General features: G+C 69.2%; 60 protein-coding genes and 4 tRNA genes (2 of these 64 running past the window's edge). 33 read left to right on the top strand and 31 right to left on the bottom strand.

What is annotated here, in order from left to right:
- The 3 genes in view from purU to H4Q84_RS17085 are tightly spaced (at most 41 nt apart) and all read left to right on the top strand, a layout consistent with a single transcriptional unit that may run on beyond the window.
- Positions 1–460: the 3' portion of a formyltetrahydrofolate deformylase gene (purU, locus tag H4Q84_RS17095; RefSeq protein ID WP_248580281.1), read on the top strand. Its footprint begins 431 nt before the window's first position; 460 of the gene's 891 nt are visible here — the last part of the coding sequence; the start codon falls outside the window, past its left edge; it ends in the stop codon at positions 458–460.
- 41 nt (positions 461–501) lie between these two features.
- Positions 502–2,181 carry a formate--tetrahydrofolate ligase gene (locus H4Q84_RS17090; protein WP_248580280.1) on the top strand — a complete coding sequence of 560 codons (1,680 nt, stop codon included), beginning with the start codon at positions 502–504 and terminating at the stop codon, positions 2,179–2,181.
- Between the two features lie 17 nt (positions 2,182–2,198).
- Entirely contained in the window at positions 2,199–3,041 is an 843-nt protein-coding gene (locus H4Q84_RS17085) for an alpha/beta hydrolase (RefSeq protein ID WP_248580279.1), read from the top strand.
- Here the strand turns inward: H4Q84_RS17085 and H4Q84_RS17080 are convergent.
- The gene (locus tag H4Q84_RS17080) at positions 3,010–4,449 is read right to left on the bottom strand and encodes a trimethylamine methyltransferase family protein (protein ID WP_248580278.1); all 1,440 of its coding nucleotides are present in this window, start codon (positions 4,447–4,449) and stop codon (positions 3,010–3,012) included. The genes H4Q84_RS17085 and H4Q84_RS17080 overlap by 32 nt on opposite strands.
- A gap of 82 nt (positions 4,450–4,531) precedes the next feature.
- Here H4Q84_RS17080 and H4Q84_RS17075 point away from each other — a divergent pair, with 82 nt between their 5' ends.
- From H4Q84_RS17075 to H4Q84_RS17055, 5 genes are read left to right on the top strand one after another with little or no spacing between them, the layout of a single operon-like run.
- Positions 4,532–5,365, top strand: coding sequence for an IclR family transcriptional regulator (locus H4Q84_RS17075; RefSeq protein ID WP_248580277.1), 834 nt, complete (start codon positions 4,532–4,534; stop codon positions 5,363–5,365).
- Positions 5,362–6,027, top strand: coding sequence for a corrinoid protein (locus H4Q84_RS17070; protein ID WP_248580276.1), 666 nt, complete (start codon positions 5,362–5,364; stop codon positions 6,025–6,027). The genes H4Q84_RS17075 and H4Q84_RS17070 overlap by 4 nt, the downstream gene beginning before the upstream one ends.
- The gene (locus tag H4Q84_RS17065) at positions 6,024–6,911 is read left to right on the top strand and encodes a dihydropteroate synthase (RefSeq protein WP_248580275.1); all 888 of its coding nucleotides are present in this window, start codon (positions 6,024–6,026) and stop codon (positions 6,909–6,911) included. The genes H4Q84_RS17070 and H4Q84_RS17065 overlap by 4 nt, the downstream gene beginning before the upstream one ends.
- 10 nt (positions 6,912–6,921) lie before the next feature.
- On the top strand, positions 6,922–8,892 hold the full coding sequence (locus H4Q84_RS17060) for an ASKHA domain-containing protein (RefSeq protein ID WP_248580274.1): 1,971 nt from the start codon (positions 6,922–6,924) through the stop codon (positions 8,890–8,892).
- A 10-nt stretch (positions 8,893–8,902) separates the two neighbouring features.
- Positions 8,903–9,490: a DUF1638 domain-containing protein gene (locus tag H4Q84_RS17055; RefSeq protein ID WP_248580273.1), complete on the top strand. Its 588-nt coding sequence runs from the start codon at positions 8,903–8,905 to the stop codon at positions 9,488–9,490.
- Between the two features lie 52 nt (positions 9,491–9,542).
- Here H4Q84_RS17055 and H4Q84_RS17050 read toward each other — a convergent pair whose 3' ends face one another.
- The 3 genes from H4Q84_RS17050 to rplJ all read right to left on the bottom strand — a co-directional run bounded on the left by H4Q84_RS17050 (position 9,543) and on the right by rplJ (position 11,730).
- Positions 9,543–10,388 (bottom strand): methylenetetrahydrofolate reductase, encoded by an 846-nt coding sequence (locus tag H4Q84_RS17050; RefSeq protein ID WP_248580272.1) that lies wholly within the window; start codon positions 10,386–10,388, stop codon positions 9,543–9,545.
- Positions 10,389–10,556: 168 nt separating this feature from the next.
- Positions 10,557–10,946, bottom strand: a complete 390-nt coding sequence (gene rplL, locus H4Q84_RS17045) for a 50S ribosomal protein L7/L12 (RefSeq protein ID WP_248580271.1) — start codon at positions 10,944–10,946, stop codon at positions 10,557–10,559.
- Between the two features lie 91 nt (positions 10,947–11,037).
- Complete coding sequence (rplJ, locus tag H4Q84_RS17040) at positions 11,038–11,730, bottom strand: 50S ribosomal protein L10 (RefSeq protein ID WP_248580270.1); 693 nt, start codon at positions 11,728–11,730, stop codon at positions 11,038–11,040.
- 277 nt (positions 11,731–12,007) lie between these two features.
- Here rplJ and H4Q84_RS17035 point away from each other — a divergent pair, with 277 nt between their 5' ends.
- The 3 genes from H4Q84_RS17035 to H4Q84_RS17025 all read left to right on the top strand — a co-directional run bounded on the left by H4Q84_RS17035 (position 12,008) and on the right by H4Q84_RS17025 (position 14,230).
- Complete coding sequence (locus H4Q84_RS17035; RefSeq protein WP_248580269.1) at positions 12,008–13,006, top strand: DnaB-like helicase C-terminal domain-containing protein; 999 nt, start codon at positions 12,008–12,010, stop codon at positions 13,004–13,006.
- 61 nt (positions 13,007–13,067) lie between these two features.
- Positions 13,068–13,628 carry a sigma-70 family RNA polymerase sigma factor gene (locus H4Q84_RS17030; protein ID WP_248580268.1) on the top strand — a complete coding sequence of 187 codons (561 nt, stop codon included), beginning with the start codon at positions 13,068–13,070 and terminating at the stop codon, positions 13,626–13,628.
- Positions 13,625–14,230, top strand: a complete 606-nt coding sequence (locus tag H4Q84_RS17025) for a hypothetical protein (RefSeq protein WP_248580267.1) — start codon at positions 13,625–13,627, stop codon at positions 14,228–14,230. The genes H4Q84_RS17030 and H4Q84_RS17025 overlap by 4 nt, the downstream gene beginning before the upstream one ends.
- Positions 14,231–14,296: 66 nt before the next feature.
- Here H4Q84_RS17025 and rplA read toward each other — a convergent pair whose 3' ends face one another.
- From rplA to H4Q84_RS17000, 5 genes are all read right to left on the bottom strand, one after another.
- Positions 14,297–15,019, bottom strand: coding sequence for a 50S ribosomal protein L1 (rplA, locus tag H4Q84_RS17020; RefSeq protein WP_248580266.1), 723 nt, complete (start codon positions 15,017–15,019; stop codon positions 14,297–14,299).
- Between the two features lie 81 nt (positions 15,020–15,100).
- On the bottom strand, positions 15,101–15,532 hold the full coding sequence (gene rplK / locus H4Q84_RS17015) for a 50S ribosomal protein L11 (protein WP_248580265.1): 432 nt from the start codon (positions 15,530–15,532) through the stop codon (positions 15,101–15,103).
- Between the two features lie 159 nt (positions 15,533–15,691).
- A complete protein-coding gene (gene nusG / locus H4Q84_RS17010; RefSeq protein ID WP_248580264.1) occupies positions 15,692–16,576 on the bottom strand; it encodes a transcription termination/antitermination protein NusG in 885 nt (294 codons plus the stop codon).
- Between the two features lie 50 nt (positions 16,577–16,626).
- Complete coding sequence (gene secE, locus H4Q84_RS17005) at positions 16,627–16,866, bottom strand: preprotein translocase subunit SecE (RefSeq protein WP_248580263.1); 240 nt, start codon at positions 16,864–16,866, stop codon at positions 16,627–16,629.
- Positions 16,867–16,906: 40 nt separating this feature from the next.
- A tRNA-Trp gene (locus H4Q84_RS17000) sits at positions 16,907–16,979 on the bottom strand.
- 166 nt (positions 16,980–17,145) lie between these two features.
- Here H4Q84_RS17000 and H4Q84_RS16995 point away from each other — a divergent pair.
- Genes H4Q84_RS16995 through H4Q84_RS16985 form a run of 3 tightly spaced genes read left to right on the top strand, consistent with a single transcriptional unit; the run spans position 17,146 to position 20,004 of the window.
- Complete coding sequence (locus tag H4Q84_RS16995) at positions 17,146–18,372, top strand: pyridoxal phosphate-dependent aminotransferase (protein ID WP_248580262.1); 1,227 nt, start codon at positions 17,146–17,148, stop codon at positions 18,370–18,372.
- A 4-nt stretch (positions 18,373–18,376) separates the two neighbouring features.
- Positions 18,377–19,405, top strand: a complete 1,029-nt coding sequence (locus H4Q84_RS16990) for an adenosine deaminase (protein WP_248580261.1) — start codon at positions 18,377–18,379, stop codon at positions 19,403–19,405.
- Positions 19,402–20,004: a DUF4190 domain-containing protein gene (locus H4Q84_RS16985; RefSeq protein WP_248580260.1), complete on the top strand. Its 603-nt coding sequence runs from the start codon at positions 19,402–19,404 to the stop codon at positions 20,002–20,004. Before H4Q84_RS16990 ends, H4Q84_RS16985 begins: the two co-directional genes overlap by 4 nt.
- A 44-nt stretch (positions 20,005–20,048) precedes the next feature.
- Here the strand turns inward: H4Q84_RS16985 and H4Q84_RS16980 are convergent, their stop codons facing one another.
- The 10 genes from H4Q84_RS16980 to H4Q84_RS16935 form a co-directional block, all read right to left on the bottom strand.
- Positions 20,049–21,092, bottom strand: coding sequence for a UDP-N-acetylmuramate dehydrogenase (locus H4Q84_RS16980; protein ID WP_248580259.1), 1,044 nt, complete (start codon positions 21,090–21,092; stop codon positions 20,049–20,051).
- Entirely contained in the window at positions 21,085–21,465 is a 381-nt protein-coding gene (locus H4Q84_RS16975; RefSeq protein ID WP_248580258.1) for a MaoC/PaaZ C-terminal domain-containing protein, read from the bottom strand. Before H4Q84_RS16975 ends, H4Q84_RS16980 begins: the two co-directional genes overlap by 8 nt.
- Positions 21,462–21,863, bottom strand: a complete 402-nt coding sequence (locus H4Q84_RS16970) for a MaoC family dehydratase N-terminal domain-containing protein (protein WP_248580257.1) — start codon at positions 21,861–21,863, stop codon at positions 21,462–21,464. Before H4Q84_RS16970 ends, H4Q84_RS16975 begins: the two co-directional genes overlap by 4 nt.
- A 21-nt stretch (positions 21,864–21,884) precedes the next feature.
- Positions 21,885–22,349 (bottom strand): group II truncated hemoglobin, encoded by a 465-nt coding sequence (locus H4Q84_RS16965; RefSeq protein ID WP_248580256.1) that lies wholly within the window; start codon positions 22,347–22,349, stop codon positions 21,885–21,887.
- A gap of 76 nt (positions 22,350–22,425) precedes the next feature.
- Positions 22,426–22,596: a 50S ribosomal protein L33 gene (rpmG, locus tag H4Q84_RS16960; RefSeq protein ID WP_056682466.1), complete on the bottom strand. Its 171-nt coding sequence runs from the start codon at positions 22,594–22,596 to the stop codon at positions 22,426–22,428.
- A 70-nt stretch (positions 22,597–22,666) separates the two neighbouring features.
- A tRNA-Met gene (locus tag H4Q84_RS16955) sits at positions 22,667–22,740 on the bottom strand.
- A gap of 52 nt (positions 22,741–22,792) precedes the next feature.
- Positions 22,793–22,865: transfer RNA gene (locus tag H4Q84_RS16950), tRNA-Thr, on the bottom strand.
- Positions 22,866–23,133: 268 nt separating this feature from the next.
- Entirely contained in the window at positions 23,134–23,718 is a 585-nt protein-coding gene (locus tag H4Q84_RS16945; protein WP_248580255.1) for a DNA-3-methyladenine glycosylase I, read from the bottom strand.
- A gap of 181 nt (positions 23,719–23,899) precedes the next feature.
- Positions 23,900–24,862 carry a pirin family protein gene (locus tag H4Q84_RS16940; RefSeq protein ID WP_248580254.1) on the bottom strand — a complete coding sequence of 321 codons (963 nt, stop codon included), beginning with the start codon at positions 24,860–24,862 and terminating at the stop codon, positions 23,900–23,902.
- The gene (locus H4Q84_RS16935) at positions 24,859–25,266 is read right to left on the bottom strand and encodes a helix-turn-helix domain-containing protein (protein ID WP_248580253.1); all 408 of its coding nucleotides are present in this window, start codon (positions 25,264–25,266) and stop codon (positions 24,859–24,861) included. The genes H4Q84_RS16940 and H4Q84_RS16935 overlap by 4 nt, the downstream gene beginning before the upstream one ends.
- Positions 25,267–25,385: 119 nt before the next feature.
- Here H4Q84_RS16935 and H4Q84_RS16930 point away from each other — a divergent pair, with 119 nt between their 5' ends.
- Positions 25,386–26,279: a zinc-binding dehydrogenase gene (locus H4Q84_RS16930; protein WP_248580252.1), complete on the top strand. Its 894-nt coding sequence runs from the start codon at positions 25,386–25,388 to the stop codon at positions 26,277–26,279.
- A 19-nt stretch (positions 26,280–26,298) separates the two neighbouring features.
- On the opposite strand, the gene H4Q84_RS16925 is transcribed toward H4Q84_RS16930, so the two are convergent.
- Complete coding sequence (locus tag H4Q84_RS16925) at positions 26,299–28,653, bottom strand: FdhF/YdeP family oxidoreductase (RefSeq protein WP_248580251.1); 2,355 nt, start codon at positions 28,651–28,653, stop codon at positions 26,299–26,301.
- A 59-nt stretch (positions 28,654–28,712) separates the two neighbouring features.
- On the opposite strand from H4Q84_RS16925, the gene H4Q84_RS16920 reads away from it, so the two are divergent.
- From H4Q84_RS16920 to H4Q84_RS16895, 6 genes are all read left to right on the top strand, one after another.
- Positions 28,713–29,081, top strand: a complete 369-nt coding sequence (locus H4Q84_RS16920; protein ID WP_248580250.1) for a hypothetical protein — start codon at positions 28,713–28,715, stop codon at positions 29,079–29,081.
- Between the two features lie 204 nt (positions 29,082–29,285).
- Entirely contained in the window at positions 29,286–29,429 is a 144-nt protein-coding gene (locus H4Q84_RS16915) for a hypothetical protein (RefSeq protein WP_248580249.1), read from the top strand.
- Positions 29,430–29,512: 83 nt separating this feature from the next.
- A complete protein-coding gene (locus tag H4Q84_RS16910) occupies positions 29,513–31,402 on the top strand; it encodes an ABC transporter ATP-binding protein (RefSeq protein ID WP_248580248.1) in 1,890 nt (629 codons plus the stop codon).
- Complete coding sequence (locus tag H4Q84_RS16905) at positions 31,399–33,315, top strand: ABC transporter ATP-binding protein (RefSeq protein ID WP_248580247.1); 1,917 nt, start codon at positions 31,399–31,401, stop codon at positions 33,313–33,315. Before H4Q84_RS16910 ends, H4Q84_RS16905 begins: the two co-directional genes overlap by 4 nt.
- A gap of 75 nt (positions 33,316–33,390) precedes the next feature.
- Complete coding sequence (locus H4Q84_RS16900) at positions 33,391–33,717, top strand: hypothetical protein (protein WP_248580246.1); 327 nt, start codon at positions 33,391–33,393, stop codon at positions 33,715–33,717.
- A complete protein-coding gene (locus H4Q84_RS16895) occupies positions 33,650–34,393 on the top strand; it encodes a hypothetical protein (RefSeq protein WP_248580245.1) in 744 nt (247 codons plus the stop codon). The genes H4Q84_RS16900 and H4Q84_RS16895 overlap by 68 nt, the downstream gene beginning before the upstream one ends.
- A 126-nt stretch (positions 34,394–34,519) precedes the next feature.
- Here the strand turns inward: H4Q84_RS16895 and H4Q84_RS16890 are convergent, their stop codons facing one another.
- A complete protein-coding gene (locus H4Q84_RS16890; RefSeq protein ID WP_248580244.1) occupies positions 34,520–35,749 on the bottom strand; it encodes a homogentisate 1,2-dioxygenase domain-containing protein in 1,230 nt (409 codons plus the stop codon).
- A 70-nt stretch (positions 35,750–35,819) separates the two neighbouring features.
- On the opposite strand from H4Q84_RS16890, the gene H4Q84_RS16885 reads away from it, so the two are divergent.
- From H4Q84_RS16885 to H4Q84_RS16870, 4 genes are read left to right on the top strand one after another with little or no spacing between them, the layout of a single operon-like run.
- Entirely contained in the window at positions 35,820–36,680 is an 861-nt protein-coding gene (locus H4Q84_RS16885) for a hypothetical protein (RefSeq protein WP_248580243.1), read from the top strand.
- The gene (fahA, locus tag H4Q84_RS16880; RefSeq protein WP_248580242.1) at positions 36,677–37,885 is read left to right on the top strand and encodes a fumarylacetoacetase; all 1,209 of its coding nucleotides are present in this window, start codon (positions 36,677–36,679) and stop codon (positions 37,883–37,885) included. The genes H4Q84_RS16885 and fahA overlap by 4 nt, the downstream gene beginning before the upstream one ends.
- Positions 37,886–37,902: 17 nt before the next feature.
- A complete protein-coding gene (locus H4Q84_RS16875) occupies positions 37,903–38,835 on the top strand; it encodes a phosphodiesterase (protein WP_248580241.1) in 933 nt (310 codons plus the stop codon).
- A 20-nt stretch (positions 38,836–38,855) separates the two neighbouring features.
- The gene (locus H4Q84_RS16870) at positions 38,856–39,191 is read left to right on the top strand and encodes a hypothetical protein (protein ID WP_248580240.1); all 336 of its coding nucleotides are present in this window, start codon (positions 38,856–38,858) and stop codon (positions 39,189–39,191) included.
- A 49-nt stretch (positions 39,192–39,240) separates the two neighbouring features.
- Here H4Q84_RS16870 and H4Q84_RS16865 read toward each other — a convergent pair whose 3' ends face one another.
- Positions 39,241–40,596 (bottom strand): MFS transporter, encoded by a 1,356-nt coding sequence (locus H4Q84_RS16865; protein WP_248580239.1) that lies wholly within the window; start codon positions 40,594–40,596, stop codon positions 39,241–39,243.
- Positions 40,597–40,947: 351 nt separating this feature from the next.
- Positions 40,948–41,033 (bottom strand) — tRNA-Tyr (locus H4Q84_RS16860).
- A gap of 124 nt (positions 41,034–41,157) precedes the next feature.
- On the opposite strand from H4Q84_RS16860, the gene H4Q84_RS16855 reads away from it, so the two are divergent.
- The 5 genes from H4Q84_RS16855 to H4Q84_RS16835 all read left to right on the top strand — a co-directional run bounded on the left by H4Q84_RS16855 (position 41,158) and on the right by H4Q84_RS16835 (position 43,542).
- Positions 41,158–41,649, top strand: coding sequence for a YajQ family cyclic di-GMP-binding protein (locus H4Q84_RS16855; RefSeq protein ID WP_248580238.1), 492 nt, complete (start codon positions 41,158–41,160; stop codon positions 41,647–41,649).
- Between the two features lie 302 nt (positions 41,650–41,951).
- Complete coding sequence (locus H4Q84_RS16850; protein ID WP_248580237.1) at positions 41,952–42,104, top strand: hypothetical protein; 153 nt, start codon at positions 41,952–41,954, stop codon at positions 42,102–42,104.
- An 81-nt stretch (positions 42,105–42,185) separates the two neighbouring features.
- Positions 42,186–42,650, top strand: coding sequence for a tetratricopeptide repeat protein (locus H4Q84_RS16845; protein WP_248580236.1), 465 nt, complete (start codon positions 42,186–42,188; stop codon positions 42,648–42,650).
- Between the two features lie 222 nt (positions 42,651–42,872).
- Positions 42,873–43,166: a nucleotidyltransferase family protein gene (locus H4Q84_RS16840; RefSeq protein ID WP_248580235.1), complete on the top strand. Its 294-nt coding sequence runs from the start codon at positions 42,873–42,875 to the stop codon at positions 43,164–43,166.
- Between the two features lie 19 nt (positions 43,167–43,185).
- Entirely contained in the window at positions 43,186–43,542 is a 357-nt protein-coding gene (locus H4Q84_RS16835) for a HepT-like ribonuclease domain-containing protein (RefSeq protein WP_248580234.1), read from the top strand.
- Positions 43,543–43,647: 105 nt separating this feature from the next.
- Here the strand turns inward: H4Q84_RS16835 and H4Q84_RS16830 are convergent, their stop codons facing one another.
- Genes H4Q84_RS16830 through H4Q84_RS16815 form a run of 4 tightly spaced genes read right to left on the bottom strand, consistent with a single transcriptional unit; the run spans position 43,648 to position 47,327 of the window.
- Positions 43,648–44,625, bottom strand: a complete 978-nt coding sequence (locus H4Q84_RS16830; protein WP_248580233.1) for a sulfate ABC transporter ATP-binding protein — start codon at positions 44,623–44,625, stop codon at positions 43,648–43,650.
- Entirely contained in the window at positions 44,625–45,413 is a 789-nt protein-coding gene (locus H4Q84_RS16825) for a sulfate ABC transporter permease subunit (RefSeq protein ID WP_248580232.1), read from the bottom strand. The genes H4Q84_RS16830 and H4Q84_RS16825 overlap by 1 nt, the downstream gene beginning before the upstream one ends.
- 13 nt (positions 45,414–45,426) lie before the next feature.
- Positions 45,427–46,281, bottom strand: coding sequence for a sulfate ABC transporter permease subunit CysT (gene cysT / locus H4Q84_RS16820; RefSeq protein WP_248580231.1), 855 nt, complete (start codon positions 46,279–46,281; stop codon positions 45,427–45,429).
- Positions 46,278–47,327: a sulfate ABC transporter substrate-binding protein gene (locus H4Q84_RS16815; RefSeq protein WP_248580230.1), complete on the bottom strand. Its 1,050-nt coding sequence runs from the start codon at positions 47,325–47,327 to the stop codon at positions 46,278–46,280. Before H4Q84_RS16815 ends, cysT begins: the two co-directional genes overlap by 4 nt.
- A gap of 243 nt (positions 47,328–47,570) precedes the next feature.
- Here H4Q84_RS16815 and H4Q84_RS16810 point away from each other — a divergent pair, with 243 nt between their 5' ends.
- Together H4Q84_RS16810 and H4Q84_RS16805 are read left to right on the top strand one after the other, a co-directional pair.
- On the top strand, positions 47,571–49,484 hold the full coding sequence (locus H4Q84_RS16810; protein WP_282580253.1) for a 2-oxoacid:acceptor oxidoreductase subunit alpha: 1,914 nt from the start codon (positions 47,571–47,573) through the stop codon (positions 49,482–49,484).
- Positions 49,485–49,510: 26 nt separating this feature from the next.
- The gene (locus H4Q84_RS16805) at positions 49,511–50,590 is read left to right on the top strand and encodes a 2-oxoacid:ferredoxin oxidoreductase subunit beta (RefSeq protein WP_248583672.1); all 1,080 of its coding nucleotides are present in this window, start codon (positions 49,511–49,513) and stop codon (positions 50,588–50,590) included.
- A 67-nt stretch (positions 50,591–50,657) separates the two neighbouring features.
- On the opposite strand, the gene H4Q84_RS16800 is transcribed toward H4Q84_RS16805, so the two are convergent.
- Complete coding sequence (locus tag H4Q84_RS16800; protein ID WP_248580229.1) at positions 50,658–51,050, bottom strand: hypothetical protein; 393 nt, start codon at positions 51,048–51,050, stop codon at positions 50,658–50,660.
- A 104-nt stretch (positions 51,051–51,154) separates the two neighbouring features.
- Between H4Q84_RS16800 and rarD the strand changes: the two genes are divergently transcribed.
- The gene (gene rarD / locus H4Q84_RS16795) at positions 51,155–52,063 is read left to right on the top strand and encodes an EamA family transporter RarD (RefSeq protein WP_248580228.1); all 909 of its coding nucleotides are present in this window, start codon (positions 51,155–51,157) and stop codon (positions 52,061–52,063) included.
- 121 nt (positions 52,064–52,184) lie between these two features.
- Here the strand turns inward: rarD and H4Q84_RS16790 are convergent, their stop codons facing one another.
- From H4Q84_RS16790 to H4Q84_RS16780, 3 genes are all read right to left on the bottom strand, one after another.
- Positions 52,185–53,006, bottom strand: a complete 822-nt coding sequence (locus H4Q84_RS16790; RefSeq protein WP_248580227.1) for a hypothetical protein — start codon at positions 53,004–53,006, stop codon at positions 52,185–52,187.
- Between the two features lie 174 nt (positions 53,007–53,180).
- Positions 53,181–53,924, bottom strand: coding sequence for a TetR/AcrR family transcriptional regulator C-terminal domain-containing protein (locus H4Q84_RS16785; RefSeq protein ID WP_248580226.1), 744 nt, complete (start codon positions 53,922–53,924; stop codon positions 53,181–53,183).
- Positions 53,925–53,960: 36 nt separating this feature from the next.
- Positions 53,961–54,190, bottom strand: the 3' portion of a protein-coding gene (locus tag H4Q84_RS16780; RefSeq protein WP_248583671.1) for a polyprenyl synthetase family protein. The gene runs 703 nt beyond the window's last position; 230 of the gene's 933 nt are visible here — the last part of the coding sequence; its start codon lies beyond the right edge, outside the window; it ends in the stop codon at positions 53,961–53,963.

Genomic DNA, 54,190 nt, shown 5'->3' with positions numbered 1-54,190 from the left:
CTCCTACGGCATCGACTTCCATCACGTCCCGGTCACGCCGGAGACCAAGGCCGATGCGGAGAAGCGCCTCATGGAGCTAGTGGACGACACCGGAGCCCACCTGGTGGTGCTGGCGCGCTACATGCAGGTACTCTCCGACGACCTGTGCCGCCAGCTCTCCGGCCGCGCGATCAACATCCACCACTCGTTCCTGCCCAGCTTCAAGGGCGCGCGCCCCTACCACCAGGCCTTCGACCGGGGCGTGAAGCTCGTCGGCGCCACGGCTCACTACGTCACCGGCGACCTCGACGAGGGCCCGATCATCGAGCAGGACGTGCTCCGCGTCGACCACAACTACGACCAGAACCAGCTGGTCTCCGCAGGCCGGGACGTCGAGGCGCAGGTGCTGTCGCGCGCGGTCCGCTGGCACTGCGAGTCGCGGGTGCTGCTCAACGGAGACAGGACCGTCGTCTTCCGCTGAGAGTCGGCGACGGCACACACCATCGAGAGAGGTCGACCAGCATGCTGTCGGACATCGAGATCGCCAATGCAGCCGTCCTGCAACCGATCAGGGACGTGGCCGCCGCGACCCTCGGGATCCCCGAGGAGCACCTGGTGCCGTACGGCCACTACAAAGCGAAGGTCGACCTGACCTACCTGACGTCCCTCGCCGACCGGCCGCTCGGCCGGCTAGTCCTGGTCACTGCGATGTCCCCCACTCCGCCCGGCGAGGGCAAGACCACCACCACGGTCGGCCTCACCGACGCCCTGCACGGCCTGGGCCACCGCACCGTCGCCTGCCTGCGCGAGCCGTCGATGGGACCGGTGTTCGGTATGAAGGGTGGCGCGGCCGGTGGCGGCTACAGCCAGGTGGTGCCGATGACCGAGATCAACCTGCACTTCACCGGCGACTTCGCGGCCATCGCCGCCGCCAACAACCTGCTCTCCGCACTGATCGACAACCACGTCCACCACGGCAACGAGCTCGACATCGACGTACGCAGCGTGACCTGGAAGCGGGTGCTCGACACCAACGACCGCGCCCTGCGCGAGGTGGTCGTCGGCATGGGCGGCCACGCGAACGGGTTCCCCCGCGAGGACGGTTTCGACATCGTCGTGGCCTCGGAGCTGATGGCGATCTTCTGTCTCACCGAGTCGTGGGGAGACCTGAAGCGACGGATCGGCGACATCGTCTTCGGCTACACGCGGGCGATGACGCCGGTGACGGCACGCGAGCTCGGCGCCGACGGCGCGATGGCGGCCCTGCTGCGCGATGCCCTCGCGCCAAACCTGGTGCAGACCCTCGAGGGCGCGCCGGCGTTCGTCCACGGCGGGCCGTTCGCGAACATCGCGCACGGGTGCAGCTCGGTGTCGGCCACGCGCGCCGGACTGCGGCTGGCCGACCTCGTGGTGACCGAGGCCGGGTTCGGTGCCGATCTCGGCGCGGAGAAGTTCGTCGACATCAAGTGCCGGAAGTCGGGCCTGCGTCCCGACGTCGCGGTGGTGGTGGCGACGGTGCGGGCCCTGAAGTACCACGGCGGCGTCGCGTTGGCCGACCTCGGAGCCGAGGACCTCGGAGCGGTCGAGGCGGGGATGGTGAACCTGCGACGGCACCTGGACAACGTGCGCGGCGTGTACGGCATCCCGTGCGTCGTCGCGGTCAACCGTTTCCCGACCGACACCGACGCCGAGGTGGCCAGAGTGGTCGAGCTGGTGGCGGCCGAAGGTGTCGAGGCCGTCCCGGCGACCCACTTCGCCGACGGCGGGACAGGTGCCCAGGACCTGGCGAAGGGCGTGCTCGCGGCGCTCGACGAGCCGTCGCCGTACACCTTCTCGTTCACCTACGACGACGAGCTGTCCCTCACCGCGAAGGTGGAGGCGATCGCGACAAAGTTGTACGGCGCGGGCCTGGTGACGTGGGACGCCAAGGCGAGGCGGCGGCTGCTGCGCATCGAGCGCGACGGGTACGGCACCCTGCCGGTGTGCGTGGCGAAGACGCAGTACTCCTTCTCGACCGACCCGACGTCGCTGGGCGCTCCCTCCGGGCACGAGCTGCACGTGCGTGAGGTCCGGCTGTCGGCCGGCGCCGGCTTCGTCGTCATGGTGTGCGGCGACATGATGACGATGCCCGGGCTGCCCCAGAACCCGTCTGCGTCCCGCATCGACCTGACCGACGACGGCACAGTCCTCGGTCTCTCCTGACCGCCTAGGGTGGCCACATGACGGACTGGACGTTGGGTCACCGCTTCCAGAGCTCTCAGGGAGAGGTCGCCTGGGACAGGTTCGGGGCGGGGCCACCGGTGGTGCTGCTGCACGGAACCCCGTTCTCGTCGTACGTGTGGCGTGACATTGCGCCGGCACTGTCGGTGCACCGCACGGTCTACGTATGGGACATGGTCGGTTACGGCGCCTCTGAGAAGCGGTCCGGCCAGGACGTCTCGCTGGCCACCCAGGGCGAGCTGTTCGCCGCGCTGCTCGGGCACTGGGAGCTCGACGCCCCGGCCGTGGTGGCACACGACTTCGGCGGTGCCGTGGCCCTTCGGGCGCACCTGCTGCACGGTGCGAGCTACGAGCGCCTCGCCCTGGTCGACGCCGTCACGCACGGGCCGTGGGGCACCGGGCTCTTCAGGCTCGCCCGCGACCACGAGGAGGTCTTCGCGCAACTGCCGGCCGCCGTGCACGAGGGTCTGGTGCGTGGCTACGTCGGCACCGCCAGCCATCGCGGCCTGACCGAAGAGACGCTGTCGGCCTATGTCGCTCCGTGGCTCGGCACCGAGGGCCAACCCGCCCTCTATCGCCAGATGGCGCAGGGCGACCAGCGCTTCACCGACGAGCTGGAGCACAGGTACGCCGAGGTGACCATTCCCACGCTCGTGTGCTGGGGCACTGAGGACACCTGGCTCCCGCCAGCCAAGGGCGAGCAGCTCGCGGCCGCCCTCCCCACCGCCGAGCTGCACTGGCTCGAGGGCGCGGGGCATCTCGTTCAGGAGGATGCCCCGGCGCAGCTCTCCGCGCGGCTGACCGAGTTCCTCAGTCGCCGAGCTCGGCCCGCCGACGGATGACGTACTCCTCGAGCTCCTGTCGAACGGCGTCGTCCAGCGCCGGCTGCTCGTACTCCACCAGCTTCTTCTGGTAGATCTCGGCGGCCCGGTCGTTGGCGTCCTTGCCCCCGTTGCGCATCCACTTCTCGTAGTTGTCCGACGACGACAGCAGCGGTCGGTAGAAGCAGGTGCGGAACCGCTCCATGGTGTGCGCGGCGCCCAGGAAGTGGCCGCCGTGGCCAACCTCCTCGTGCGCACCGAACGCCATCGAGGCCTCGTCGATCTCGAGCGGCGTGAACTCGGCCTGCATCATCTGCAGCAGCTCGATGTCGACGATGAACTTCTCGTAGCCGGCGACCAGGCCACCTTCGAGCCAGCCGGCCGAGTGCATCACCCAGTTGGCCCCTGCGAGAAACGTCGGCATCAACGTCATCAGCGCCTCGTAGCCCGCCTGGGCGTCGGCTACCTGTGATGACGTGAGCCCCCCGCCGGTGCGGAACGGCAGGCCGAAGTGGCGGGCGATCTGGCCGGTGCAGAGCAGGCCGATTCCCGACTCCGGAGTGCCGAACGTCGGCGAGCCCGACTGCATGTCGATGTTCGAGAGGAACGATCCGAAGATCACCGGGCAGCCCGGGCGGATCAGCTGCGAGAGGGCGATCCCCGACAACGCCTCGACGATCTGCTGCACCAGCGCGGCGGGGATGGTCACCGGCGACATCGCGCCCATCAGGATGAACGGGGTGAGCACGACGGGCTGGCCGGCGCTGGAGTACTCGAACTGGGCCTCGAGCATCCGGTCGTCCCAGCGCAGCGGGGAGTTGCAGTTGATCAGCGAGATCGAGACCGGCGTCTCCTCGATCGCCTCGCGGGAGCCGAAGAGGATCTCGCCCATCCGGATGGTGTCAGCGGCGTTGACACCCGACACGACGTTGCCCATGTAGATCTTGTCGGTCAGCGTCTGGAGCGCGTAGGTCATGTCGAGGTGCCGGCTGTCGAGCGGGGTGTCGTTGGGCTCGCAGATCACGCCGCCCGCGGAGTCCAGCACCGGGAAGCTCTGGGCCAGCTTCGTGAAGTTCCTGAAGTCGTCCATCGTGGCGTCGCGGCGCACCTCGCCCTGCCGGACGAACGGCGGCCCGTAGACCGCACCGAAGGCCATCGAGTCGCCCCCGATGTGGATGGTGTTGTCGGGGTTGCGGGCCTGTACGTCGAACTCTCGCGGCGCCTTCGCCACCTGCTCGAGCACGAAGTCGGGGTCGAGGAAGACCGTGTTGTCCTCCACGCGCTGGCCGGCCTTGCGGAACAGCTCGAGTGCGCGGTCGTCCAAGAACTCGACGCCGATCTCGGTCATCAGCTTGCGCCAGCCCCGGTCCAGGGTCGCCATCGCATCCTCGGACAGCACCTCGTAGCGCGGCATCGCGTTGCGGAACACGGTTCCTCCTGATCTGCCGGGGTGCTTGACCGCTGACCCCGACGGCTTCTAACCTCATGATGTGGGAACAAGGTTCCACATCATGGAACTCGAGGGAACCCCCAACACCCGAGGAGTCGTCGTGAGCGACCCGGCCACCGGCCAGCTGAGTGGTGGAGCCAGCGGCACGCGCGCGGTCGACCGCGCAGCCGACCTGGTCGCCACGGTCGTCCGTGCCGACGAGCCGATGACCTTCGCCGACCTCCAGGACGCGAGCGGTCTCGCGAAGTCGACGACCTCCCGGATGCTCACCGCGCTCGAGCGCTCGGGCCTGCTCGAGCGCGATGTCACCGGCTCCTACGTCGCAGGTCGGCTGTTCTGGCTGTACGCCGCCCGGCACGACCCGTGGGAGGAGCTGGTCCGGCTGGCCCGCCCGACCATGGAGGAGATCGGCGACGACACCGGCGAGACCGTGCACCTGAGCGTCACCCGCGGCGACCGCGTCGTACAAGTCGCGCAGGTCGACTCGCGCTACCTGCTCGGCACCCGCGACTGGACCGAGGTCGACGTGCCCGCGCACTGCTCGGCGCTCGGCAAGGTCTTCTTCGCCTGGGGTGCGCTGCCGATCCCGCCAGGTCCGCTCGATGCGCCGACCGAGGCGACCATCGCCACTCCCGCGCTGCTGCGCCGCGACGGCGTACGCATCCGCGAACGCGGCTGGGCGCTCACGATCGACGAGCTCGAGATCGGGCTCACCGGTGTCGCCGTACCCCTGTTCGGGATCCACGGCGACACCATCGCCGCGCTCGGCGTCTCCGGGCCGACACCACGACTGGAGGAGCGGCTCGACGAGCTCGGCCGCAGCCTGCTGGACCATGCCGCGCAGCTCACGACCCTGCTGCGCGGGACGACAAACAAGGAGGAGGTGGTCGCATGACTCCCGAGGAGATCCTGCAAGGCCTGTACGACGAGACGCTGGTCGGCAACGCCCCCCGCGTCCTCGAGCTGACCAACGAGGGACTCACGCTCGACATGGAGCCGCAGACGCTTCTCTTCGACGCGCTGATCCCCTCGCTCGAGGAGGTCGGCGCGCGCTTCGAGCGCGGCGACTTCTTCGTCCCCGAGATGCTCATCGCCGGCCGCGCGATGGCCGGCGCGATGGAACGTCTCCGGCCGCTCCTCGCGGAGACCGGCGTGCAGACCGTTGGCAAGTTCCTGATGGGCACCGTCAAGGGCGACGTCCACGACATCGGCAAGAACCTCGTCAACATCATGCTCGAGGGCGCCGGCTTCGAGGTCATCGACCTGGGCGTGCAGGTGGCGCCCGAGAAGTTCGTGGCAGCCATCGAGGAGCACCGGCCCGACATCGTCGGCTTCTCGGCGTTCCTCACCACCACGATGCCGATGTTCAAGGCCAACATGAACGCCCTCGAGAAGGCCGGCATCCGCAACGAAGTGATCGTGATGGTCGGCGGCGCACCCGTCACCCAGGAGTACGCCGACGCGGTCGGTGCCGACGGCTATGCCGCCGATGCCTCGCAGACCGTACGACGCGCGAAGGCCCTGCTCCAGGACAAGCGCGCGAAGATCCCAGCATGAGCGCTCCCCGCCTCCAGACCGTGCTGCGCTCGGCCACCCAGCAGGTCGTCATCGGGCACGACAACCGCTTCTGCCTGATCGGCGAGCGCATCAACCCGACCGGCCGCCGGATCTTCCAGGAGCAGTTGCGCGCAGGCGACCTGTCCGCGATCGAACGCGACGTGAAGGCCCAGGTCGAGGGCGGCGCCGACGTGCTCGACATCAACATGGGCGTGCCGCTGACCGACGAGGCCGACCTGCTGGCCAAGGCGATCGTCATGGTCCAGGAGCTCTCCGACAAGCCGATCTGCATCGACTCCTCGGTGGTGGAGGCGCTCGAGGCCGGGCTCTCGGTCTACCAGGGCCGGGCGCTGGTCAACTCGATCACCGCCGAGGACGAGCGGATGGCGCAGATCCTCCCGCTGGTCAAGAAGTACGACGCCGCGATCATCGCGCTGCCCAACGATGCCGACGAGATCCCGATGGAGGTCGAGAAGCGGATCTTGCTGACGCGCAAGATCATCGAGGTCGCCACGAAGGAGTACGGCATCGCGGCAGCCGACATCGTCATCGACCCGCTGGCCATGCCGATCGGCGCCGACCAGGAGGTCGTCAACACGACCCTGGAGACGATGCGCCGGATCCGCGAGGAGTTCGGCGTCAACATGACGTGCGGGGCCTCCAACGTGTCCTTCGGGATGCCGGCCCGGCACGCGCTCGGTGCGGCCTTCTTGCCGATGGCGATGACCGCCGGCCTCACGAGCGCGATCATGGACACCCGGACCCCCGAGATCGTCGAGGCCGTGAAGGCCGCCGACCTGTTGCTCGGCCACGACGAGTGGGGCGGCGCATGGATCGCCGCCCACCGGGCGCGGCAGGCGAAGGTAGCGGCAGCCGCCCAGTGAGCAGCTCACCGTGACCGACGGGCCCGACTTCTCCCTCGCGGACGTGGCCCGCGAGGGTCTGATCGAGCCGTCCGGGGCGGAGCCCGCCAGCCACGACGGCACCGGCCGGGTCGACCTCGCCTTCACGATCCACAGCCTGACCGAGGGCGGCGCCGAGGCGCCGCCGACGCAGCGCGGCGTACGTGTTCCTCCCGGGGTGACCGTCTTCGACGCCGCGTCGTGGAACGGCATCGCCATCGACTCGACCTGCGGCGGACACGGCACCTGCCACAAGTGCAAGATCCGGGTCGAGGGCGGCCAGGTGCCCATCACCCGGCACGACGTACGCACTTTCTCGAGCGAGCAGATCGCCGCCGGCTGGCGACTGGGCTGCCTCGTGCAGGCCACCCGCGACCTCACGGTCGAGGTGCCGCCGCTGACCACTCGGCCCAAGGCCGCGACCGTCGGCATCGGGCGCCAGGTGATCCTGCGGCCGGCGTTGCAGAAGCGGTACGTCGAGCTCGAGGAGGCCACGCTCGCCGACCAGCGCACCGACCTGGTCCGGCTGACCGACGCCATCGAGGACCTCGAGCTGACCGCCGACCTGCACGTGCTCCGCCGGCTGTCGACCGTGCTTCGCGAGGCCGACTTCAAGGTGACCGCGGTGATCGTCGACGAGGACCTGATCGACGTCGAGCCGGGCGACACGACCGCTGCTCGCTACGCGATCGCCTTCGACCTCGGCACCACCACCGTGGTGGGGACGCTGCTCGACGTCGGCACCGGCACACCCCTCGCGGTCACGTCGATGCTCAACAAGCAGCAGCCGTTCGGTGGCGACGTGATCAGCCGCATCAGCGCGACGATGATGGACAAGGACACGCTCGGCCGGCTCCAGCAGGCGGCCGGTGCGACGCTGGCCGAGCTGGCGGGCCAGGTCTGCCGCGAGGCGGGTATCGACCCGGCCCAGGTCTACGAGGTGGCGATCGCCGGCAACGCCACGATGACCGCGCTGGCGCTGGGGATCGACCCCGAACCACTCGGTGTCGCACCGTTCGTGATGTCGTCCGCCCAGCCGCCGTCGGTGCTCGCGTCCGAGCTCGGCCTGACCCTGCACCCGCGAGCGCGCGCCTTCTTCTTCCCGGCGCTCGGCGCGTACGTCGGCGGCGACATCGTGGCCGGGATGCTGGCAACCGGCATGGACCGCGACAAGCGGACCCGGCTCTTCATCGACGTCGGCACCAACTGCGAGATCGTGCTCAGTGACGGCGACACCATCCTCTCCACCGCCGCCCCGGCCGGCCCGGCCTTCGAGGGCGGGGCCATCCGGTGCGGGATGCGCGCCGCCGACGGCGCCATCGAGGTGATCAAGCTCGACCCCAACGCGCTCGGGGAGGAGCCCGCCGTCACGCTCGGTGTGATCGGCGACGTCGAGCCCCGCGGGCTGTGCGGCTCCGGGCTGGTCGACGCGGTGGCCGAGCTGGTGCGCGTCGGGTTGCTCGACAGCTCGGGCCGGCTGGTGCCGGACGAGTCGGCCAAGGAGATCGCGCCCGCTCTCGCCGACCGGATGGCCAAGGTCGGCGAGGAACGCGTCTTCCTTCTGCACCGGCCCACCCCGCAGACCGAGCCGGCGGAGTGCGTCTACCTCTCGCAACGCGACGTACGCGAGCTCCAGTTCGCCAAGGCCGCGATCTCCACCGGCTGGACGCTGCTCCTCGAGCAGCTCGGCCTCGAGCACCGCGACATCCAGCAGGTGCTGCTCGCGGGTTCCTTCGGCAGCTATCTCTCCCCTGCCTCAGCGGTTCGGATCGGTCTCGTGCCCAAGCTCCCGGTCCTGCGGATCGTCGCCGCAGGCAACGTCGCTGGCGAGGGCGCGAAGATGGCCCTCCTGTCGGTGCGTGAGCGCGCCGGCGCCCAGGCGCTGCTGGAGGAGGTGGCCTATGTCGAGCTCTCCGACCGCCCCGACTTCAACGACAAGTTCGTCGAGCAGCTCTCGTTCTGACCGCACGGCCGTGATCGCGTGCGGGGCGATCGCCCAGCCCGTGGCCGCGATCGTTTCCCGCCGTGGCTGGCCCGTCGACGTGCACCCCTTGCCTCCACTGCTGCACAACCAGCCCGACCGGATCGCCGGCGAGGTGCGCCGGCTGGCGGACGAGCTCGCCGCGTCGTACTCCCAGGTGGTCATCGGCTACGCCGACTGCGGGACGTACGGCGCCCTCGACGAGGTCTGCGACGACCTCGGCCTGCGGCGGCTGCCCGGGCTGCACTGCTACGACGTGTACGCCGGTGCGTCACGGCTGGAAACGTTCTTCAGCGAGCAGCCGGGGACCTACCTGCTCACCGACTTCCTGGTGAGGTCGTTCGCCCGCACGGTGCTGCAGGAGCTCGGCCTCGACCGCTACCCCGACCTGCGCGACACCTACTTCACCCACTACACGCGCGTCGTGTGGCTGGCCCAGGAGCCCGACGACGAGCTTCTCTCGCTGGCGCAGCATGCCGCAGACCGGATCGGGCTGCCGCTGACTGTCGTCGAGACCGGTGACCGGGGCCTCGAGAAGGCACTCGCGGACCTGCTGCTCCCCGCCGTTTCGCTCGGGTAGTCCAGTCACAACTTGTCGTTCCGGAGCCCGAGAACGACCAGAAGTGACTGGACTATCGACGGAGCCGGTCCAGCAGGTCGGTCCGCCAGGCCTCGGTCTCGGCGATCTGGTTGAACGTGAAGACGTGCAGCCCCTCGACCAGCGAGCCGGGCTCGCCGAGGGCCGGCGCGCACTTCTCGAGGAACCGCTCGCCGGTGAACCCACCCGGCGACGCCAACCGGGCCAAGGTGCCCCGGTGCTTGACCAGGAACCGGGTGGACTCGCCGACCCCGATCCGGCCCGCCATCGCGACCAGCTTGGTCCGGTCCACCGGGCCGGGCATGCCAAGCAGCAGTGGCGTGGCGACCCCCCGGGCTCGCAGCCGGTGCAGCCAGTCGCGGACCACCGCGGGGTCGAAGGTCAGATTGCTGACGATGTGGGTGGCGTAGCGGCGCTTGTCCCACATCGACTGCACGGTCAGGTCGTCGGCGATCTTCGGGTGCGTCTCCGGGTAGCCGGTGATCCCTACGTGCGCGAACGGCCTCCCGAGCGCGGCGAGGTCCTCCAGCACGCCGAGTGCGTCCTGGTAGTCACCGGCCGGCTCGGCATCGCCGCCGGGCACGAACACGCGCGTGATGCCCTTGCCCGTGAGCCGGTCCGCGATCTCGCCCAGCTCCGTCCGGCCGCTGATCATCCGGGCCGCGAGGTGGGGTACGACGGCATAGCCGTGCCCGGTCAGCCGCTCGGCCAGGTCGAGCGTGGCCTCGAGGCCCTTGCCCGGAGAGGCCGTCACGGTGATCGTCCGCTCGCGCGGCAGGTGCTCCAGCACCTTGTCCTCGGTCGACGCGGTGGGCAGCACTTCGTACCGGGCGTTCCCGAGCAGACGGATCATCGTCTCGGCGGATCGTTTGTTGCGCATTAAGCAACTCGTTTCGTGATACGCATCAGGCCACCGCCAGCCTAATCGCTGGAACGCCTCCGGTACAGGGCTGGCCGGACATGCCGAAGGGCGGCCACCCCGATGGGGTGACCGCCCTGCGGTGCCGCATGAGCGGCGAACCTGTGAAGGCTCTTGGCTAGCTGATCGTCACTTGACGGTGACGGTGGCGCCGGCGGCCTCGAGGGCCTCCTTCGCCTTCTGAGCAGCGGCCTTGTCGACCTTCTCGAGGATCTCCTTCGGAGCCGACTCAACGAGGTCCTTGGCCTCCTTCAGACCGAGCGAAGTGAGGGCGCGCACCTCCTTGATGACGTTGATCTTCTTGTCGCCAGCGGCTTCGAGGATCACGTCGAACTCGTCCTGCTCGGCGGCGGCTTCGCCACCAGCAGCGCCACCGGCGGCCGGGGCAGCGGCGACGGCAACGGGAGCAGCGGCGGTCACGCCGAAGGTCTCCTCGAACTGCTTCACGAACTCGGAGAGCTCGATGAGGGTCATCTCCTTGAACGCGTCGAGGAGCTCGTCAGTGCTGAGCTTCGCCATGATGGCGTTTCCTTCCATTCGGTGGCCGGTCCGCGGATGCGGGCCGGCCGGGTTTCAGGTGGTGGTCAGACGTGACCGGTCGGGTGACCGGTCAGGCGTCGGTGGACTCGGCAGCCTCGTCGGTCGCCTCCGCGGCGGGGGCAGCATCCTCGGTGGGAGCGGCCTCCTCTGCGGGAGCGGCCTCGTCGAGCGCCGGGGCCTCCTCGGCAGCGGGTTCTGCCGGCGTACCGGCACCACCTGCGAGGGATTCAGAGGAGTCCTGCCCAGATTCTTCGGCACGCTTCGCCTGCAGGGCGCCGGCGAGCCGGGCAGCCTGCGAGAGCGGGGCGTTGAGCAGGTAGACGGCCTGGGAGAGCGACGCGAGCATGGCGCCCGCGAGCTTGCCCATGAGCACCTCACGCGACTCGAGGTCGGCCAGCTTGGCCACCTCTGCCGCGTCGAGAGCGTTGCCGTCCAGGACTCCACCCTTGATGACAAGGGCGGGGTTTGCCTTGGCGAAGTCACGCAGACCCTTGGCGGCCTCGACCACATCGCCACTGATGAAGGCGATAGCGGTGGGGCCGGTGAGCAGGTCATCGAAGCCGGAGATCCCCGCGTCCTTGGCGGCAATCTTGGCGAGCGTGTTCTTGACCACGGCGTAGCTGGCGTTCTCGCCGAGGGAGCGCCGCAGTTCCTGCAGCTGCTTCACGGTGAGACCGCGGTATTCGGTCAGCACAGCTCCGGCGGCACCGTTGAACGACTCAACGATCTCCGCAACGGCAGCAGTCTTGTCTGGCCGCGCCATGGGTCTCCTTCCGGACGGAGAGACCACCGCGCCGATGCCGTGAGAATGACGAACGCCCCGAGCACAGGCTCGAGGCGTGGACTTCACAGCAGGGCTGCGGGTCTTGCTCTCACCTGCGCAGGTCGTCCGCTTTCACGCGGAACCTTCGGTCTGACTGCATGCACAGTCTGACTACCGGCGGTCTCTGGTTTCGTCGAGAAGAGTACGCCGCGGCGAGGGGGGTGCCAAATCCACGCGTTCGGCAACGCTGCACTTTCTGCCGTGCTGAAATCAGGCAGTGGACCCGAAGCTGACCGCCCTGAGCGACGTACTCGAAAGAGTCGACGGACGCCTGCTCGACCCCGAGAACGCCGCGCACGTCTGGCCGACCGGGTTTCCGCTCCTCGACGAGGAGCTCGGCGGCGGTCTGAGGGAGGGCACGCTCAACCTGCTCGCCGGCGCCCAGGGCGAGGGCAAGACCACCTTCGCGCTGCAGGTCGCCCGCAGCTGCGCCGGCTCCGGACGCCCGGTCATCTTCTTGTCCTTCGAGCTCGAGGCCGAGTCCCTGCTCCAGAAGATCATCTCGTCCGAGGCAGCCGAGGCGTCGACCAGCTCGATGCCGCTCAGCGTCCGCCAGGTGCGCGCCGCCTTCGAGGGCTCCGACGGCGTCGCCGGTGGCCTCCCCGAGCGGCTGGGCGAGCACGCCGACGGCGTCGCTGCCCTGACGGCCGTCAGCGACTACGCCTCGCGGCTGCACATCCACCGCTCGACGACGACCCAGACGACCCTCGATGTGATCGCGGCGGCCGTGAAGGACGTGGTGGCCCTGCACGGCGTACCGCCCCTCGTGGTGGTCGACTACCTCCAGAAGGTGCGCGCCCCCGAGCACCTCACCGAGGAGGAGCAGGTCACCCACGTGACCGAGCGGCTGAAGGACCTCAGCATCGAGTTCGAGTGCCCCGTGATCGCGATCTCAGCGTCCGACCGGGCCGGCCTCGAGCCGGGCACGCGGATGCGGGCTCGCAACATGCGCGGCTCCACGTCCCTGGCCTACGAGGCCGACGTCGTACTCATCTTGAGCAACAAGGCAGATGTGGTCGCCCGCCACCACCTCGTGTACGGCGCCAACAACGGTGAGCACTTCAAGGGCTGGTCCGTCGTGACCGTCGAGAAGAACCGGTCCGGTCGCACCGGCGGTGAGGTGGAGTTCCGCAAGCACTTCGAGTGCGGCCGCTTCGTGCCCGAGGGCCAGGTCGTGGCCGAGAAGCTCGTCGACGAGCGGGTCTTCACCGAGTAGTTCGCAAGACTGCGACCCGGAACACACGTAACGCGGGGGCAGCGACAGGCATGCACTGGTGATGGGTACTACTCGGGCGCAGGAGCGCCGGCTGGTCGAGCGCGCGCGAGCGGGCGACCCCGACGCGTGGGAAGAGGTCTACCGCGGGGTCTACCCACGGTTGTTCACCTACGCCCGCCGGCGGCTGGCCACCGAGGAACAGGCAGACGAAGCGGTGAGCGAGACGATGACCCGGGCGATGGACAAGATCGACAGCTACTCCCCCACCGGGGTGGGCATCGACGGCTGGCTGTTCGGCATCGCACGCAACGTCGTCCTGGAGGCCTACCGCGCGTCGACCCGGCAGACGCCGGCTGACCCGGCCGTCCTCGACGAGATGCAGCACGGCGAGGCGCCCGACCCGGTGCACGCCGTGCTGGCCGCGGAGGAACAGTCCCAGCTGGCGTTCGCCTTCTCCCGGCTCTCGGCCGCCGACCAGGAAGTGCTGGAGCTGCGGGTCGTCGCCGGGCTCGACGCCGAGCAGGTGGCCGTGCTCACCGACCGCAAGGCGGGCGCCGTACGGACCGCACAGTCGCGGGCGCTCGCGCGCCTTCGTACCGAGTTCGAGGGGCTGATGGCATGACGGACGACACCCGCCGTCCGGGGCCCGACTGGGACGACGAGGACGAGGTCCTCGCGGCCCTGGGAGACAGCATGGGACACGATCCTGACCGCACCCCCCCGCCCGACCGCGTTGCTGCCCTGCGCGCGGCTGCGGAGCGGATGTACGACCCGGCGGACGACGAGACGGTGGTGCCGATGCGGGGCCCCGTCCGCCGCCTGCTCCTCACCGGCGGCATCGCCGCAGGCATTGCAGGCATCGCCGGCTACGCCACCCGCAGCCTGGTCGACGAGGAGTCCGCAGAGCCGGAGGGGCCTGTGGTCGAGGCCATCTCCTTCACCGGACCCGCTTCGGTCACGACCAAGGCCGGGCTGATCAACCACACCTGGGGCACCGAGCTGCTGCTCGACGTCGAAGGGCTGGAGGCTGCCCGGAGCTTCGACGTGGTCTACCTGACTGCCCAGGGTGACGAGGTGCCGGCGGGTTCGCTGCTGGCGGTCGACGGCGTGCTGATGGTGTGCCGGTTCAATGCCGCCACGCTGCGCCGCGACGTACGCCAGATCGTCGTACGACGTGCGGGCGATGCGCTGCTGACCGCGGAGCTGCCGACCGTGGAGGCCTGAGGCCTCACCGCAATGGCGAAGGCCCGGCCACCGCGAGGTGACCGGGCCCTTGCCTTTGCCTTTGCGTCAGGCCTGAGGAGCGTCGTCCTCGCCCGCAACGTTCTTGGTGCGGTTGGGGTCGACCTGGACGCCGGGGCCCATGGTGGTCGAGACGGTGACCTTCTTGATGTAGCGGCCCTTGGAGCTGACCGGCTTGAGACGGAGCACCTCTTCGAGGGCCGTGGCGTAGTTCTCGGCGAGCTGGACCTCGGAGAACGAGGCCTTGCCGATGATGAAGTGCAGGTTGGCGTGCCGGTCGACGCGGAACTCGATCTTGCCGCCCTTGATGTCGGAGACGGCCTTCGCGACGTCGGGCGTCACGGTGCCGGTCTTCGGGTTCGGCATCAGGCTGCGCGGGCCGAGCACGCGGCCGAGGCGACCGACCTTGCCCATCATGTCGGGGGTCGCGACGACGGCGTCGAAGTCGAGCCAGCCGCCGTTGACCTTCTCGATCAGCTCGTCGCCACCGACGAAGTCGGCGCCGGCCTCACGGGCAGCGTCGGCCTTCTCGGCGTTCGCGAACACGAGGACGCGTGCGGTCTTGCCGGTGCCGTGCGGGAGGATGACGGTGCCGCGGACCATCTGGTCGGCCTTGCGCGGGTCCACGCCGAGGCGCATGACGACGTCGACGCTCTCATCGAACTTCTTCTTGCTGCCGCCCTTGGCGAACTTGATCGCGGACAGCGGGGAGTAGAGCTCGTCCTGGTCGAACTGCTCTGCCGCTGCGCGGTAGGTCTTGCTGCGCTGCATGGTGTTCTTCTCTCTACGAAGGTGTGGTCAGGTGAGCCAGCGCGGCTCTGCCACAGGTGTGTCGCGGGTATGCGAGGGAGATCAGTTGGTGGTGACGCCCATGGAGCGGGCGGTCCCCTCGACGATCTTCATCGCGGCATCGATGTCGTTGGCGTTGAGGTCGGGCAGCTTGGTGGCGGCGATCTCGCGCACCTGCTCCTTGGTCAGCTTGCCGACCTTCTCGGTGTGCGGCGTGCCCGAGCCCTTCTTCAGACCGGCGGCCTTCTTGATGAGCTCCGCGGCCGGCGGGGTCTTGGTGATGAACGTGAAGGAACGGTCCTCGTAGATGGTGATCTCGACGGGGATGACGTTGCCACGCATCGACTCGGTCTGCGCGTTGTAGGCCTTGCAGAAGTCCATGATGTTCACGCCGTGGGGACCGAGTGCGGTACCCACCGGCGGAGCCGGAGTTGCTGCGCCAGCCTGCAGCTGCACCTTGACGAGGGCAGCGATCTTCTTCTTCTTGGGAGGCATCTCTCTAATTTCTCTCTTTCGTGGTCATGACGGAGGGGGTTCCTCCTGCCACTTCTTCTACTGGGTCTTGCTTGGTGCGGGTGTTGCTGGTCCTCTTACTGGGTTTCGAGACGTGTCGACCTCAAAGCCCAGTTGACCGGCCGGAGCAAGCCCGTCCGCTCAGACCTTTTGAATCTGGTTGAAGCTCAGCTCGACCGGGGTCTCCCGGCCGAAGATCTCGACGAGGGCCTTGACCCTCTGGGACTCCGCGTTGATCTCGGTGATCGTGGCGTGGAGCGTGGCGAACGGGCCGTCGACGACCATCACCGAGTCGGAGACGTCGAAGTCGGCGACCTCGACCGGCTTGCGCGACGCGGCGGTGGAGCCGGCCGGGCTGCCGGATGCGGCCTCTGCGGCTGCCTCCGCGTCCGCGACCGCGGCCGGGGCGAGCATGTCCTCGACCTCGCTCATCGACAGCGGCACCGGGTGGTGGCTGTGACCGACGAAGCCGGTGACGGACGGCGTGTGACGCACGGCCGACCAGGACTCGTCGGTGAGGTCCATCCGGACCAGGACGTAGCCGGGCAGGACGGTGCGGGTGACCATCTTGCGCTGGCCGTTCTTGATCTCGGCGACCTCTTCGGTCGGGACGACGATCTCGTGGATGTAGTCGACCATGTCGAGGGCCTGGATGCGGTTCTCGAGGTTCTGCTTCACCCGCTTCTCCATGCCGGAGTAGGTGTGTACGACGAACCACTCGCCCGGCTTGGCCCACAGCTCGCGACGGAAGGCCTCGAGCGGGCCGTCGTCCTCGGTGGCCTCGGCGTCGTCGGCGTCCTCGGCGTCGTCGTCCTCGGTGGCCTCGTCAGACGCCTCGTCGGTGGGCTCGGTGTCGGTGCTCTCGGCCTCGACGTCCGCGCTCTCGGTGTCCGTGCTCTCGGCCTCGGTCGCCTCGGCGGCCGTCGGCTCCTCGTCGGTCTGCTCGGTGATCTCGGCAGGCTCGACGCCTGCGTCAACGATCTCCTCGACCGGCTCGTTCTGCTCCGACACGTGTTGCTCCGTCATTGGTTGACTCTCGACCTGACTATCGACTGGATGGCTCTGGGCTGGGTTCACTAGTTGCCGGCGAACAGCGCGAAGATCAACTTGCCGAACGCCAGGTCGAGGACCGAGACGAGCGACATCATCACGACCACGAACACCATGACCACGATGAAGTACGTGATCAGCTGTTCCTGGGTCGGCCAGACGACCTTGCGGAGCTCAGCGACCACCTGGCGGTAGAAGGTGGCCGGGCTCGTGCGCTCGGCGTCCTTGCCACCACGTGGCTTGGGGACTGCGCTGCTCTCCGACACGTTTCCGACCTCTCAGGTTGATGCGTTGACCAATCCACTGCAGGGCACGAGGGACTTGAACCCCCAACCTTCGGTTTTGGAGACCGATGCTCTACCAGTTGAGCTAGTGCCCTCCGATGACTCTCCCGGCCTCGAGCACCCGAATCTCCACAAGGAAGAGGGCAGCGCGAAGCATTGGGGGGAAACCACCGAGGAGGACTCTACCGGGGGGCTGGAGGAGAGTCGAACCGGCGTGGTCGGGCCGGGCGCCGCCGGCCGCACCCTCCTAGGATGGTCGGCATGAGCCAGACGCCCTCCAGCCCCGCCAACCCCCGCGACCGTCGCGTCTCCGCGCGCATCGGCGCGATCGCCGAGTCAGCGACGCTCAAGGTGGACGCGAAGGCGAAGGCGCTCAAGGCCGAGGGCCGCCCGGTCATCGGCTTCGGCGCCGGCGAGCCCGACTTCCCGACCCCCGGCTACGTCGTCGAAGCTGCCGTCGACGCGTGCCGCGACCCCAAGAACCACCGCTACACCCCGGCCGGCGGGCTGCCCGAGCTCAAGAAGGCGATCGTCGAGAAGACGCTGCGCGACAGCGGCTACGCCGTCGAGCCGGCTCAGGTGCTGGTCACCAACGGCGGCAAGCAGGCCATCTACGCGGCGTTCGCGGCGATGATCGACCCCGGTGACGAGGTGATCGTCCCCGCGCCGTACTGGACGACGTACCCCGAGGCGATCCAGCTGGCCGGCGGCGTACCGGTCGAGGTGCTCGCCGACGAGACGCAGGACTACAAGGTCACCGTCGACCAGCTCGAGGCGGCGCGCACCGACAAGAGCAAGGTGCTGCTGTTCGTGTCGCCGTCGAACCCGACCGGCGCCGTCTACACCTCCGACGAGATCAGGGCCATCGGCCAGTGGGTCGAGGACCACAACCTCTGGGTGCTGACCGACGAAATCTACGAGCACCTCGTGTACGACGGCGCCGACACCGGCTCGATGCCCGTGCTGTGCCCGTTCCTGGCCGACAACTGCGTGGTCGTCAACGGTGTCGCCAAGACCTACGCGATGACCGGCTGGCGGGTCGGCTGGATGATCGGCCCGAAGGACCTCGTCAAGGCCGCGACCAACCTCCAGTCGCACGCCACCTCGAACGTCTCCAACGTCTCCCAGCGGGCGGCCCTCGCCGCGGTGTCGGGTGACCTCTCGGCGGTCGAGGAGATGAAGACCGCCTTCGACCGGCGCCGGCACACGATCGTGTCGATGCTCAACGAGATCGACGGCGTCGTCTGCCCGATGCCCGGCGGCGCGTTCTACGCCTACCCGCAGGTCAAGGGTCTGCTCGGCAAGGAGTACGCCGGCAAGCAGGTCGAGACCTCGGCCGAGCTGGCTGAATACATCCTCGACACGGCCGAGGTGGCGGTGGTGCCGGGTGAGGCGTTCGGGTCGCCCGGCTACCTGCGGCTGTCCTACGCCCTCGGTGATGACGACCTGGTCGAAGGCGTGAGCCGGCTCCAGAAGCTGTTCGCCTGAGCTGGTGCGCGACGTACGCACGCTGCCGAAGGCGCACCTGCACCTGCACTTCACCGGCTCGATGCGGCACGCGACCCTGCTCGAGCTGGCCGAGCGCGACGGCATCCACCTGCCCGAGTCACTCGTGGAGGACTGGCCGCCGCTGCTGTCGGCGGCCGACGAGAAGGGCTGGTTCCGCTTCCAGCGGCTCTACGACGTGGCCCGGTCGGTGCTGCGCACCGAGGACGACGTACGCCGGCTGGTCCGGGAGGCCGCCGAGGACGACGTCCTCGACGGGGGCCGGTGGCTGGAGATCCAGGTCGACCCGAGTGGGTACGCCGCGAAGTTCGGCGGCATCACGGCGTTCACCGACCTCGTGCTCGACGCCGTCGACGAGGCCTCGCGGGCGACCGGGCTCGGGATGGCCGTGGTCATCGCCGCCAACCGCACCCGGCATCCGCTCGACGCCCGGATCCTGGCCCGGCTGGCGGCGCAGTACGCCGGCCGGGGCGTGGTCGGGTTCGGCCTCTCCAACGACGAGCGCCGGGGCCGCACCTCGGAGTTCGCCGGCGCCTTCAGGATCGCCGAGCGGGCCGGGCTCCTGCTCGCGCCCCACGGTGGCGAGCTGCTCGGCCCCGACCACATCGCGGTGTGCCTCGACCAGCTGCACGCGGGCCGGCTGGGCCACGGCGTACGCGCCGCCGAGGACCCCGACCTGCTGATGCGCATCGTCGACAGCGGGGTCGCGCTCGAGGTCTGCCCGGTGTCGAACGTGGCGCTCGGGGTCTACTCCGACCTGACGTCGGTGCCGCTGCCCGAGCTGCTCGCCGCCGGTGCCACCGTCGCGCTGGGTGCCGACGACCCGTTGCTGTTCGGCTCCCGGCTGGCCGGGCAGTACGCCACGATGCGCGCCGCCCACGGACTCAGCGACGGGCAGCTGGCCGAGCTCGCCCGGATGTCGTTCCAGGCCTCGTGCGCGCCCGAGGACGTCGTAGGCGATGCCTTGGCCGACATCGGGACATGGCTGGACTCTCCTGAGAGGATGGGCGCGTGACGCCACCTGATGAGCCCAAGAACCTGCCCGAGGACTACCTCCGGCAGAACCAGGACGCGGGCCAGCCGGCACAGCCCACGCCGCAACCGAACCCCTACGAGCAGACCTCGCCGTACCCGCAGCCGGGCACCTACGGTCAGCCCGCCCCGGGGCAGCCGGGCTACGGGCAGCCGGGCTACGGGCAGCAGGGCTACGGGCAGCAGGGCTACGGTCAGCAGCCCTACGGACAGCCCGGTTACGCGTACGGCGGCGGCGTCGCCGGCCAGCCGCACCCCTCCTCGACGACCGCCCTGGTGCTCGGCATCATCGGGCTCGCCGGCATCATGTTCTGCGGCGGCATCACCCTGGTGCTCTCGCCCTTCGCCTGGGCGATGGGCCGCAAGGCGGTCCGCGAGATCGACGCCAGTCCCGGCACCTACTCCGGCCGCGACAAGGCCAAGGGCGGCCAGATCATGGGCATCATCGGCACCGTGCTGCTGGTGCTGGGCCTGGTCGCGCTGACCGTGCTGATCGTCAGCCTGGCGACATGGTCCGACTCGTCGTTCGACCAGGGCCCCGTCTCCCCGAGCGACCCCTCCTCGTTCAACGAGAACTTCTAGGTCCCGACGGTTCGAGTCGTCCGGGACGGCGTATCCGTCACCACCTAGAGCGTCAGCCCGACCAGCACCGGCTCGTTGACGAGCCGCACACCGAACCGCAACTCGACCCCGTCGCGGACCTCGCGGGCCAGGGCGATGAGCTCGTCGGCGGAGGCGCCGCCGCGGTTGGTCAGCGCCAGCGTGTGCTTGGTCGACAGGCTCACCCGGCCGGCGGCATGGCCCTTTCCGAATCCGGCGTGCTCGATCAGCCAGGCGGCACTCGACTTGACGGTGCCGTCGGGCTGGGGCCATCTCGGCGCGTCATCGGGCAGTCCGACCGCCTGCTCTGTGGAGAGGAACGGGTTGGTGAAGAACGACCCGGCGCTCCAGGTGTCGTGGTCGGCAGCGTCGAGGACCATGCCCTTGCCGGCGCGCAGCGCGAGTACGGCGGAGCGGACGTCGGCGAGCGGCACCCGCTGCCCGGCCTCGACACCGAGCGACCTGGCCAGTTCGGCGTACCCCACGGGAGCACCGAGGTCGCCGCGCGGGAGCTGGTAGGTCACCTCGAGCACGACGTGGCGGCCGGGGTCGGCCTTGAAGCGGCTGTGCCGGTAGCCGAAGCCGCAGTCTGTGGCGGCGAAGCTGCGGTGACAGCGGTCGAGGCGGTCGAAGGTGCGCACGCGAGCAATGGTCTGGGAGACCTCCTGGCCGTAGGCGCCGACGTTCTGGATCGGGGTGGCGCCCACCGAGCCGGGGATGCCGCTGAGGGTCTCGATGCCGGTCCAGCCGCGGTCGACGGCGATGGCGACCAGGTCGTCCCACCTCTCACCCGCCGCGACGACGACGTCGACTCCCCCGCAGGCCACCTCTCCCGGGTCGTTGTCGTCGACACCGCGAGTCGCGACCTGCACGACCCGGCCGTCGAACCCGGCGTCGCTGACGACCAGGTTGCTGCCGCCGCCGAGCACCAGCACCGGGATGCCGGCTTCGTCTGCCGAGGCGACGGCCTCGACGAGCGTGGCCTCGTCGAGTGCCACGACGTAGTCGGCGGCAGGACCGCCGAGCCGCAGGGTCGTGTGGTCCCGCAGCAGTACAGACGGCTCAGGCACGCACTACTGCCTTCGGCATGCCGAGGACCCTCTCGCCTCCGCACGTCACGGTCAGGGTGACCGAGGTGAGCCCGTCGGTCTCGCCAGTGACGACGCCGGCGACCTCCAGGTCGACTCCGTCGCCCTCGGGTACGACGACGGGCTGGGTGAACTTGCAGCCGAAGCTGACGACCTCGGCACCCGGGAACCACTCCTGGACCGCGCGGGCAGCCAGCGCCATGGTGTACATGCCGTGCGCGATGACGCCGGGCAGACCGACCTGGCGGGCGACGTCGTCGTCCTGGTGGATCGGGTTCTGGTCGCCGCTGGCGTTGGCGTAGCCGACCAGGTCGGCCCGGGTGATGGTGAAGGTCTGGGTGGCGAGGTCGCTCATGAGTCGGCTCCTCGGTGGACCAGCGTCGCGCTCGTCGTGCAGACGAGCGCGCCGTCGGCGTCGGTGACCTCGGAGGTGGTGCCGATGATGTCGGCGCCGGCGATCTGGCGCAACGTGCTGACGGTGAGCGTCGCGGTGAGCACGTCGCCGGGGCGGATCGCCCGCTCGTAGGCGAACTTCTGCTCGCCATGGATGATCCGGTGCAGCTCGATCTGCTCGGCCTCGAAGAAGGCGTTCATCGCGTCGAACGCGAGCACGATCGGGTACGTCGCGGGCGCGGGGCCGCCGGCGTACTCACCGCCGGTCGAGGCGACGAACGCGGCGACGCCCTCTCCGGTAACCGCGAAGGCGGGCGTGGGCGGGAAGCTGCGCCCGACAAGGGACTGGTCGACAGGCATGGACCGACCCTAGTACGCCGGTCAGGGCTGGTAGGGAGGGGCGACACCCCAGCCCCAGCGTGGCACCGGCGCCTGCTCGACGGGCTCGGCGCCGGGCTGCGAGTTGGACAACGCCAGACGCGTGCCCCACTCGACGTAGCCGACGAACGCGGCGCGGAACTCCGGGTCGTCGGGCAGGCCGGCGTCGTCGGCCGCCAGGGACATCGTGGTGGCGAAGCGGAGCCGCTGATCGAGCCTGATGGCGAGCCCACGGTGGTGGTCGAGCATCCGGCCGTAGCCGCCCAGCTCGTCGGTGTAGCCGGCCCGGCCGCCGAACACCTCGATCCACCATGTCGTGACGTGCGACCGGTGCTCCTGCGAGACACCCCCCGGGAAGAGCGGTGAGAGCAGGTCGTCGTGCTCGACTCGGTCGTAGAAGGCGTCGACCAGGCGCCCGAACGCGTCGTCGCCCCCGGCCCAGGCGTGGAGGCTAGGCGGCTCGCTCATCTGATGATGGTAGACGACACAGGGCGGTCACCCCGTCGGGGTGACCGCCCTGTGGCGGTGTCTGAGGGCGCTGGTGTCAGCGGGTCTCGCGGTGCGCGGTGTGTGTGCGGCAGCGCGGGCAGAACTTCTTCATCTCCATGCGGTCGGGGTCGTTCCGACGGTTCTTCTTGGTGATGTAGTTGCGCTCCTTGCAGTCCACGCACGCGAGCGTGATCTTGGGGCGAACGTCAGAGCTCTTGCTGGCCACGGGCTGTCCTTCGTCGAATACGGGTGAAGCTGTGCGCCGGGGATCCGGCTGGGTGCTGCGTCGGTCTGAGTAGCGGGGGCGGGACTCGAACCCGCGACACCACGATTATGAGCCGTGTGCTCTAACCACCTGAGCTACCCCGCCACCGGTTCGGGGCGCCTCACCGAGTATGTCACCCGATGAGACCCCAACCCAGAGCCCCTTTACGGAATCGAACCGTAGACCTTCTCCTTACCATGGAGACGCTCTACCGACTGAGCTAAAGGGGCAACGACCGAGAAGAATACACAGGCTCAACGGAGAGAAGAAATCGCCTTCCCAGGCGGTGGCGAGCGCGTCGCGATCAGCCCTGGATCCGGGCGAACCGACGTGCTTCCTCGAGCTCGTGGGCCAGCCCCAGAAGCAGTGCCTCGCGGCCCTGTCCGGGGCGCTGAATCATGCCCTGCGGGAGGCTCGCGGCCGTGGTCTGGAGGCAGCGAGATGGCCGGCCCGCCGGCGGCGTTCTGCAGCGGCGTGAAGGCCACCCAGTTGCGAGCTTCAGCCTGCGTAGGTGCCCCGGCGGTGACAGCCGACGAGGTGGTGGTCGATGATGCCGACTGCCTCCATCAGCGCGAACATCGTGGTCGGACCGACGAACGCGAAGCCCTGCTTCTTCAACCCCTTCGACAGCGCCACCGACTCGGGTGAGGTGGTCGTCATCTCCTCGGTGGTCGTGGGCGCCGGGGCCGCGTCGGGCGCGAAGGACTCGACGTACGCCGCGAGTCCACCGCTCTCGCGCAGCGCCACCGTGGCCTTGGCGTTGGTGATCGCGGCGGCGACCTTGAGGCGGTTGCGCACGATGCGCGGGTCGGCCATCAGCCGGGCCTGGTTGGCGTCGTCGTACGTCGCGACGACGTCGGCGTCGAAGCCGGCGAACACCTCGCGGAAGGCGTCGCGCTTACGCAGGATCGTCAGCCAGGACAGGCCGGACTGGAAGGCCTCGAGGGTGAGGCGTTCGAGGTAGGCGGCCTCGCCGGAGATGCGCAGCCCCCACTCGGCGTCGTGGTAGTCGCGACTCACGTCATCACCCGTGGCCCACGGGCAGCGAGTCAGGCCGTCCTCGCCCACGATCGGTCCGCTCATCCGGTCAACCTATCCGTTGAGTTGCGCCTCCCGCACCGTTGAGTTGCGCCTCCCGCACCGTTGAGTTGCGCCTCCCGCACCGTTGAGTTGCGCCTCCCGCACCGTTGAGTTGCGCCTGCCTCACCGTCGAAATCGCCTCATGCACCACGGAGGCGCAACTGAAGGGGTACGGGGGCGCGACTCAACGGGAGCGGAGACGGGCATTGGGCAGCGGCGGCGCGGGGATCGGCGGCATCTCGCTGACGACACCGAAGCGGCCGTCGACGATCCCGGAGCCGGCGATCTGGGCCTGCCACTCGTCGCGGAAGCCGACGATCTCCTCGTGCGTGCGGCCGACGAAGTTCCACCACATGACGATGGACTCGCCGAACGGCGGACCGCCGAGCACCACCACGCGCGCGTCGTCGTGGGCGGTCAGTGCGAGCGTGTCGCGGCCCGGCGCGACGTACGCCAGGTCGCCGGCCTTGACGTCCTGCTCTTCCACACCGACAACGCCGTGGTCGACGAGCACGCCGTGCTCGAAGCTTGCATCGACGTCGAATTCGAGGCGGGTGCCGGCAGCGAGGGTGAGCTCGGCGCCGAGCAGTGGTGTGTACGTCGTCATGGGCGAGGTGTGCCCGAGCAACGAGCCGAGGAACACGCGACCGGTCCAGCCGTCGGCGCCGATCTCCGGCGGGGCGTGATGAGCGAACCGCGGTCCGACGTCGCGGGCCTCGTCGGGCAGCGCCACCCAGAGCTGGACGCCGTGCAGCTCATGCGTGTCGGGCGTAGAGACCTCGGAGTGGCTGATGCCCTGGCCGGCCGTCATCAGGTTGACCTCGCCGGGCCGCACTATGCCCCGGTTGCCGGCGCTGTCGCGGTGCTCGATCTCGCCGGCGAACAGCCAGCTCACGGTCTGCAGCCCGGTGTGCGGGTGTGGAGCGACGCTCATGCCACCGGTGTCGGCGGCCGGGTCTGGTCCGTAGTGGTCGACGAAGCACCAGGCCCCGATCAGCGAGCGCTGACGCGACGGCAGCGTGCGTCGTACGTGCATGGTGCGCGGCCCACCGAGCGGCACCTCACGCGGGGCCAGCACCTCCACCCCACAGTCGGTGTCACCCGTCTCGGCCAGGATCTCGGCAGGGTCGCGCTCGGGGTTGGTCACGCGGTTGCCGACTGTTCGTCATAGCCCTGCTGGGCGCGCGCGACCTCAGCCATGTGCGCCTCGGCCCACTCCTTCATGTGGTGGATCGGCGTGAGCAGGGACTCGCCGAGCTCCGAGAGCGCGTAGTCGACGCGCACCGGCACCGAGGCCGTGACGGTGCGCGTGACCAGGCCGTCGCGCTCGAGTGTGCGCAGAGTCTGCGTGAGCATCTTCTGACTGACACCGGCGAGGTGCCGGGCCAGCTCGGAGAACCGGCGGGGACCGTCCGCGAGTGCGCAGATCACCAGGGTGACCCACTTGTCGGAGATCCGGTCGAGCAGCTTGCGGCTCGGACACTCGGCCAGGTAGGCGTCGAACGCCTCCCGCTCGAGCTGACGACGCTGGGCCGCGGACCTGGTGGGCATCGTGGACCTCCCTTGCTCTCATCGGGGTGCCTACCCCACTTCGCAGTGCCTACTTCCCAACAGAGACTAACTCTCCCAGAGTTCTCGTGTCATCAACCATCACGAAAAGAGGAGAACCCATGCGCACCCTGTCTGCCCGCTCCGACGGCCCGGCGCCGTACCTGAGCGACGTCTCGTCGCTGCTGCCCCGCCGTCACGAGGTCCTGATCGAGGTGGTCGCGGCGGCAGTCAACCCGATCGATGTCTTCGTCGCCTCCGGCGCCGCCCACCCCGTGTTCGGACTCCCCGCGCTGGTGGGCCTGGGTTGGGACGTCGCCGGGCGGGTGGCGGCCATCGGCCCTGACGTCACCGACATCGCGCCGGGCGACCTCGTGGCGGGACTTCACGACGACCTCACGCTGTCCACCCGCACCCACGCCGAGCAGGTCGTGCTTCCCGCGACGTCCGTCGCCGTCGTACCGCCCGGGGTCGACGAGCTGGCCGCGGCCTCGGTCCCGCTCAATGCGTTGACCGCGCTCCAGGCCTTGACGCCACTGGGCGACGGGGACGGACGGACCCTGCTCGTCACCGGTGCCGCAGGCGCCGTCGGTGGCTACGCCGTGGCGCTGGCAGCGGCCGCCGGCTGGCACGTCACGGGCCTCGGCCGAGCCCATGACGAGGCCTGGGTCCGCGGCGCGGGGGCCTCCGGCTTCGTCACTGCCCCCCAGCCTGGGGCGTACGACGTCGTCTTCGACACCGCTGTCCTCAACGCGCTGGCGGTGGCTGCCGTCCGCGACGGCGGCCAGTACGTCGGGGTGATCCCGCCCGCCCCGCCTGCCCCCGAGCGTGGCGTCTCGGTGAGCGCGGTGAACGTTCGGGCCGACGGATCACAGCTGGCCCGACTGCTTGCGCGGACGGCGAGCGGCGAGCTGGAGGTGCGGGTGGCCGGGACAGTCGCCCTCGACCATGCCGGTTCGGCGTACGAGAAGCTCGCCGGCGGTGGCCAGCGCGGGCGGTGGCTGCTGGTCCCGTGAGGCCGGCGCCAGGCCGTGTCTAGCTGAGGTGGTGGGGCTCGTCCGTGCGCGACGAGCCGCTGCCCTGGCCCGGCGACCCCTGGCTGCCGCCGTCCGACGCGGCGCCGGGGCGCCCGAGCCGGACGACGACCGACTTGGAGGCAGGCTGGTTGCTGCCCTTGGCCGTCGAGTCGAGAGGCACCAGCGGGTTGGTCTCGGGGTAGTAGGCGGCCGCACAGCCGCGCGGCTGGTCGTAGGACACGATGCGGAAGGACTTCGCCTCTCGCTCGGTGCCGTCGCGCCACTCGCTCACCAGGTCGACCATGTCGCCGTCCTCGAAGCCGAGCGACCTGATGTCCTCGGGGTGCACGAAGACCACGCGGCGACCGTTCTTCACGCCGCGGTAGCGGTCGTCGAGGCCGTAGATCGTGGTGTTGAACTGGTCGTGCGAGCGCAGCGTCTGCAGCAGCAGGCGGCCCTTCGGCACCTCCAGCACCTCGACGGGCGTCGACGTGATCATCGCCTTGCCGAGCTTGGTCTCGAAGACGCGGTTGTCGCGCGGCGGGTGCGGGAGCACGAAGCCGCCAGGACGGTCGACCTTCTCGTCGTACGACGCGCAACCGGGCACCACGTGGGAGATGTGCCGCCGGATCTCGGTGTAGTCGTCGCGCAGGTCGGCCCAACGCACCGGGGAGTCGGTGAGCGTCGCCAGCGCCATGGAGCAGACGATGTCGACCTCCGACTTGAGGTGCTTCGACGCCGGCTTGAGCGGCCCGTGCGAGGCGTGCACCGCCGACATGGAGTCCTCGACGGTGACCCGCTGCGCCTTGCCGCCGGTGAGGTCCTTCTCGGATCGGCCGAGTGCGGGCAGTATCAGCGCCTCGCCGCCGGTGACGACGTGGGAGCGGTTGAGCTTGGTGGACACGTGCACGGTGAGGGCCGCGCTGCGCATGGCCGCCTCCGTGACCTCGGTGTCGGGCGCCGCGCCGACGAAGTTGCCGCCCATCCCGAAGAACACGCGCACCTTGCCGTCGCGCAGAGCCCGGATGGCGTTGACGGTGTCGTAGCCGTGCTCGCGGGGCGGCTCGAAGCCGAACTCGTCGCGGAGGGCGTCGAGGAAGTGGTCGGGCACCCGCTCCCACACGCCCATCGTGCGGTCACCCTGCACGTTGGAGTGGCCGCGCACCGGGCAGAGACCCGCGCCCGGCTTGCCGATGTTGCCCTGCAGCAGGGCGACGTTGACGATCTCCTTGATCGTGGCGACCGCGTTGTGGTGCTGGGTGATGCCCATCGCCCAGCAGGTGACGGTGGCGTCGGAGTCGCGGAAGAGCTGCGCGGCCTCGGTGATCTGGGCGCGCGTCAGACCGGTGGACGCCTCGACCTTGACCCAGTCGAGGGTCTCGAGATGCTCGACGTACTCCTCGAAGCCGGCGGTGTGGGTGGCGAGGAAGTCGCGGTCGAGGGCGTCCCACCCGACGAGCAGCGACCCGATCGCCTGGAAGAGCGCCAGGTCGCCGTTGAGCCGCACCGGCAGGTGCAGGTCGGTGAGGGCGGTGCCGAGGGCCAGGCTCTTGGCCCTTTGCGGGTTCTTGAAGCGGACGAGGCCGGCCTCCTCCAACGGGTTGATCGAGATGATCTTCGCCCCGTTGTGCTTGGCCTCCTCCAGGGCGGAGAGCATGCGCGGGTGGTTGGTGCCGGGGTTCTGGCCGACCACGACGATCAGCTTCGCCCGGTGGATGTCGTCGAGGCTGACCGAGCCCTTGCCGATGCCGATGGTCTCGGTCAGTGCTGCGCCGGACGACTCGTGGCACATGTTCGAGCAGTCGGGAAGGTTGTTGGTGCCGAACGAGCGCACGAACAGCTGGTAGACGAATGCAGCCTCGTTGGAGGTCTTGCCCGACGTGTAGAACACCGCCTGGTCGGGGTCGTCGAGGCGGTTCAGGTGGCCCGCGATCATCGAGAACGCGTCGTCCCAGCCGATCGGCTCGTAGTGCGTGCCGCCCGCGCGGCGCACCATCGGCTCGGTGATGCGGCCCTGCTTGCCCAGCCAGTACTCCGTCTTGTCCTCGAGGTCGGCCAGCGAGTGCGCGGCGAAGAACTCACGGTCGAGCATGGTGCGGGTGGCCTCCTCGGCGACCGCCTTCGCGCCGTTCTCGCAGAACTCCGCGGTGTGGCGGTGGCCGGGCTCCGGATCCGGCCACGCGCAGCCCTGGCAGTCGAACCCGTCGGCCTGGTTGAGCTTGAGGAGCGTCTGCGCCGTACGACGAACGCCCATCGAGTCGACCGCGCGTTTCATCGCGACACCCACCGCCGTGATGCCGGCGGCGGTGTGCGCCTCTCCGCCGACTTCCAGGTCTGACTCGTCGATGTCGTGGACGGGGCGGTTGCGACTCATGAACCCATCTTCACCCGGAACCGGTCGCTGGGCACACACCCCCACCGAGGATTTCCCCGGTGGCGGTGTCGTTGGGACACGACGTGCCTTCTCTCTTCGAACCCCTGGCCCTCGGCGCCGTCTCCGCGCCCCATCGCGTGCTGATGACGCCACTGACCCGGCAGCGCGCGACGCAGCCCGGCGACGTCCCCAACGACCTGATGCGCGACCACTACGTCCAGCGGGCGGCAGCCGGGCTGATCGTCTCCGAGGGCACCCAGATCTCGCCGGAGGGCAAGGGGTACGCCGGCACTCCCGGCATCCACAGCGACGAGCAGGTCGCGGGCCGGCGGCGCGTCACGGACGCCCATACAGGAGGCGGGCGGGCGGATCGCGGCCCAGCTGTGGCACACCGGCCGGGTCAACCACGAGTCGCTGCACGAGGGTGAGCTGCCGGTCTCGGCCAGCGCGACGCCGTACAGGAACCGCACGACCGTCTTCGACGACCACGGCGGGCTCGTGCGTGTCGACTAGCCGACCCCGCGGGCGCTCGAGACCGACGAGCTGCCGCGGCTGGTCGAGGACTACGCGCACGCCACCCGGCAGGCGCGCACGGCCGGTTTCGACGCGGTGGTCGACGCGGTGGTCGACGCGTGGGATGCCGGGCCTACATCGCCAACCCCGACCTGTCCGAGCGGCTGCGCAACGGCTGGGAGTTCGACGAGCTCGTGAAGCCGACGATGTACGGCGGCGGCGCGGCCGGCTACATCGACAACCCGGCGTACGCCGCGGTCTGACGCGCAGGCCTTCTCGCTCGAAGACGCGCCCTGTCTTTAATGCTTCGCGCGATGTCAGTGCGGGCACCTAGGCTGGACATCCAATGCAGGACTTCCCACCACGGATCGCGACGTTCTTCACCGGCACGAACGACGCACCCACTCCGGACCCCGACACCCGGACGCCTGCGGCGTTCCTGAAGTGGATGTTGCGGCAGCAGTGGCAGGTCATCGCACTGTCGTCCTTGGCGTGCCTGCTGTGGCTGATGCCGCTGACGTTCGGCCCCTACATCTTCGGCAAGGCGGTCGACGACGGCATCCTCGGCAGCTCGACGACCGACCTGCTGAAGTGGTCGGCCGTGATGCTCGGCGTGGTCGTTGTCGGCGGCATCTTCGGCGTCGTCTTCCACACCCTGATCGTGCGCAGCTGGCTGATCAGCCTCTACGGCACGACCCAGATGGTGACTCGCAAGATCGCCCAGATGGGGCACGTGCTGCCTCGTCGTTCGCCGACCGGCGAGGTGCTCAGCGTCGCGTCGAGCGACTCCGACGAGTTCGGTGCGCTGACCGAGATCCTGGCGCGCTCCGCTGCGCAGTTCGTCTCCTACCTGACCGTCGCAGCCATCGTGCTGTCGATGTCGTGGCAGCTCGGCGTGCTCGTGCTGGTCGCCGCCCCGGTGCTCCTCGGCGCCGCCCTGCCGCTGCTCCGGCCGCTGCACCGCCGCCAGCAGATCGAGCGCAGCCGCAACTCCGAGCTGACCTCGATGGCCACCGACATCGTGGCCGGGCTGCGCATCCTGCGCGGCATCGGCGGCGAGGAGACGTTCGGCCGCAACTACGCCAACCAGTCGCAGCAGGCCCGCAAGGCCGGTGTCTCGTCCGGCATCTGGCAGGCCGCCGTCGAAGCCGTCGGCGTGCTGTTCTCCGGTGTCTTCCTGGTCAGCCTCGTCTGGCTCGGCACCCGCCAGGTCAACTCCGGCGAGCTCAGCGTCGGCCAGCTGGTGAGCTTCCTTGGCTACGGCCTCTTCATGGTCGGCCCGATCCGCACGTTCTTCGAGCTCGCCCAGAAGTCGACCCGTGCGCTGGTGAGCGCCCGCAAGGCGATCGCGATCTTCGAGCAGCGCCCGCCGTGGCGTGAGCCGGCCGAGCCGCAGCCGCTCGACGGCAACGCCGAGATCTTCGACGACCTCAGTGGCTTCGGCGCCCAACCCGGCCAGCTGACGGTGGTCGTGAGCGCGGTGCCCGAGCAGAGCTCGGCGCTGGCCGACCGGCTCGGCCGCTACCTCCCGCCCGACACCGACCCCGTCGGCGAGGACGACGGTGACGGCCTGAAGGGCCGCGCCGCCCGTCAGGCGCGGGCCGACCGCGAGCGCCGCCGCGCCCGCATCGCCGCCCGCGATGAGGAGGCCGCGACCCGTGAGTGGGGCGTGCGGCTGGGTGGCGTCGACCTGTCTGCGGCCCTCCTCGACGACGTACGACGCCAGGTGCTGGTCAGCGACACCGGCAGCGGCCTGTTCGCCGGCACCCTCCAGGACGCCATCGACCCGCACGGCCGGCTGACCCGCGAGCAGGCCGAGGCCGCACTGCGCGTCGCCAACGCCGAGGACGTGTACGACGCGCTGCCCGAGGGCTGGCAGGGCGAGCTCGACGAGCGTGGTCGCGGGCTCTCCGGTGGTCAGCGGCAGCGCGTGGTGCTGGCACGCGCGCTCGCCGTCGACGCGCCGATCCTGGTGCTGGTCGAGCCGACCTCCGCCGTCGACGCCCACACCGAGGCCCGCATCGCCGAGCGGGTGACCGACCTCCGCCGCGGCCGCACGACCGTGGTCTGCACTGTGTCGCCGCTGTGGCTGCACCACGCCGACCGCGTCGTACTCCTCCAGGACGGCCTGGTCGTCGCCGACGGCGAGCACGCCGACCTGCTCGAGAACGACGCGGCCTACCGCAGCGTGGTGGCCAGGTCCCTCGACGACATCGACGAGGGGGTCTCGCGATGACCGATCTGCTGGAGACCTCCCCCGACACCTGGCGCGACCGCCACCTGGACCCGCCGGTCATCCCGCCGGAGCTGATCCCGCCCGTCGACGCGGCCCCCATGGAGCGCAACACCGCGCTCTGGGCACGCCACGACCTGCGCCGTCAGCGGGCCGAGGACGTCTACGCGGCCTCCCGCAACCCCAAGCGCGGCTGGCCGGTGTCGGGCAACCGCGCCGTGCTGACCTTCTTCCGTGAGCTGCTGGGCAGCCGACGCGGCAGGTTCATCGCCCTGGTGGTGTTCAACGCTTCGGCTGCGGCCACCGGCCTGGTGGTGCCCCGACTCCTGGGCGAGCTGGTCAACACCACGGTCGGCGGCGGCGGCCTGCCGCTCAACGAGCTCGCGCTGGTGATCGTCGGGGTGGTGCTGTTGCAGTCGGCGTTCACCTTTGTCGCCCAGCGCACCTCGACCCTGTTCGGCCAGGACCTGCTCTCGACGGCCCGTGAATACATCGTGCGCACGATCCTGCGGCTGCCGCTCGGTGCGGTCGAGAGCGCGAGCACCGGCGACCTCGTCACCCGCGTCACGCGCGACGTCGGCACGATGAGCCGCTCGGTCCAGTACGGCCTGCCGATGGCGATCATCTCGCTGCTGACGGTGACGCTCTCGATCGGCGCGATGCTGCTCAACTCGGTGATCCTCGCGGTGCCGGCGCTCCTCACCTTCGCCACCTCGGCCTGGGCCGTGCGCGGCTACCTGCGACGCGCACCCAAGGGCTACATCACCGAGGGCGCGACCTACTCCCGCATCAACACCACGCTCACCGAGACCGTCGAGGGCGCGCGCACCCTCGAGGCGCTGGGCCTCTCCGGCGTGCGGGTCCGCGCCGGCGACGGCGACATCGAAGTGTCGGCGCAGGCCGAGCGCTACGGCATGACGCTGCGCAACCTGCTCTTCATGGCTCTCAACTTCGCCTTCCAGACACCGCGCGTCATCACCCTGCTCGTCGGTGCCTACGCCTACACCCGCGGCTGGGTCGACCTCGGCCAGATCACCGCGGCCGTCCTGTACGTCGAGGCGTTGGGCGACCCGCTCGACCGGCTGATCGGCGAGATCGACCGGCTGCAGGTCGGCGCCGCGTCGACGAGCCGGCTGCTCGGCATCGCCGAGGTGAAGCCCGACCGCGAGGCCGGCGACGACCTCCCCGACGGCATCGACCTGGTCGGCACGGACCTCCGGTTCGCCTACCGCGAGGGCCACGACGTGCTCCACGGCGTCGACCTGCGCCTCGGCGTCGGCGAGCGGCTGGCCATCGTCGGGCCGAGTGGCTCGGGCAAGTCGACGCTGGGCCGCCTGCTGTCGGGCATCAACCGGCCGCGGACGGGCTCGGCCACCATCGGCGGCGTCGAGCTGGTGGACCTGCCGCTCGAGGTGCTGCGCACCGAGGTCGCGCTCGTCACCCAGGAGCACCACGTCTTCATCGGCTCGGTGCGCGACAACATCGTGCTGGCCCGCGAGGACTCCGATGACGACGCCGTACGCCAGGCGCTGCGCGCGGTCGGGTCGCTGCTCTGGGTCGAGCGCCTGCCGCAGGGGCTCGACACGGTGATCGGCTCCGGCCGCTACGCCCTCACGCCGGCGCAGGCACAGCAGGTCGCGCTGGCACGGCTGATCATCGCCGACCCGCACACGCTGGTGCTCGACGAAGCCACCTCGCTCATCGACCCCCGCACCGCCCGCACCCTCGAGGGCTCGATGAACAACCTGCTCGAGGGCCGCACCGTCGTCGCGATCGCCCACCGGCTGCACACGGCTCACGACGCCGACCGCATCGCGGTGGTCATCGACGGCCGCATCGTCGAGCTCGGCAGCCACCACGAGCTGGTCGATCTAGATGGCGAGTACGCCGCCCTCTGGCGCGCCTGGACCTCGTAGCGCAGACCGCCTGATCCGCGGTACCAGGACCAACGGACACTGCCCGACTGCCCGCCGTCACGCCTGGCGTCGAACGTGTTGCGAGAGAGGCTCTGCGACGGCGTCGCGGTGCTGATCGACCGCAGCGTCGCCCGACCGCCGGGTCCGGTACGCCGCGGCCCGGGGTCACGCGAGCACCTCACTCCCGAGCAGGCGCGCGGCGGCCCGGCGAGCGCCGCGACCGACGTCCGGGGCATCGGAGCGACGCTGTTCGAGGCCAAGACGTCGCCCAGAGCTGAGGATCCGCCGCAACGCGACGCCCTGCGCTTCCGGGCGCTGCCGCTACGTTGCACCCATGTCGTACGAACAGCCTCCCCCGTACTCCCCGCCACCGGCCCCCGGTCCGCGCTGGGACCTGGGTGAAGCGCTCACCTATGGCTGGAACAAGCTCCAGTCCAACATCACCCAGCTCGTCCTCGCCATGCTCGTGCTGTTCGTCGGCGTCGTGGCGACGGTCGTGATGGTCGGGGTGCTCCAGTGGCTGCTGCTCGACAGCGGCGAGGCAGAGTTCAACGCCAGCACCGGAGAGGTCCGCATCGACGAGGGATCCGGGTTCCTGACCGTGCTCGTCGTCAACGCTCTCATCAGCGCCCTCGCCCTCGTCGTCCTCCAGGTGTTCGCCTCCGGCCTCATCCGGGGCGCGCTGGGCATCACCGAAGGTCGCGAGTTCAAGACCGCGGAGATGCTGAAGACCGACAAGATCTGGCCGGTATTCGTCACCAGCCTGATCGTCGGCGCCCTCACCTTCGCGGGCACACTGCTCTGCTACGTCCCCGGGCTGGTCGTCGGCTTCCTGACCAGCTACTCGCTCTACTTCGTCCTCGACAAGGGGCTGGCCCCGACCGACGCCGTCAAGGCGAGCGTCAGCCTGGTCAAGGACAACATCGGCCCCGCCCTGCTCTGGTACGTCGTCGGTGGCTTCGTCGCCCTGGCCGGGTTGCTCGCGTGCGGAGTCGGGGCGCTGCTCACCGTGCCTGTGGTGCTGATCGGCACGGCGTACACCTACAAGATGCTGACCGGCGCCCCGGTCGCACCCTGATCTCGAACGGGCTGACCGCCTCGTTGAATTGCGCCTCGCGCACCGTTCAGTTGCGCCTGCGTACCCAGCGCGTGGGGACAGGGGCGCAACTCAACGGGGACGGGGGCGCAACTCAACTAAACGTGATCAGGAGTTGCTGAACACCGCGGGGCCACCGTCGCCGGTGTCATCCGCAGCGGCCGGACCGCGGCCCGCCCAGGTCCAGGCGTACGCCGAGTCCTCGCACGCCAGTCCAGCCTCGCCGAGATCGAGCGGCGCGAAGGTGTCGACCATGACGGCCGATTCCTCGAAGTAGTCGGCGCCCAGCGACGCCTCGATCGCCGACGGCTGCGGGCCGTGGGCATAGCCGCCCGGGTGCAGCGAGATCGAGCCGATGCCGATGCCGGACCCCTTGCGGGCCTCGTAGTCACCGCCGACGTAGAACATCACCTCGTCGGAGTCGACGTTCGAGTGGTAGTAGGGCACCGGGATCGCGAGCTCGTGGTAGTCGACCTTGCGGGGCAGGAAGTTGCAGACCACGAAGTTCCAGCCCTCGAAGACCTGGTGCACCGGCGGCGGCTGGTGGATCTTGCCGGTGATCGGCATGTAGTCGTCGATGTTGAACGTGTAGGGGTAGAGGCAGCCGTCCCAGCCGACCACGTCGAACGGGTGCGTCGCGTACGTCATCGTCGTGCCGACCACGGCACCGCCCGCGCGGTGCTTGACGAGCACGTCGACGTCGCTGCCCTCGACTAGCAGCGGCTCGGTGGGTCCGTGGAGGTCGCGTTCGCAGTACGGCGCGTGCTCGAGGAACTGCCCGAAGCGCGAGAGGTAGCGTTTGGGCGGGTGGATGTGGCTGTTGGCCTCGATCGGGTAGAGCCGCGACGGCTCGCTCGGCACCCACCGGTGCGTGGTGGCGCGCGGGATCACCACGTAGTCGCCGGTGCGATAGGCCACCACGCCGAAGACGCTTTCGACGGTGCCGGCGCCGGACTCGACGTACACGCACTCGTCGCCGATGGCGTTGCGGTAGAGCGAGGAGGCATCAGTGCCCGTGACGACGTACGCGATGCGCACGTCGTTGTTGCCCAGGATCATCCGGCGGCCCGTCACCGCGTCGCCGTCAGCGAACTCGAGATCGTGCAGCTTCAGGTGCCGCGCCTTGAGCGGATGGTTGGGCGTGCGCGTCTGGTCGGGCACCTCCCACACCACGCTGTCGGTGATCGCCGACGGCACGCCGCGGTGGTAGAGCAGCGACGAGTCGGAGGAGAAGCCCTCCTCCCCCATCAGCTCCTCGCGGTAGAGGTTGCCGTCGGGATCGCGGTGCTGGGTGTGCCGCTTGGGCGGGATGTCGCCGACGGTGCGGTAGAAGGTCATGCGCACTCCTCCATGTTTCGACTATCGGACGTTTGCGTCCGCTATGCGCCTCGGGGCTAGAGTATCGACCGTGTCAACCAGCCCCGCGTCCCTGCCCCCTGCCTGGTCGGGCCTGCTCGACGACGCCGCCATCTTCCCGCCCGGCAACGCCCGGCTCGCCGATGCCGTCGAGTCGTACGCCGCCCGCAGCTCCGAGTGGTACGCCGACCTGGTCGGCTCGTTCGTCTGCAAGGACACCGACATCGGCTCCTTGGACGCAGGCATGCCGCTCTCGATCGTGGTCACCGGCGGCGCGGGCGCGATCGCCGGTGCCCTCAAGCTCGCCGGCCGGCGCGACCACCACGTCGCGGGTCTAGAGATCGCGCTGCGCGACCTCGACGACCTGGCCGGCAACGCCCGCCGAGTGGTCGCGGCCGTCGACGCGGCCCGCAGCGACGGCCTACTCGATGACGACACCGAGGTGTTCGTCGAGCTGCCCCAGACCGTTCCCGGCGCGGGCTGGCTGGGCGCCGCCGACGAGGTCGCGGCCGCCGAGCTCAGGCTGAAGTTCCGCACCGGCGGTGTCGACGCCAACCTCTTCCCCGCGGCCGGTCAGATCGCGAGTTGGATCGACGCCGCGCTCGACCGCGAGACGCCGTTCAAGTGCACGGCGGGCCTGCACAACGCCGTACGCCATCGTGACGACGCCACCGGCTTCGAGCACCACGGCTTCCTCAACGTGCTGCTGGCGACTGGTGCGCTCTTCGACGGCGCGACCGCCGACGACGCCGTTGCCCTGCTCGAGTCCCGCGAGGGCCCTGCCCTGGCCGACCGCAGCAGCGAGACCGACCTGGCCGGCGCCCGTCGGTGGTTCACTTCCTTCGGTTCCTGCTCGGTGCGCGAGCCGCTCGACGACCTGCTCACCCTCGGACTCCTCAAGGAGAGACCATGACCACCAGCTGGGTCGACGGAGCCGCGAGCTCCGGATTCGACGTCGACCACCTGCCGTACGCCGTGTTCGAGCGCGCAGGTGAGGAGCCGCGCGTCGGCGTGCGCATCGGCGACCTCGTCCTCGACCTCGCGCCGGTGGCGGCCGCCGACATGCTGGAGGTCTCCCACCTCTTCGAGGCGACGACGCTGAACCCGTTGATGGCCGCGGGTCGGCCGGTGTGGGACTCCGTGCGGCAGTGGCTGACCGGGCTGCTCACCGACGAGACCGAGCGGGACGTCGTCGAGCCGCACCTGGTGGCCGTTGCTGACGTGACACTGCGGATGCCGTTCTTGGTCGGCGACTACGTCGACTTCTACGCTTCCCTCGACCACGCCTCCAACGTCGGCCGGATCTTCCGCCCCGACCAGGAGCCGCTGTTGCCCAACTGGCGGCACCTCCCGGTCGGCTACCACGGCCGCAGCGGCACCGTCGTACCCTCCGGCACCGACATCGTCCGACCGCACGGCCAGCGCAAGGCGCCGACCGACGACGCACCGACCTTCGGGCCGTCGGCGCGACTCGACATCGAGGCCGAGCTCGGGTTCGTCGTCGGCACCGGCTCGACGCTCGGCAGCCGGATCACCACCGAGGCCTTCGCCGACCACTGCTTCGGCGTGGTCGGGCTCAACGACTGGAGCGCGCGCGACATCCAGGCCTGGGAGTACGTGCCGCTCGGGCCGTTCCTCGGCAAGAGCTTCGCCACCTCGATCTCGCCGTGGGTCACCCCGCTGGCGGCGTTCGACGCGGCCTGGGTCGAGCTGCCCGGCCAGGACCCCGAGCCGCTGCCCTACCTCTCCGCCGGCGCCACCCGCGGTCTCGACATCGAGGTGGAGGTGGTGCTGAACGACGAGGTCGTCTCGCGGCCGTCGTACTCCTCGATGTACTGGTCACCCGCCCAGATGCTCGCCCACCTCACGGTCAACGGCGCGTCCACGCGCACCGGCGACCTCTGGGGCTCGGGCACGATCAGCGGACCGGAGCCGGACCAGCGCGGGTCGTTCCTCGAGCTGTCGTGGGGCGGCAAGGAGCCGTTCACGGCGGTCGGCCGCGAGCGCACGTTCCTCGAGGACGGGGACGTCGTGGTGCTGCGCTACTCGGCCCCCGGCACGGCCGGCGGCCGCATCACGCTCGGCGAGGTCACTGGCACGATTGCTCCGGCGCTCTGAGTGGCTACGCTCTGCCCGTGATCCAGTACGGCCAGCACCCGCACCCGGGGCACGTCATCGCCCACATCTCCGACCCGCACCTCCTCGCGGGAGGCGTCAAGCAGTACGGCGCCATCGACACCGAGGACAAGCTGCGCGAAGCCCTCGGGCGACTCGCACACCTCAACCCGGCGCCAAGGGCGCTGGTGTTCACCGGCGACCTGGCCGACAAGGCCGAGCCCGCGGCGTACGCACTGCTGCGCGAGATCGTCGAGCCCGTCGCTGCCGAGCTCGGAGCCGAGGTCGTGTGGACCATGGGCAACCACGACGAGCGCGCGGAGTTCGCTGCCGGGCTGTACGACGAGGACGGCGCCGGCCCGCAGGACCGCGTGCACGACATCGGCGGTCTGCGGATCGTCGCGCTCGACACCAGCGTGCCCGGATTCCACCACGGTGAGCTCGACGGAGACCAGCTGGTCTGGCTCGCGGAGGTGCTGGCCACGCCCGCGCCGCACGGCACCCTGCTCGCCATGCACCACGCGCCTATCCCGGTGCCGATGACGCCGGCCGCGGGGATCATCGAGCTGCTCGACCAGCACCGCCTCGCCGGCGTCATCGCCGGCACCGACGTGCGCGGCATCCTCGGCGGCCACTTCCACTTCACGTCGTACTCCACGTTCGCCGGCGTGCCGGTCAGCATCGCATCGGCGACCTGCTACACCTCCGACCCGGCACCGGATGCCCGCTTCATCTCCGGGGTCGACGCCCACCAGTCCTTCACCATGCTGCACGTGTACGACGACCGGATCGTCCACTCGATCGTGCCCGTGGCCACGGCGCCAGAGGTCAGCGGCTTCCCCTCCGACGTGGCCCAGCAGGTCGAGGCGCTCACCGCTGAAGAGCGCCGCGACATCCTCTCCCGCAAGGACTCGCCGTTCTACGCGTCCGACGTCGGCCAGGTCATCGAGTAGTGACCCCAGCAGCGCGAGTCGTGACCCCACTCGGATGGCTCGCCGCTGCGTGCCTGGTCGCGACCCTCGTCCTGATCGGTTTCCACCCCCACGCCGACACCGTTACAGTCGGCCGCACCGACTGCGGCTCCTCATCTGTCTCCCTCGTTCGTCAGGGGGCACCGAACAAGGGTGGCGAGTTGCGGCCCGACGACGCAGCCTGGAGTGCGCGCTGCATCGCGAAGGCCAGGCACCGGCTGCAGCTCGCACCGATTCCGCTGGCGGTGGGCCTGGTGGCAGGGGTGGCGAGGCTCGTCGTACGTCGCCGCATCCCCGTCAGCCATCGGACCTATCGAGGGTCGTCCGCGTCGAGCTGAGCGTGGAGATCGCAGCGCCGGGAGCGATTGGTCCGTTGGTTGACGGGACCTACACGCCTTCCTCGCCGAGCCCGGGGTGCACCCATGGCGTCCCGGCACGCATCTGCTCCACCGCGCCGGGGTGGACGCGCTCTAGATGCGCGATCCCGCGTCGCCGGAAGCGCAGCACCTGGATGATGCCGAGCACCCAGAACGCGAACTGCACGGACATCGCCACCCGGAAGTCACCGAGGTCGTAGGAGTCCATGCCGCCGTCCTGGCGCAGGTCGAGCACCACGCCGATCAGTGCCATGCAGAGCAGCGACGCCATGAACCCGCCGACGTTGACGATGCCGTTGGCGCGACCGATCGCTTGCACGGGATTGAAGGAGCGTGCCAGGTCGAAGCCGACCATCGACGTGGGTCCGCCGGACGCGGTGGCGAAGGCGAGGAGCACGACCAACCAGGTCGGCGCCGGCGTCGTCCGCACCAGCACGGCCGCCCAGGCGGCCATCATCGTGACGACGACGCCGATCACGATCCAGGACCGGTAGAAGGGATAGCGCGCCACCAGCGCCCCGAGGACGAACCCGCTCACGACGACCCAGCCGATCATCGCCATCAGCAGCGTGCTGGCCGCTGACTCCGTCCAGCCCTGGCCGCGCACGAGGAACGGGAAGCCCCAGAGCAGCGAGAAGACGGTGACGCTGAACTGCGAGGCGAAGTGCGACCACATGCCGAGCCGGGTGCCGGGGTTGCCCCACACCAGTCGCACCGACTGAGCCAGCGCGCGCAGCTTGACGGTGACCACCTCGGCCCGCTGGTACGGCGAGTCCTTGACGACCATGACGACCAGAACCATCAGCACGACACCGATGCTCGAGGCGATCGCGAAGGCACGCGTCCAGCCGAGCTCGCGCAGCAGGAAGGACAACGGCGCGGCGGCCACGATCGCGCCCATCTGGCCGACGACGCCCGTGAGCTGGGTGACCATCGGCGCCTGGCGCACGAGGAACCAGACGGTCACCAGCCGGATGACGCTCACGAAGACCATCGCGTCGCCCGCGCCCAGCAACGCGCGAGACAGCACCGCCGTCGCGAACGTCGTGGAGAAGGCGAAGGCCAGCTGGCCGGCTGTCATCAGCACGAGGCCGGCGATCAGCAGCCGACGGGAGCCGTAGCGGTCGAGCAGGACTCCGACGGGCACTTGCAGGCCGGCGTAGACCAGCAGCTGCAGCACTGTGAAGAAGGCGAGCTGAGTGGCGGTGACGTCGAACCGGTCGGCGGCCAGCAGGCCGGCCACACCGAGCGAGCTGCGGTGGAACACCGCGAGCATGTAGACCGCGAGCGCGACGACCCAGATCAGCCACGCTCGGCGACGGCCGATGTCGTGGACCTGCGCACGCTCCCCTACGGCCTCCGACACGATGCCATTCTCGCATCGCAGTGGCGCATCCCAGCAACGCCGTCGGCCCGGGACCGGGTCAGTCCCCCACGCCGCGGCGCTGGGCCCACACCATGACCTGCGTGCGGTCGCCCACCCCGATGCGTGCGAACACCGACGTCATCGACCTTCCACTCAATCCCGTGGGCTCACCGCCACCAGGGCAACGGCGGCCAGGCAGGCGAGAAGGTGCATCATGCAGGGTTCCACGGAGTGGGGTCGAGACAGCCATCATCGGCTCAGGCGGCGCGCGGCACCATCGTCTGCTGGCACTACGACCTGGCCCGGTGCGAAAATGCTGACAGCCCCCGACGAATCGGAGGCTGTCACACCTGGTGGCAGGTGCAGGATTCGAACCTGCGTAGGCATAAGCCGACGGATTTACAGTCCGTTCCCATTGGCCGCTCGGGCAACCTGCCATGGTGGTGTCGCGGGGGCCGTGTGGCGCCGCCGCAAGCAGGACGAAACAATAGCGCAGGCAGTGCGCCCGAAGAAAAACGCCACTACAAGAGCCCGCAGAAGAACTGCACCCGGAGGAACACCATGGCCGACTCGTCGTTCGACATCGTCAGCAAGCTCGACCGCCAGGAGGTCGACAACGCCCTCGGGCAGGCGGCCCGTGAGGTCGCGACCCGCTTCGACTTCAAGGGCACCGGAGCCATCATCGAGTGGCAGGGCGAGCAGGCCATCGAGATCACGGCCTCCGCAGATGACCGCGCCACCGCGGTGCTCGACGTCTTCAAGGACAAGCTCATCAAGCGCCAGCAGAGCCTGAAGATCCTCGACGCGTCCGAGCCGCGGGCCTCCGGCCAGCTGTCGAAGATCTCCATCACGCTCAAGGAGGGCATCACCTCCGAGGACGCCAAGAAGATCTCCAAGCTGATCCGCGACGAGGGCCCCAAGGGCGTCAAGGCACAGGTCCAGGGTGACGAGCTCCGGGTGTCGTCGAAGAAGCGCGACGACCTCCAGGCCGTGCAGGCGCTGGTGAAGTCGCAGGACTACGAGTTCGCGGTGCAGTTCACCAACTACCGCTGAACTGACCTGTTTGCGCAGGTCAGCGCGCTGTCACTGCTCGTAAGTCCGCACAGAGTCCGCAGGGACTACGCCGACCAGCCGCATCAACTCGGGCGCGGCCGCTCGGGGGCGGTCCTCCGCGGTGGGCCACAGGTGGCTGTAGGTGTTGAGGGTGATTGAGGCACTGGCGTGGCCCAGTGCGCGCTGGACGGTGACCACGTCACAGCCCGCTGCGATGAGACGCTGACGAGCTGGCCCTGGTCGAGGCCTCGGGCTGGACGGCGTGGCCGCCGCGCCTGCCGGACCAACCGATCTTCTACCCCGTGCTCAACGAGGACTACGCCACACGAATCGCCCGCGACTGGATTGTCAAGGCAAGCGGCGTCGGGTACGTGACCCGGTTCGAGGTCGAGAAGGAGTTCCTCGACAGATACGAAGTCTGCAAGCCGGCGGCCAGACGATCCTCGAGTACTTGATCCCCGGCCGAAGATCTGGACGAGTTCAACAAGCACATCGTCGGAATCATCGAAGTCGTGTCGGAGTTCCGGTGACCACAGATGGCTGACGACTGGTTTCGTTCACCCGATTGGGGGTCGGAGGCACGGGCGGACTTTGAGGCGCGGCTTGGACGTAGTAGAGCCGGCAACCGAGCCCAGTACATGAGAATCAAGGGGCTCGCGCTTCGGGAAGCCGGACACGTCGATGCAGCCCGGGAGCTGTGGACGCGAATTATTGAGTCGGCGGACGAGCACTGGCCGCAGGTGTCGGGATCGCTTGAACACCTCGGGGATTCATATCGGCATGACGACCCGCCCCGAGCCGCGACGTACTATCGGCGTCTCATTGCCGACTACCCCACGTTGAGTGGGACGAGCGGCTGCGTCCATGTGTCCCTCGCCGAGATCCTGCTAGACCGACGCGACAAGGAGTCGGTCGAGCAGGCAGCGAGGCTTCTCGGCACCTGGATCGACGAGTTCAGCATTCCCTTCCCAAACGCCATTTCCGGTTCGACCTCGCGCTGATTCGTGCGGCGAAGGCGCTCGGCGACAAAGAGACGACCCAACGGGCCGCCCGCACCGCGCTCGACCTCGCTGCGCGGGGTCCCGTCTACCCCCGTCACGGACAAGAGATAGGCGTGGTCAGGGCCGACGCCAAGACTCTTCGTCGATTGCGGAGGCTCGCCAGGTGACGCGACGAACGGGTTCACCGCAACGGCAGACAGCACTGACGCCTACCATGGACCAATGGTCACGATCACCGTGGACGCCGAGCGTCTCCGCGAGGTGTGCGAACGCTACGGCGTCGCACGGCTTGAGGTGTTTGGCTCGGTGAGCCGTGGCGATGACGGACCCGACAGCGACGTCGACCTGCTGTATGAGTTGAAGCCCGATGCCCGTTTAGGGTTCGCTTTCTTCGACCTGGAAGACGAACTCGCCGCGTTGTTCGGTCGACCCGTCGACCTTGTCCCCCGGGACGGCATCAACAAGTATCTTCGCGAAGCGATTCTGGCGGATGCCCAAGCGTTCTACGCGGCCTGAGATCCTTTTCCTCCGGGAGATGGTCGACGCCGCCAGCAGCATCATCGAGCTCATCGGCGACCTGACACCCGAGCAACTGAACGACGATCGCAGGACCCGCGAGTCGATCCTCTGGAACTTCACCATTCTGGGCGAGGCGTCCGCCCAGCTTCCACAGGCCTTCAAGGCCACACACGCGGAGATCCCGTGGACGAAGGCCTCACTCCTGCGAAATCGAATCGTCCACGGATACTGGAACATCTCCACCAGGATCATCCGCGACACCGCCGAGGTCGACCTCCCCGGCTTGATCGAGGCATTGAAGTCGGCCATCCAGCTCCTCGAAGCAGCAGGGCAGTCCGCAGACAGTCCGCAAGAGATCGAGGAACAGCCGTGACCGACCACCTCACGACGTACGCAAAGGCCGCGGATTCACGCTCAACCGGCGCTCACCGCGTCGCACCAGCCGCCAACACCCCGTACACCAACTACCCCTGACGGGTCAGCCGACCGCCTGCATCCTCGGTACGACGATCGCCCCGGTCGCCGGCGTCAGCCACACCGTGCTGCCCTCCTCGATGCCCAGGGAACGGGCGTGGGTGCGGGTGAGCAGGACCGTCACGTCGTCGCCGTCGACAGTCAGCACGCTCACCCGCACCTCGAAGCCGATGCGCAGCAGGCGGGAGACCTCGCCCTCGACCGCGCCCGCGAGGTGCGGGGCGGTGGCGATCTCGATGTCGTGCGGCCGCAGCGTCACGCCACCGAGCGAGGTGACGTCGCCGAGGAACGACATGACGAAATCGTTGGCCGGCTCGTCGTACAGCGTGTCGGGGGTGCCGACCTGCTCGACCCGGCCCTCGTTGATCACCACGATCTCGTCGGCGACCTCGAGGGCCTCCTCCTGGTCGTGGGTGACGAAGACGGTCGTCACGTGCACCTCGTCGTGCAGTCGGCGCAGCCACTCACGCAGCTCCTTGCGGACCTTGGCGTCGAGGGCGCCGAACGGCTCGTCGAGCAGCAGCACCTTCGGCTCGACGGCGAGCGCGCGCGCCAGCGCCATCCGCTGGCGCTGCCCACCGGAGAGCTGCGACGGCAGCCGGTGCGCGAACTGCGAGAGGTGCACCAGCTTGAGCAGCTCGTCCACGCGCTCGGCCACCTCGGCCTTGGGACGCTTGCGGATCTCGAGCCCGAACGCGACGTTGCGCGCCACCGACAGGTGCTTGAAGACGGCGTAGTGCTGGAAGACGAAGCCGACGTTGCGCTTCTGCGGTGGCAGCTTCGTGGCGTCGACGCCCTCGATGGACACGCTGCCGGCGTCGGCGGTGTCGAGGCCGGCGATGATCCGCAGCAGCGTCGACTTGCCGCCGCCGGACGGCCCGAGCAGGGCGGTCAGCTGGCCGGTAGGCAGGGACACGGTGACGTCGTCGAGAGCGACGAAGTCACCGAACAGCTTGCTGACACCGTAGACGTCGATGGACATCAGTGTGACTCCTTGGGTCGGAGGAGGGAGACGACGACGATGCAGAGCACCGAGACGAAGGCGAGCAGGAAGGACGTCGCATAGGCCGACGACTGCTCGAAGTTCTGGTACTTCTGCTCGACGACCAGGGTTGCGGTCTGGGTCTGGCCGGTGAAGTTGCCCGAGACGATCTTCACCGCGCCGAACTCACCGAGCGAGCGGGCCAGGGACAGTACGACGCCGTAGACGACCGCCCACTTGATGCTGGGCAGCGTGATCCGCCGGAAGGTCTGCAGCGCGTTGGCGCCGAGCGAGCGCGCCGCCTGCTCCTGGTCATCGCCGATCTCGTTCAAGACCGGCACGACCTCGCGGATCACCAGCGGCAGGGCCACGAAACAGGTGGCCATGATCATGCCCGGCGAGTTGAAGATGACCTGGAGGCCGTTGCTCTCCAGCGTCGGACCGAACCAGCCGGTGCGGCCGTTGTAGACCAGTAGCAGGGCCAGACCGACGACGACCGGCGAGACCGACATCGGCAGGTCGACCAGCGCCGAGAGCAACCGCTTGCCCGGGAACTCGAAGCGCACCAACAGCAGCGAGATGCCGACGCCGAAGACCAGGTTGATCACGACCGCCCACAGCGCGACCTCGCCGGTGAGCGCCAGCGCGCCCTGCACCGACTCGTCGGCCAGCGTGTCGCGCATCGTGGTGAAGCCGTCCTCGAACGTGTGCCGGACGACCAGCGCCACCGGCCACGCGACGAGCAGGAACACATAGCCGATCGCGAGCACCCGCAGGGCCCACTTCACGGGGAGGGATGTCCTAACCACGACGCGCCACCCGTCGCTGGAGGATGTCGAGCACGACGATGACGAACAGCGCGACGGCGAGCATGATCGTCGCCAGCGCTGCCGCGGAGGCGTTGTTGCCGTTCTCGATGAACGTCAGCACGCGCACCGACACCACCTCGGTCCTGAACGGCAGGTTGCCGCTGAGGAGGACGAGCGAGCCGTACTCCGAGATAGCGCGGGCGAACGACAGCGCGGCGCCGGCGGCGATGGCCGGCAGCAGGCTGGGCAGGACCACCCGCCGGAACGTCGTCAGCGGCGAGGCGCCCAGGGACGCGGCAGCCTCCTCGACGTCGTGCTCGAGCTCCTCGAGCACCGGCTGCACGGTGCGTACGACGAACGGCAGGGTCACGAACGCCAGCGCCAGCCACACGGCCTTGGTGGTGTTGGCCCACTCGAGCCCGAGCGGACCACCCTTGCCGTAGAGGCCGAGCAGCACCAGGCCGGCCACGATCGTCGGCAGCGCGAAGGGGATGTCGATGACCACGTCGAGTGCGCGCTTGCCCCAGAAGCGGTCACGGACAAGCACCCAGGCGATGACGGTGCCCATGGCCACGTTCATCACGGTGACCATCAGCGCCTGGCCGACGGTCAGCCGGATCGCGGCCCAGGTCTGGGCGTTGCCGAGCGTGTCGGCGTACTGTCCCCAGCCGTTTGTGCCGGCGGTGACCACGATCGCCGACAGCGGGATGAGCACGAGCAGGCTGAACCACGTCATGGCCAGGCCGAGGCCCAGCGCCGAGCCGCGGCCCAGCGTGCTGTGGAAGGCAGACCCCCACCCCGGAGGGCTGGGCTCCCTCCGGGACGGGGTGAGGACCGCCGAGGTCATTCGGTCTTGCCCGTGTCCTGCTGCAGCTGCGGGATGATGCCGAGCGCGCCGCCGTCCTCGCCGTCGGCGAAGAACTTGCTGGCCGCGTCTGCCCAGCCACCGAAGTCACCATCGATGGTGAGCAGCTTGCCGGGAGCCGGGAACGGGTCGCTCGGGTGGTTGGCACCCTCGACGTCGGTCTCGACACCGTCGATGACCGGGCGGAAGCCGCTCTTGGCGTACTCCTCCTGCGCGACCGGGCCGAGCAGGAAGTCGAGGAACGACGCAGCGGCCGGTTTGGCGTCGGTGGTGACGGCGCCGGGGTTCTCGATCAGCAGCGTCTCGGGCGGGATGATGTAGTCCACGGCCTCGCCGTTCTGCCGGGCCAGGATGGCCTCGTTCTCGTAGGAGAGCAGTACGTCGCCGTTGCCCGAGGTGAACGCGGTGGTCGCCTCGCGGCCGGAGCCCGGCAGCGCGATCGTGTTCTCGAGCAGTTTCTTGGTGTAGGCGGTGGCCTCTTCCTCCGTGCCGCCGTTGGCGGTCACGTGACCGAAGCCGGCCAGGATGTTCCAGCGAGCGGAGCCCGACGAGCCCGGGTTGGGCGTGATGATCTCGACGCCCGGCTTGACCAGGTCGTCCCAGGTCTGGATGTTCTTGGGGTTGCCCTCGCGAACGACGAACACGACGACCGACGAGGTGACGATGCCCTTGGTGGGGCCGTCCTTCCAGTCGTCGGCGACCAGGCCGGCGTCGACCAGGCGGGTGACGTCGGTCTCGAGGGAGAAGTGGACATAGTCGGCGTCGAGGCCACCGGCCACGGCACGGGACTGGTCACCGGAGGCGCCGTACGACGTCTTGAAGGCGACGTCCTTGCCCTCGGCGGTGTCCTCGAAGTCCTCGAAGACGGGCTTGTTGGCGGCCTGGAGCACCGAGTAGCCGACCACGCTGAGCTGGTTGTCCTCTGAGGCGGCGCCGTTGCTGGCCGAGCACGCGGTGGTGGCGAGAAGGCCGGCAACTGCTGCGGCGAGGGCGAGCCGGCGACGGCCGGTCTTGAGCTGGGTCAACATGTTCATTCCTCATGTCATGGGGGCCCGTCGAGTCCGGGCCGATCTGTCCTAAGTCGCTTACTTTAGTGGGTAATGCTCGATTACTCGCCATTGCAGACCGTGCGCTGAGACGTGTCGTGCATCACGCCATGCGCTCGTCCACGTCGGGAGACGGTGGGGATCGAGTCGACAGCGGCGATATCGTGGGGTGGTCGCACCATCACGGCAGGACGAGAACAGAGAGAGGCGTCAGGTGACCCCGCGGTGACAAAGCAGGTCAAGCAACTGGACCGGGTCATCATCCGGTTCGCCGGTGACTCCGGTGACGGCATGCAGCTCACGGGCGACCGCTTCACCCAGGAGTCCGCGGCGTTCGGCAACGACCTGTCGACGCTGCCCAACTTCCCGGCCGAGATCCGCGCCCCTCAGGGCACCCTCCCGGGTGTCTCCAGCTTCCAGGTGCACTTCGCCGACCACGACATCCTCACGCCCGGCGATGCGCCGGACGTTCTGGTCGCGATGAACCCCGCGGCCCTTCGGGCCAACCTCGGCGACCTGCCCAAGGGCGCCACGATCATCGTCGACACCCATGACTTCAGCGGCCGCAACCTGAGCAAGGCCGGCTACACCGTCTCTCCACTCGACGACGACTCGCTCTCGGCGTACTCCCTGCACCCGCTAGACCTCACCGGCATGACGGTGGCGGCGGTCAAGGAGTTCGGCCTCTCCCGCAAGGACGCCGCCCGTGCGAAGAACATGTTCGCCCTCGGCCTGCTCTCGTGGATGTACGGCCGTCCGACCGAGTCGACCGTCGAGTTCCTCACCCGGCGCTTCGCCAAGGTCCCCGACATCCGCGACGCCAACATCACGGCGTTCAAGACCGGGTTCTTCTTCGGCGAGACCACCGAGGCCTTCAGCGTCAGCTACGAGATCAAGCCCGCCCCGATGGCGTCGGGCACCTACCGCAACATCACCGGCAACCTCGCGCTGTCCTACGGCCTGATCGCCGGCGGCGTGCAGTCGGGCCTGCCGATCTTCCTGGGGTCCTACCCGATCACGCCGGCCTCCGACATCCTCCACGAGCTGAGCAAGCACAAGTCGTTCGACGTCACCACGTTCCAGGCCGAGGACGAGATCGCCGGCGTGGGCGCCGCGATCGGCGCATCATTCGCCGGCACCCTGGGCGTCACCACGACCTCAGGCCCCGGCCTCGCGCTCAAGTCGGAGGCCATCGGCCTCGCGGTGATGACCGAGCTGCCGCTGATCGTCGTCGACGTGCAGCGCGGCGGGCCGTCCACCGGCCTGCCCACCAAGACCGAGCAGGCCGACCTGCTGCAGGCGATGTTCGGCCGCAACGGCGAGTCCCCGGTGCCGATCGTGGCGCCGCAGTCACCCGGCGACTGCTTCGACGCCGCCCTCGAGGCGGTCCGCATCGCCGTCACCTACCGCACGCCGGTGATGCTGCTCTCCGACGGCATGCTCGCCAACGGCTCCGAGCCGTGGCGGGTGCCCGAGCTCTCCGAGCTGCCCACCATCGACCCCGACTTCGCGACCGCGACCAACCACGCCCTCGAGGACGGCAAGTCCGACTTCTGGCCCTACCTGCGTGACGAGGAGACCCTGGCCCGACCCTGGGCCATCCCCGGCACCCCTGGTCTCGAGCACCGCATCGGCGGCCTCGAGAAGGGCGACGGGCACGGCAACATCTCCTACGACCCCTCCAATCACGACTTCATGGTCCGCACCCGCGCGGCCAAGGTGCAGCGCATCGCCGACTCGTTGCCGCCGCTCGTGGTCGACGACCCGACGGGTGACGCCAAGGTGCTCGTGCTCGGCTGGGGCTCGACCTACGGCCCGATCGGAGCCGGCGTACGACGCGTGCGCAAGGCCGGCTACCACGTCGCGCAGACGCATCTGCGCCACCTCAACCCGTTCCCCAACGATCTCGGTGAGATCCTCGAGCGCTACGACAAGGTGCTTGTGCCCGAGATGAACCTCGGCCAGCTGTCGATGCTCTTGCGCGCGACGTACCTTGTAGATGCGGTCGGCTACAACCACGTGCGAGGGCTGCCGCTCAAGGCCGCCGAGCTGGCCGAGGCCATCGGCGAGCTGGTGTCGCAGGCCGAGGGCATCGACGTAGATCTCGCCACCACTGCTCCTGAGGAGGCGCTGTCGTGACCACCACCGACCTGCCGTTCCCCGGCTTGACGTCGGGCATCGAGTCGGTTCCCACCGTCGATCCGGACGCCGCACCACAGACCGGCAAGGACTTCACGTCCGACCAGGAGGTGCGCTGGTGCCCGGGTTGCGGTGACTACGCAGTGCTCAAGGCCGTGCAGGGCTTCCTGCCCGACCTCGGCCTGCGCCGCGAGAACATCGTCTTCGTCTCCGGCATCGGCTGCTCGTCGCGGTTCCCCTACTACCTCGACACCTACGGCATGCACTCGATCCACGGCCGCGCGCCGTCGATCGCGACCGGCATCGCGACCGCGCGCGGCGACCTCTCGGTCTGGGTCGTCACCGGCGACGGCGACGCGCTGTCGATCGGCGGCAACCACCTGATCCACGCGCTGCGCCGCAACGTCAACATGACGATCCTGCTGTTCAACAACCGCATCTACGGCCTGACCAAGGGGCAGTACTCCCCCACGTCCGAGACCGGCAAGGTCACCAAGTCGACGCCGATGGGCTCGGTCGACCACCCGTTCAACCCCGTGTCGCTGGCGCTCGGGGCCGAGGGCACCTTCGTCGCGCGCACCATCGACTCCGACCGCAAGCACCTGACGTCGGTGCTGTCGGCGGCCGCGGCGCACCGCGGCACGTCGTTCGTGGAGATCTACCAGAACTGCCCGATCTTCAACGACGGCGCCTTCGACGCGATCAAGAACCCCGACACCAAGGCCGACGCGATCATCCCGCTGGTGCACGGCGAGCCGATCCGCTTCGGGGCTCTGTCTGAGTCTGGGGAGGGCTCCAAGGGCCTGATCCGCGACTCCTCGACCGGCGGCGTGAAGGTGATGGACGTGGCCGACGTCAGCGCCGACGCCCTCCTAGTGCACGACGCACACAGCCCCGACCCGACCATGGCGTTCGCGATCTCGCGGCTGACCGACTCCGGTTACCTCAACCAGTCACCGATCGGCATCTTCCGGCAGGTCGAGCGCGCGACGTACGACGACCAGGCGCGCGCGCAGCTCAGGACCGCCAGCGGCGACAACGCGGCTGACCCGACGGAGCGCCTCGGCGCGCTGATCGGTGGCGGCGACACGTGGACGGTCGTCTGAGGCCTCGACCCCGGACATGAGAGAAGGGCCCCGCCGTCGGCGGGGCCCTTCTTGCGTCCGACCAGCGTCAGCGCTTGTTGCCCTTGAAGAAGGTGGCGAAGACCGGGCTGTAGGAGGTGGCGTAGCCGCCCTGGGCCTTGACCTTGACGCGCCACTTCCACTTGCCGGTGGGAGGCGTGAAGATCTTGGTCTTGTAGTTGCCGTAGGCAGTGGTCTTGACCTTGTTGACCGTCTTGAACTTGCAGGAGCCACAGGCCTTCTTCTGCAGGTTGGCCTCCCCGTTGGGGAAGGCCTCGATGTTGCCCTTCAGGCTGAAGGCCCGGTAGGTCGTCGCCTGGCGCTCGCCGGTGATGACGCGTGTGGGCAGCGTGTCGGTGGCACCGGCCGGGACCACGGACAGGATCGAGGTGCCGAGCAGCGCGGCAATGAACATGGCAATCAGTGCGCGGACAATCCGCATGGAAACTTCCCCCTGGGAGTCGATGGTGATGTGTGGGCAGGTGCTTGTCGCCCACGGTGAAGACGGCATCATCGTAGAGGCATGACGCGGCTTATGCTCCTCGAGTGGTCGAATCGCGCCGTGGACTCGCCTACGGCGCTGGCGCCTACCTGTTGTGGGGCACGTTCCCGCTCTACTGGACGCTGCTCGAGCCTGCCGGGGCCTTCGAGATCCTGGCGCACCGGATCCTGTGGTCGGCGATCACGATGGGCGTGCTCGTGGTGGTGCTCGGTCGCCGGGCACAGTTCGTCGCTCTCGTGCGCAACCGGCGTCGGCTGGCGCTGCTGACTCTGGCGGCCGGTGTCATCAGCATCAACTGGGCGACGTACATCTGGGGCGTGAACAACGGCCGCGTCGTCGAGACGTCACTGGGCTACTTCATCAACCCGCTCGTGACCGTGCTGATGGGCGTCTTCGTGCTCGGCGAGACCCTGCGTCGGCTGCAGTGGGCAGCCCTGGGCTTCGCCACGCTCGCCGTCGTGGTGCTGACCGTCGACTACGGCCGGCCGCCGTGGATCGCGCTCGTGCTGGCGTTCAGCTTCGGCACGTACGGCTTGGCGAAGAAGAAGGCCGACGCCGGCGCGGTCGAGTCGTTGGCGCTGGAGACGGCGATCTCCGGGCCTTTCGCCGCGGCGTACATCTGCTGGCTGGTGGCAACCGGTGCGTCCAACTTCGGGTCCCACGGCACCAGTCACGCTCTGCTGCTCACCACGACCGGGATCGTGACGGCGATCCCGCTGATCCTGTTCGGCGCCGCCGCCACTCGGGTGCCGCTGGTGGCGCTCGGGCTGCTGCAGTACCTCGCCCCGATCCTCCAGTTCGCCCTCGGCGTGCTGTGGTTCCACGAGGACATGCCAGCGGGCCGCTGGGCCGGCTTCTTCCTCGTCTGGGTCGCGTTGGCGGTGTTCACGTTCGAGACGGTGCGTCACCGCCGGCGACAGATGCAGCTGGCCGTGGAGAGCGCGCCCGTGTGAGGCAGCCCAGTCGGGTTCGGTCCTCTGCAGCCGACGATCACGACAGATGGTGACTGGACCATCTCCGGAGGAGTGGCCACGGGGTCGGGTCCGGGAATCCCAGGACCCGACCCCGCTCTGCTCACATCAGGCGCGTGCTCTCGGTGGAGGAGTCACCGTAGCCAGAGTCTCCGGCGTGGCTGACTCCGGGGTCCACGTCCTGCGTTGCACCCTGAGCACGGGCCTTGGCGTAGTCCGCCTGGTCCCTGACACTGGGCGCGTTCGCAGCGTGCTCCTTGATGCGGGGAGCCTCGGCCTCAGCCTTGGTGAGGTAGCCCTCCCAGCGATGCTGCATGGGCTTGACGAGGCCGCCACCCACGCCCACCACGATCACGCCACCCACCGTGGCCAGGATCGCAATGAGGACCGGCAGGGTGACCGTGGTGGCAACGCCGACCTGGTTGAGCGCCGCAACGACGCCGAGGAAGAGGATGAAGATCGACGCCGCATTGGCGACGGCCTTCCCGTACGACAGTCCGCCGAGGGTGCCCTCAACCAGCACCTTCACGGCTGCAGCGATGGACGAGGCGATCACCAAGATGATGATGGCGACGATGAGGCTGGGCAGGAAGGTGATGACCTGAGTCAGAAGCTCGCTGATCGGATTGGGGCCGAAGACCCCGAACGCGAGCTGCAGCACGAACAGCATGAGCGTGTAGTAGACGAGCTTCGCGATGATGTCGCTGGCGTCCATCTTGGAGTTGGCCAAAGCCTTCTTCACGCCGCCGCGCTCCACGGCACGGTCGAACCCGACCCGCTCGAGCAGTGCGCTCAGTCCCTTGCCGATCAGCTTCGCGATGATCATCCCCACGATCAGGATGACCAGGAACAGCACAAACTTCGGCAGGAACTCGGCGATGGTGCTGAGGCCGTCTCTCAGGCTGTCCTGCAGGGTGTCTCGCATGAGCTTTGTCCTTCGGTGTGCGCAGGGCCAACTGATGCCGGAATCTTCATTACGTCGTAAACTAACCACACATATGCATTGAAGGCAACGTTGTAAACCGCACTTTCTTGGACACGCCAAAGTCCTCGAACGTCCCGAGGCCGCCAACTGGGCAGAGTCCTACTGGTCGGCGTCCTACTGGTCGGCGTGCTCGCTGCGGATGAGCGCAAGCCGGTCGAGGAGATCCTTGAGCGCCTCCTCGAACTCCGCACCTGAATGCTCTTCGGAAAGGCCGCGACGCAGTCGACGAACAGTCGGGAAGTCCGCGAGGCCGCCGGGGTTCTCGGCGCCATCGTCGAGCACGTCGAGCGGCCCGACATCGGCCCCGAGGGCGGAGACCTCCAGCAACAGGTGTCCGAGCAGGAAGCTGGTGAATGCACGGTAGGCGGCGACAGCGGCCTCGTCGGTGAAGCCCTCGTCTCTCAGGCCCGACAGGAATGCCTCGACCCAGTCGAGGCTGCGCAGCGGTGGCCGGAGCCACGGGGCCTCGGGGGGCCGCGATGCGACCAAGGGAAAGGCCTTCGGGTGGCGCAGCGCCACCCGGCGTACGCCGTGGGCCAGCCGCTGCAGGAAGTCCTGCCAGCCGTCGTGGGGAGCGTCCGCGACCGCGTCGTCGAGCCGCATGCCCTCCACCAACTCGTCGACGACCGCGTCCAGCAGCTCCTCCTTGCCGGACACGTAGCGGTACAGCGCCATCGCCTCGACTCCGAGCATGGCACCGAGCCGACGCATCGTGAGGCCAGGGAGTCCCTGCTCGTCGATGTACGCAATGGCCGCGGCGACGATCAGAACATGGTCGAGGGGCCGTGACTTCGACGGCGGCTCCTCGCCCTGGACCAGGGCTGCGTCGACATCCTTCACAGCATCGCTCGACGGCATGTGACTCCCCTTCTCTCCCGAGAGAATAGACCGGCGTCAGGTGGAGCGGTCGGCCACGACGTCGGCGAAGGCCTCGAGCGCCTCGCGGACCGGGCCGGCGGGCAGGATCGCGAGCAGGGCCTTGGCCTCCGCGGCGCGCTCGGCGACGTAGGCACGCGCCTGGTCCATCGCCGGGTGCTGACGCAGGAGGGCCAGCGCCTCGGCGTGCAGCGCGTCGTCGGTGAGGTCGGCGTCGAGCAGCTCGAGCAGCCGGGCGTCGGCCGAGT

The organism is Nocardioides sp. InS609-2 (assembly GCF_023208195.1).
GTDB lineage: Bacteria > Actinomycetota > Actinomycetes > Propionibacteriales > Nocardioidaceae > Nocardioides.
The sequence above is the reverse complement of the archived record's forward strand: the minus strand, read 5'-3'. Positions and strand labels throughout refer to the sequence as shown.

Excerpts from the sequence above, each read along its gene's own strand:
- H4Q84_RS17090 (WP_248580280.1), top strand. The coding sequence starts at position 502 with ATGCTGTCGGACATCGAGATCGCCAATGCAGCCGTCCTGCAACCGATC.
- H4Q84_RS17085 (WP_248580279.1), top strand. The coding sequence starts at position 2,199 with ATGACGGACTGGACGTTGGGTCACCGCTTCCAGAGCTCTCAGGGAGAG.
- H4Q84_RS17075 (WP_248580277.1), top strand. The coding sequence starts at position 4,532 with ATGGAACTCGAGGGAACCCCCAACACCCGAGGAGTCGTCGTGAGCGAC.
- H4Q84_RS17070 (WP_248580276.1), top strand. The coding sequence starts at position 5,362 with ATGACTCCCGAGGAGATCCTGCAAGGCCTGTACGACGAGACGCTGGTC.
- H4Q84_RS17065 (WP_248580275.1), top strand. The coding sequence starts at position 6,024 with ATGAGCGCTCCCCGCCTCCAGACCGTGCTGCGCTCGGCCACCCAGCAG.
- H4Q84_RS17050 (WP_248580272.1), bottom strand. The coding sequence starts at position 10,388 with ATGCGCAACAAACGATCCGCCGAGACGATGATCCGTCTGCTCGGGAAC.
- rplL (WP_248580271.1), bottom strand. The coding sequence starts at position 10,946 with ATGGCGAAGCTCAGCACTGACGAGCTCCTCGACGCGTTCAAGGAGATG.
- rplJ (WP_248580270.1), bottom strand. The coding sequence starts at position 11,730 with ATGGCGCGGCCAGACAAGACTGCTGCCGTTGCGGAGATCGTTGAGTCG.
- H4Q84_RS17030 (WP_248580268.1), top strand. The coding sequence starts at position 13,068 with ATGGGTACTACTCGGGCGCAGGAGCGCCGGCTGGTCGAGCGCGCGCGA.
- H4Q84_RS17025 (WP_248580267.1), top strand. The coding sequence starts at position 13,625 with ATGACGGACGACACCCGCCGTCCGGGGCCCGACTGGGACGACGAGGAC.
- rplA (WP_248580266.1), bottom strand. The coding sequence starts at position 15,019 with ATGCAGCGCAGCAAGACCTACCGCGCAGCGGCAGAGCAGTTCGACCAG.
- rplK (WP_248580265.1), bottom strand. The coding sequence starts at position 15,532 with ATGCCTCCCAAGAAGAAGAAGATCGCTGCCCTCGTCAAGGTGCAGCTG.
- nusG (WP_248580264.1), bottom strand. The coding sequence starts at position 16,576 with ATGACGGAGCAACACGTGTCGGAGCAGAACGAGCCGGTCGAGGAGATC.
- H4Q84_RS16995 (WP_248580262.1), top strand. The coding sequence starts at position 17,146 with ATGAGCCAGACGCCCTCCAGCCCCGCCAACCCCCGCGACCGTCGCGTC.
- H4Q84_RS16975 (WP_248580258.1), bottom strand. The coding sequence starts at position 21,465 with ATGAGCGACCTCGCCACCCAGACCTTCACCATCACCCGGGCCGACCTG.
- H4Q84_RS16970 (WP_248580257.1), bottom strand. The coding sequence starts at position 21,863 with ATGCCTGTCGACCAGTCCCTTGTCGGGCGCAGCTTCCCGCCCACGCCC.
- H4Q84_RS16965 (WP_248580256.1), bottom strand. The coding sequence starts at position 22,349 with ATGAGCGAGCCGCCTAGCCTCCACGCCTGGGCCGGGGGCGACGACGCG.
- H4Q84_RS16945 (WP_248580255.1), bottom strand. The coding sequence starts at position 23,718 with ATGAGCGGACCGATCGTGGGCGAGGACGGCCTGACTCGCTGCCCGTGG.
- H4Q84_RS16935 (WP_248580253.1), bottom strand. The coding sequence starts at position 25,266 with ATGCCCACCAGGTCCGCGGCCCAGCGTCGTCAGCTCGAGCGGGAGGCG.
- H4Q84_RS16930 (WP_248580252.1), top strand. The coding sequence starts at position 25,386 with ATGCGCACCCTGTCTGCCCGCTCCGACGGCCCGGCGCCGTACCTGAGC.
- H4Q84_RS16925 (WP_248580251.1), bottom strand. The coding sequence starts at position 28,653 with ATGAGTCGCAACCGCCCCGTCCACGACATCGACGAGTCAGACCTGGAA.
- H4Q84_RS16910 (WP_248580248.1), top strand. The coding sequence starts at position 29,513 with ATGCAGGACTTCCCACCACGGATCGCGACGTTCTTCACCGGCACGAAC.
- H4Q84_RS16905 (WP_248580247.1), top strand. The coding sequence starts at position 31,399 with ATGACCGATCTGCTGGAGACCTCCCCCGACACCTGGCGCGACCGCCAC.
- H4Q84_RS16895 (WP_248580245.1), top strand. The coding sequence starts at position 33,650 with ATGTCGTACGAACAGCCTCCCCCGTACTCCCCGCCACCGGCCCCCGGT.
- H4Q84_RS16890 (WP_248580244.1), bottom strand. The coding sequence starts at position 35,749 with ATGACCTTCTACCGCACCGTCGGCGACATCCCGCCCAAGCGGCACACC.
- fahA (WP_248580242.1), top strand. The coding sequence starts at position 36,677 with ATGACCACCAGCTGGGTCGACGGAGCCGCGAGCTCCGGATTCGACGTC.
- H4Q84_RS16855 (WP_248580238.1), top strand. The coding sequence starts at position 41,158 with ATGGCCGACTCGTCGTTCGACATCGTCAGCAAGCTCGACCGCCAGGAG.
- H4Q84_RS16845 (WP_248580236.1), top strand. The coding sequence starts at position 42,186 with ATGGCTGACGACTGGTTTCGTTCACCCGATTGGGGGTCGGAGGCACGG.
- H4Q84_RS16840 (WP_248580235.1), top strand. The coding sequence starts at position 42,873 with ATGGTCACGATCACCGTGGACGCCGAGCGTCTCCGCGAGGTGTGCGAA.
- H4Q84_RS16835 (WP_248580234.1), top strand. The coding sequence starts at position 43,186 with ATGGTCGACGCCGCCAGCAGCATCATCGAGCTCATCGGCGACCTGACA.
- H4Q84_RS16830 (WP_248580233.1), bottom strand. The coding sequence starts at position 44,625 with ATGTCCATCGACGTCTACGGTGTCAGCAAGCTGTTCGGTGACTTCGTC.
- cysT (WP_248580231.1), bottom strand. The coding sequence starts at position 46,281 with ATGACCTCGGCGGTCCTCACCCCGTCCCGGAGGGAGCCCAGCCCTCCG.
- H4Q84_RS16815 (WP_248580230.1), bottom strand. The coding sequence starts at position 47,327 with ATGTTGACCCAGCTCAAGACCGGCCGTCGCCGGCTCGCCCTCGCCGCA.
- H4Q84_RS16800 (WP_248580229.1), bottom strand. The coding sequence starts at position 51,050 with ATGCGGATTGTCCGCGCACTGATTGCCATGTTCATTGCCGCGCTGCTC.
- H4Q84_RS16790 (WP_248580227.1), bottom strand. The coding sequence starts at position 53,006 with ATGCGAGACACCCTGCAGGACAGCCTGAGAGACGGCCTCAGCACCATC.
- H4Q84_RS16785 (WP_248580226.1), bottom strand. The coding sequence starts at position 53,924 with ATGCCGTCGAGCGATGCTGTGAAGGATGTCGACGCAGCCCTGGTCCAG.